This is a genomic window from Paenibacillus sanfengchensis (assembly GCF_036864765.1).
Taxonomy (GTDB): domain Bacteria; phylum Bacillota; class Bacilli; order Paenibacillales; family Paenibacillaceae; genus Fontibacillus; species Fontibacillus sanfengchensis.
Window position 1 is genome coordinate 1 of record NZ_JBAGJC010000013.1, and the last position, 57671, is coordinate 57671.

54 protein-coding genes (1 of these 54 running past the window's edge) are annotated in these 57671 nt (G+C 50.4%); 9 read left to right on the top strand and 45 right to left on the bottom strand.

The features are described 5' to 3' along the window. Nucleotides 1–76: 76 nt before the first annotated feature. From V4U84_RS21295 to V4U84_RS21310, 4 genes are all read right to left on the bottom strand, one after another. Nucleotides 77–979 carry an IS3 family transposase gene (locus V4U84_RS21295; protein WP_334074351.1) on the bottom strand — a complete coding sequence of 301 codons (903 nt, stop codon included), beginning with the start codon at nucleotides 977–979 and terminating at the stop codon, nucleotides 77–79. A gap of 38 nt (nucleotides 980–1017) precedes the next feature. After that, the gene (locus V4U84_RS21300) at nucleotides 1018–1338 is read right to left on the bottom strand and encodes a helix-turn-helix domain-containing protein (protein ID WP_334077603.1); all 321 of its coding nucleotides are present in this window, start codon (nucleotides 1336–1338) and stop codon (nucleotides 1018–1020) included. Between the two features lie 184 nt (nucleotides 1339–1522). Continuing rightward, nucleotides 1523–3052 (bottom strand): replication initiation and membrane attachment family protein, encoded by a 1530-nt coding sequence (locus tag V4U84_RS21305; RefSeq protein WP_334077922.1) that lies wholly within the window; start codon nucleotides 3050–3052, stop codon nucleotides 1523–1525. A gap of 498 nt (nucleotides 3053–3550) precedes the next feature. Then, nucleotides 3551–3844, bottom strand: a complete 294-nt coding sequence (locus tag V4U84_RS21310) for a YuiB family protein (protein WP_334077923.1) — start codon at nucleotides 3842–3844, stop codon at nucleotides 3551–3553. 214 nt (nucleotides 3845–4058) lie between these two features. Between V4U84_RS21310 and hemQ the strand changes: the two genes are divergently transcribed. Continuing rightward, nucleotides 4059–4805 carry a hydrogen peroxide-dependent heme synthase gene (hemQ, locus tag V4U84_RS21315; protein ID WP_334076133.1) on the top strand — a complete coding sequence of 249 codons (747 nt, stop codon included), beginning with the start codon at nucleotides 4059–4061 and terminating at the stop codon, nucleotides 4803–4805. Between the two features lie 65 nt (nucleotides 4806–4870). On the opposite strand, the gene V4U84_RS21320 is transcribed toward hemQ, so the two are convergent. After that, a complete protein-coding gene (locus V4U84_RS21320) occupies nucleotides 4871–5125 on the bottom strand; it encodes a hypothetical protein (protein ID WP_334077924.1) in 255 nt (84 codons plus the stop codon). 1 nt (nucleotide 5126) lies between these two features. Beyond that, nucleotides 5127–6320 carry an NAD(P)/FAD-dependent oxidoreductase gene (locus V4U84_RS21325; RefSeq protein WP_334077925.1) on the bottom strand — a complete coding sequence of 398 codons (1194 nt, stop codon included), beginning with the start codon at nucleotides 6318–6320 and terminating at the stop codon, nucleotides 5127–5129. 444 nt (nucleotides 6321–6764) lie between these two features. Here V4U84_RS21325 and V4U84_RS21330 point away from each other — a divergent pair, with 444 nt between their 5' ends. After that, nucleotides 6765–7766, top strand: coding sequence for an NAD(P)/FAD-dependent oxidoreductase (locus tag V4U84_RS21330; protein WP_334076136.1), 1002 nt, complete (start codon nucleotides 6765–6767; stop codon nucleotides 7764–7766). Between the two features lie 367 nt (nucleotides 7767–8133). On the opposite strand, the gene sda is transcribed toward V4U84_RS21330, so the two are convergent. Then, a complete protein-coding gene (gene sda / locus V4U84_RS21335) occupies nucleotides 8134–8274 on the bottom strand; it encodes a sporulation histidine kinase inhibitor Sda (RefSeq protein ID WP_334076137.1) in 141 nt (46 codons plus the stop codon). A gap of 275 nt (nucleotides 8275–8549) precedes the next feature. Next, complete coding sequence (locus V4U84_RS21340) at nucleotides 8550–9215, bottom strand: YheC/YheD family protein (protein ID WP_334076138.1); 666 nt, start codon at nucleotides 9213–9215, stop codon at nucleotides 8550–8552. A gap of 527 nt (nucleotides 9216–9742) precedes the next feature. Between V4U84_RS21340 and V4U84_RS21345 the strand changes: the two genes are divergently transcribed. Next, nucleotides 9743–9952, top strand: a complete 210-nt coding sequence (locus V4U84_RS21345; RefSeq protein ID WP_334076139.1) for a hypothetical protein — start codon at nucleotides 9743–9745, stop codon at nucleotides 9950–9952. A 147-nt stretch (nucleotides 9953–10099) separates the two neighbouring features. Then, nucleotides 10100–11293 (top strand): AI-2E family transporter, encoded by a 1194-nt coding sequence (locus V4U84_RS21350; RefSeq protein WP_334076140.1) that lies wholly within the window; start codon nucleotides 10100–10102, stop codon nucleotides 11291–11293. Between the two features lie 58 nt (nucleotides 11294–11351). Here V4U84_RS21350 and V4U84_RS21355 read toward each other — a convergent pair whose 3' ends face one another. Next, the gene (locus V4U84_RS21355) at nucleotides 11352–13502 is read right to left on the bottom strand and encodes an alpha-galactosidase (protein ID WP_334077970.1); all 2151 of its coding nucleotides are present in this window, start codon (nucleotides 13500–13502) and stop codon (nucleotides 11352–11354) included. A gap of 312 nt (nucleotides 13503–13814) precedes the next feature. Between V4U84_RS21355 and V4U84_RS21360 the strand changes: the two genes are divergently transcribed. Then, entirely contained in the window at nucleotides 13815–14660 is an 846-nt protein-coding gene (locus V4U84_RS21360; protein WP_334076141.1) for an AraC family transcriptional regulator, read from the top strand. 134 nt (nucleotides 14661–14794) lie between these two features. Then, a complete protein-coding gene (locus V4U84_RS21365) occupies nucleotides 14795–15646 on the top strand; it encodes a GRP family sugar transporter (RefSeq protein ID WP_334077926.1) in 852 nt (283 codons plus the stop codon). A 376-nt stretch (nucleotides 15647–16022) separates the two neighbouring features. Here the strand turns inward: V4U84_RS21365 and V4U84_RS21370 are convergent, their stop codons facing one another. The 6 genes from V4U84_RS21370 to V4U84_RS21395 form a co-directional block, all read right to left on the bottom strand. After that, nucleotides 16023–16850, bottom strand: coding sequence for a carbohydrate ABC transporter permease (locus tag V4U84_RS21370; RefSeq protein ID WP_334075125.1), 828 nt, complete (start codon nucleotides 16848–16850; stop codon nucleotides 16023–16025). A 39-nt stretch (nucleotides 16851–16889) separates the two neighbouring features. After that, nucleotides 16890–17765, bottom strand: coding sequence for a carbohydrate ABC transporter permease (locus tag V4U84_RS21375; protein WP_334075124.1), 876 nt, complete (start codon nucleotides 17763–17765; stop codon nucleotides 16890–16892). Between the two features lie 73 nt (nucleotides 17766–17838). Next, the gene (locus tag V4U84_RS21380; RefSeq protein WP_334077927.1) at nucleotides 17839–19170 is read right to left on the bottom strand and encodes an ABC transporter substrate-binding protein; all 1332 of its coding nucleotides are present in this window, start codon (nucleotides 19168–19170) and stop codon (nucleotides 17839–17841) included. Nucleotides 19171–19335: 165 nt separating this feature from the next. Further along, nucleotides 19336–20535, bottom strand: coding sequence for a response regulator transcription factor (locus tag V4U84_RS21385; protein WP_334077928.1), 1200 nt, complete (start codon nucleotides 20533–20535; stop codon nucleotides 19336–19338). Further along, a complete protein-coding gene (locus tag V4U84_RS21390; protein ID WP_334077929.1) occupies nucleotides 20510–22336 on the bottom strand; it encodes a sensor histidine kinase in 1827 nt (608 codons plus the stop codon). The genes V4U84_RS21385 and V4U84_RS21390 overlap by 26 nt, the downstream gene beginning before the upstream one ends. 257 nt (nucleotides 22337–22593) lie before the next feature. Continuing rightward, nucleotides 22594–24072 carry an alpha/beta hydrolase family protein gene (locus tag V4U84_RS21395; RefSeq protein WP_334077930.1) on the bottom strand — a complete coding sequence of 493 codons (1479 nt, stop codon included), beginning with the start codon at nucleotides 24070–24072 and terminating at the stop codon, nucleotides 22594–22596. Nucleotides 24073–24860: 788 nt separating this feature from the next. On the opposite strand from V4U84_RS21395, the gene V4U84_RS21400 reads away from it, so the two are divergent. Next, nucleotides 24861–25085, top strand: a complete 225-nt coding sequence (locus V4U84_RS21400) for a helix-turn-helix domain-containing protein (RefSeq protein ID WP_334077931.1) — start codon at nucleotides 24861–24863, stop codon at nucleotides 25083–25085. Between the two features lie 100 nt (nucleotides 25086–25185). Here V4U84_RS21400 and V4U84_RS21405 read toward each other — a convergent pair whose 3' ends face one another. The 3 genes from V4U84_RS21405 to V4U84_RS21415 form a co-directional block, all read right to left on the bottom strand. Then, nucleotides 25186–25443: a hypothetical protein gene (locus V4U84_RS21405; protein WP_334077932.1), complete on the bottom strand. Its 258-nt coding sequence runs from the start codon at nucleotides 25441–25443 to the stop codon at nucleotides 25186–25188. Nucleotides 25444–25495: 52 nt separating this feature from the next. Continuing rightward, nucleotides 25496–25663, bottom strand: coding sequence for a hypothetical protein (locus tag V4U84_RS21410; protein ID WP_334077933.1), 168 nt, complete (start codon nucleotides 25661–25663; stop codon nucleotides 25496–25498). Nucleotides 25664–25975: 312 nt separating this feature from the next. Continuing rightward, entirely contained in the window at nucleotides 25976–26269 is a 294-nt protein-coding gene (locus tag V4U84_RS21415) for a DUF6809 family protein (RefSeq protein WP_334077934.1), read from the bottom strand. Nucleotides 26270–26554: 285 nt separating this feature from the next. Here V4U84_RS21415 and V4U84_RS21420 point away from each other — a divergent pair, with 285 nt between their 5' ends. After that, entirely contained in the window at nucleotides 26555–26782 is a 228-nt protein-coding gene (locus V4U84_RS21420) for a helix-turn-helix domain-containing protein (RefSeq protein WP_334077935.1), read from the top strand. A gap of 356 nt (nucleotides 26783–27138) precedes the next feature. On the opposite strand, the gene V4U84_RS21425 is transcribed toward V4U84_RS21420, so the two are convergent. The 6 genes from V4U84_RS21425 to V4U84_RS21450 all read right to left on the bottom strand — a co-directional run bounded on the left by V4U84_RS21425 (nucleotide 27139) and on the right by V4U84_RS21450 (nucleotide 33614). Further along, the gene (locus V4U84_RS21425) at nucleotides 27139–27648 is read right to left on the bottom strand and encodes a hypothetical protein (protein ID WP_334077936.1); all 510 of its coding nucleotides are present in this window, start codon (nucleotides 27646–27648) and stop codon (nucleotides 27139–27141) included. 1 nt (nucleotide 27649) lies between these two features. Further along, on the bottom strand, nucleotides 27650–28270 hold the full coding sequence (locus V4U84_RS21430; RefSeq protein WP_334077937.1) for a CdiA C-terminal domain-containing protein: 621 nt from the start codon (nucleotides 28268–28270) through the stop codon (nucleotides 27650–27652). Between the two features lie 645 nt (nucleotides 28271–28915). Then, nucleotides 28916–29116 (bottom strand): hypothetical protein, encoded by a 201-nt coding sequence (locus tag V4U84_RS21435; protein WP_334077938.1) that lies wholly within the window; start codon nucleotides 29114–29116, stop codon nucleotides 28916–28918. After that, the gene (locus tag V4U84_RS21440) at nucleotides 29106–32072 is read right to left on the bottom strand and encodes a contractile injection system protein, VgrG/Pvc8 family (RefSeq protein WP_334077939.1); all 2967 of its coding nucleotides are present in this window, start codon (nucleotides 32070–32072) and stop codon (nucleotides 29106–29108) included. Before V4U84_RS21440 ends, V4U84_RS21435 begins: the two co-directional genes overlap by 11 nt. A 14-nt stretch (nucleotides 32073–32086) precedes the next feature. Continuing rightward, complete coding sequence (locus V4U84_RS21445) at nucleotides 32087–32839, bottom strand: DUF4280 domain-containing protein (RefSeq protein ID WP_334077940.1); 753 nt, start codon at nucleotides 32837–32839, stop codon at nucleotides 32087–32089. Between the two features lie 481 nt (nucleotides 32840–33320). After that, on the bottom strand, nucleotides 33321–33614 hold the full coding sequence (locus tag V4U84_RS21450) for a DUF6809 family protein (RefSeq protein WP_334075112.1): 294 nt from the start codon (nucleotides 33612–33614) through the stop codon (nucleotides 33321–33323). A gap of 600 nt (nucleotides 33615–34214) precedes the next feature. On the opposite strand from V4U84_RS21450, the gene V4U84_RS21455 reads away from it, so the two are divergent. Further along, on the top strand, nucleotides 34215–34421 hold the full coding sequence (locus V4U84_RS21455) for a helix-turn-helix domain-containing protein (protein WP_148456687.1): 207 nt from the start codon (nucleotides 34215–34217) through the stop codon (nucleotides 34419–34421). 302 nt (nucleotides 34422–34723) lie between these two features. Here V4U84_RS21455 and V4U84_RS21460 read toward each other — a convergent pair whose 3' ends face one another. From V4U84_RS21460 to V4U84_RS21560, 21 genes are all read right to left on the bottom strand, one after another. Further along, nucleotides 34724–35155, bottom strand: a complete 432-nt coding sequence (locus V4U84_RS21460; RefSeq protein WP_334077941.1) for a hypothetical protein — start codon at nucleotides 35153–35155, stop codon at nucleotides 34724–34726. Between the two features lie 14 nt (nucleotides 35156–35169). After that, nucleotides 35170–38301 (bottom strand): hypothetical protein, encoded by a 3132-nt coding sequence (locus tag V4U84_RS21465; protein ID WP_334075110.1) that lies wholly within the window; start codon nucleotides 38299–38301, stop codon nucleotides 35170–35172. A 31-nt stretch (nucleotides 38302–38332) separates the two neighbouring features. Continuing rightward, the gene (locus tag V4U84_RS21470) at nucleotides 38333–38974 is read right to left on the bottom strand and encodes a DUF4280 domain-containing protein (protein WP_334075109.1); all 642 of its coding nucleotides are present in this window, start codon (nucleotides 38972–38974) and stop codon (nucleotides 38333–38335) included. A 3-nt stretch (nucleotides 38975–38977) separates the two neighbouring features. After that, entirely contained in the window at nucleotides 38978–39499 is a 522-nt protein-coding gene (locus V4U84_RS21475) for a hypothetical protein (RefSeq protein ID WP_334075108.1), read from the bottom strand. Nucleotides 39500–39536: 37 nt separating this feature from the next. Continuing rightward, on the bottom strand, nucleotides 39537–40670 hold the full coding sequence (locus V4U84_RS21480) for a pentapeptide repeat-containing protein (protein WP_334075107.1): 1134 nt from the start codon (nucleotides 40668–40670) through the stop codon (nucleotides 39537–39539). 26 nt (nucleotides 40671–40696) lie between these two features. After that, the gene (locus V4U84_RS21485; RefSeq protein ID WP_334075106.1) at nucleotides 40697–42265 is read right to left on the bottom strand and encodes a contractile injection system protein, VgrG/Pvc8 family; all 1569 of its coding nucleotides are present in this window, start codon (nucleotides 42263–42265) and stop codon (nucleotides 40697–40699) included. A 51-nt stretch (nucleotides 42266–42316) separates the two neighbouring features. After that, entirely contained in the window at nucleotides 42317–43090 is a 774-nt protein-coding gene (locus tag V4U84_RS21490) for a DNA and RNA helicase (protein WP_334075105.1), read from the bottom strand. A gap of 279 nt (nucleotides 43091–43369) precedes the next feature. Next, entirely contained in the window at nucleotides 43370–43903 is a 534-nt protein-coding gene (locus tag V4U84_RS21495; protein ID WP_334075104.1) for an RDD family protein, read from the bottom strand. Between the two features lie 69 nt (nucleotides 43904–43972). After that, the gene (locus tag V4U84_RS21500) at nucleotides 43973–44476 is read right to left on the bottom strand and encodes an RDD family protein (protein ID WP_334075103.1); all 504 of its coding nucleotides are present in this window, start codon (nucleotides 44474–44476) and stop codon (nucleotides 43973–43975) included. 30 nt (nucleotides 44477–44506) lie between these two features. Further along, nucleotides 44507–45010 (bottom strand): hypothetical protein, encoded by a 504-nt coding sequence (locus V4U84_RS21505; RefSeq protein ID WP_334075102.1) that lies wholly within the window; start codon nucleotides 45008–45010, stop codon nucleotides 44507–44509. A 75-nt stretch (nucleotides 45011–45085) separates the two neighbouring features. After that, on the bottom strand, nucleotides 45086–45241 hold the full coding sequence (locus V4U84_RS21510; RefSeq protein WP_334075101.1) for a hypothetical protein: 156 nt from the start codon (nucleotides 45239–45241) through the stop codon (nucleotides 45086–45088). 598 nt (nucleotides 45242–45839) lie between these two features. Then, a complete protein-coding gene (locus V4U84_RS21515) occupies nucleotides 45840–48494 on the bottom strand; it encodes a molecular chaperone (protein WP_334077942.1) in 2655 nt (884 codons plus the stop codon). A 59-nt stretch (nucleotides 48495–48553) separates the two neighbouring features. Continuing rightward, a complete protein-coding gene (locus tag V4U84_RS21520) occupies nucleotides 48554–49255 on the bottom strand; it encodes an iron-dependent peroxidase (protein ID WP_334075099.1) in 702 nt (233 codons plus the stop codon). Then, the gene (locus tag V4U84_RS21525) at nucleotides 49246–50541 is read right to left on the bottom strand and encodes a normocyte-binding protein (RefSeq protein WP_334077943.1); all 1296 of its coding nucleotides are present in this window, start codon (nucleotides 50539–50541) and stop codon (nucleotides 49246–49248) included. Before V4U84_RS21525 ends, V4U84_RS21520 begins: the two co-directional genes overlap by 10 nt. Further along, nucleotides 50538–52538, bottom strand: a complete 2001-nt coding sequence (locus V4U84_RS21530; protein ID WP_334075097.1) for a serine/threonine protein phosphatase — start codon at nucleotides 52536–52538, stop codon at nucleotides 50538–50540. Before V4U84_RS21530 ends, V4U84_RS21525 begins: the two co-directional genes overlap by 4 nt. Before the next feature lie 823 nt (nucleotides 52539–53361). Next, nucleotides 53362–54264 (bottom strand): PP2C family protein-serine/threonine phosphatase, encoded by a 903-nt coding sequence (locus tag V4U84_RS21535; RefSeq protein WP_334077971.1) that lies wholly within the window; start codon nucleotides 54262–54264, stop codon nucleotides 53362–53364. A gap of 15 nt (nucleotides 54265–54279) precedes the next feature. Continuing rightward, nucleotides 54280–54798: an FHA domain-containing protein gene (locus V4U84_RS21540; protein ID WP_148456642.1), complete on the bottom strand. Its 519-nt coding sequence runs from the start codon at nucleotides 54796–54798 to the stop codon at nucleotides 54280–54282. Between the two features lie 49 nt (nucleotides 54799–54847). After that, a complete protein-coding gene (locus V4U84_RS21545; RefSeq protein ID WP_334077944.1) occupies nucleotides 54848–55387 on the bottom strand; it encodes an FHA domain-containing protein in 540 nt (179 codons plus the stop codon). A 60-nt stretch (nucleotides 55388–55447) separates the two neighbouring features. After that, nucleotides 55448–55999, bottom strand: coding sequence for a J domain-containing protein (locus V4U84_RS21550; RefSeq protein ID WP_334077945.1), 552 nt, complete (start codon nucleotides 55997–55999; stop codon nucleotides 55448–55450). Between the two features lie 55 nt (nucleotides 56000–56054). Further along, nucleotides 56055–56486 carry a membrane-associated protease 1 gene (locus V4U84_RS21555; protein WP_334075093.1) on the bottom strand — a complete coding sequence of 144 codons (432 nt, stop codon included), beginning with the start codon at nucleotides 56484–56486 and terminating at the stop codon, nucleotides 56055–56057. Nucleotides 56487–56613: 127 nt separating this feature from the next. Next, nucleotides 56614–57671, bottom strand: partial view of a transcriptional regulator gene (locus tag V4U84_RS21560; RefSeq protein ID WP_334075092.1) — the 3' portion only. It continues 1111 nt past the right edge of the window; 1058 of the gene's 2169 nt are visible here — the last part of the coding sequence; its start codon lies off the right edge, out of view — the gene reads right to left on this strand; its stop codon occupies nucleotides 56614–56616.

Here is a 57671-nt window from a genome sequence, read left to right on the forward strand (position 1 = left end):
CGGCTAGGCCCCCTTAATCCGGAGTCCTACCCTACAATGTTTATGAATTCACAGGATTGCTCCTTATTCTGCCGTATTACACCGCTCTATGAAAGGCAGAGGTGTCTTCCAGTGTCCTCACCCATATCGAGAACTTCGCTGGAGACATTTTTCTTAAGTTACCGTGAATTTTTCGGTTGTTGTAAAAGTCCATGTATTGGTCCAGCGCCTCATAAGCTTCATCGAGGGTCATAAAGTCCCTTTGGCTAAACAGATGGCGCTCCAGGACGCTGTGAAATGACTCAATGTAGGCGTTCATATTGGGGGACCGAGGTGGTATACGCTCATGAATAAGATCCAAGCTTTCACAGGTATCTCCAAATAGCTTGCTGACGAACTGCGGACCATTGTCTGTACGAACCACCGGCATGGGCTCGCCGGGCTCTATACGGTCTTGCAAGGCATACCATAAGGTTTGGACGACTTGTTTAGCTTCGCATACTGGGCCTCTATACTGCCCTACTACCATTCGGTCAAACACATCTATAATGCTGAGTACAAAAAAGAACCGTTCCTGCCCGATCGCGTATCCATATTTAATGTCCATTTGCCAAAGTTGGTTTGACCCCGTTATAACTCGATTTCTCGGTAATCGGCGAGGGTGGGAACGTACGCGCTTTCTAGGTTTCTGCAATATGTCTAACTCTTGGCAAAGTCGATAAGACTTCTTTTTGTTGAAGATGAGATCATACTTATCTCGAAGGGATTGGGCCAAAAACTTATAACCATAGACAAACTCTTCTCCTTCAAGGAGTTCGAGCAGCCATTCTTTGATTTGTGCGTCGCTAACTTTCTCACCTGTAGCCGTGTAAGAGTATCCAGGCACGGGACGACCTGCACGGCTTTCGGTTGGACGTTCTTCGCCTTTTTCTGCTGACTGGGCCAGTCGCTTTTTACGGTCGTAATACGTTGATTCTGACAACCCAAGAATGCGCAGCACAACAGCTGCCGGTTCCCCCCGCTTAATGAATGGGTCGGCTATTTCAAATTTTTCAGATAAGCGGGGTTTTGCTTTTTTAGCAACTCTCGCAAAATTTCGATTTCGAGTTCTTTTTCACCAAGGACCTTAACGGCCTTTTGGTAGCGTTGCTCTACCTCCTGCAGGCGTTGCAACTCTTGAACATGTTCGTCTGCCGCAGGAATTTCTTCAGGCGAAATAGAGTCCCGATGATCTCTAATCCAACAACGGACAGTCTCAGGGTGGACGTCGTACATTCGAGCCAATACCCCCACCTTAACACCTGCCATCGCTTCTTTCACAACTTTTAAACGTTTTTCTTCGTTCAACCTTTTTCCCATACCGATCATCTCCCTTTATTCTAAGTTTAAATTATTGGGTAGGGAGACTCCAGTTTAATTAGGGGGCCTTAGAGGAATTGCAGGAATTCTCAAATTTTTGTTCCGAACAAGAAAAAAACATGCATATATGCAGGAATTCTATGTTATCAAGGTTGTCTGATGGGGTACCAGCGACTTGGCGTGATTACCCTTTCTTCTTGCTCGCTTTCATTTGTTCGGCCATTTTCAGCAGTTCGGCAAATTCCTCTTCCGAAACGGCCTGCTCCGCCCCCGTACTCTGGACGATCGGAATTTCCGGCTTCGGCTTCGCTCCGCGGCTGCCATAAGTCCTTCCCTGGCCTCCGGCGGTAGCGTTGGATGAGGCGGCGACTTTATCCTTCACCTTTGCCTGGTCGCGAATATACTGCACCGCCTTCTCATAGGTGTTGATCTGTTTCAACAGCATGTTCGAAGCGATGGCATCGACAAAATTGCGGTTGATCCGCTGTTCGCCCCCCGAAGTCAGCAAGGCCATCAGATAATGAATCAGCACATTGATGACTTCGCCCGGCAGCTTGTAGTTCAAATCGATTTTCTCGAAAATATCGAGTAGGTTATCGGGCACCGCGCCCGGGAAAAAAGTTTTCAGCAAACGGGTGTAAGGCTCGTTCCTCAGCATCATATTATACTGATGCACATCGCATTTGCTCTGAAACTGCGGCGGAACTTCCACATAGAACTCCATCTGCACGGCGACTTCCTCCTGCGCGTGCGCCGCTTCGGCTCCCCTAGAATCTTCGCCGCGCAAGGTCACGACCTTGGCGAAGGCAACCTCCCGTTCCTCCCGGCGGCGTTTGCCCTGCCGGAAATGCAAGTTGGCCTTGTGCTGCAGCTCATCCAGCAGCAAATTGCCGGCCACAGGATCGAATACCCCGTCTTCATCCAGCAGGCGGGACAGGTCCTGCACGCTGAGGTCGTATTTGCGGGCCACGTAATTGACGATGCCCATGCCCTCGGGATCGAAGCGAAGCTTCTCCACGTAGGCGCGGTTTACGGATTCCCGCGGGAAGCGGAGGATGATGTCGGCGTAATTGATCGCCGCCTCTTCCTCGACGGCCTTGAGTCCGGGCTGTCTCGCGATGGACGTTTCCGCGATCGCCTGCTCCAGCTCATAATCTATCGAATGCGCGTTCAGTTCGAAAATTTCATAGAACGGAACGGAGATATTTTCTTTATTGTAATTCAGGCCGTACATGTCGCCGGGCTCCATGCGGAAGAAGCGCTCCCGCAGCGATAAGACCGCGAACTTGCCGATTTTGTCGCGCAGCAGCAGCGTCAGATGCTGGGTTCGAAAAAATTCGGCCGGGGACAGCGGCGCCTGAAGTTCGTATTCATACAAATAATCGTCGCTGTCCGGTATGTACAGACGGCTCGTTTGCAGCAATCCCACCGCTTCCAGCTTGGAAGCCTGCTCGATTAAACACGCGCGACCTTTATCGCCGGGTTCCAGGCCCATCGTCAAAAAAAGGCCCCTCTGCTGCTCCACGGCCGAGTACCCCACTTGATCGATCGGAACCTGTTCCGCCAGCAGCCGGTAAAACGCGATGGCCAGCGCACCGACCATCGGCTGATAAATCAATCCGAGCATTTTATCATCCACGGGACTGAGTGAGAAGTCACGGTAAACGCAGTATCGGTGATTTTCGGTAAAATGCAGCATGTTGTTCATGCGCACGGCTTCATCGCTCCTTCCCATTTCTCGTACTTTGAGACTTTTTCTATTCTATCACAAATCGGGGCGACCCGAATCGTTAAAACTTTACAAAAAACGCGGAAAAATCCCCTCCTGCACCCCGGCAGACGGGCATGCTTTCTTTTTGGCTAAATCTGGCGGGGAGGACATCATTTCATAGACTGGAAAGAGGCGCTATCGCCTGAGGGAGCGAGGCAGCCAGAATAACGGGAATTCCCCCCGTTATTTGGATGCTTATGCGGCTGCAGAGGCAAATTAGCCGGAAAAACTCCCGCTAATTCGCCTATAACCAGGGGATATCAGCGGTTGGGCCACGAAATAGATGGAGTTTTTCCATCTAAAATCAGGCCCATGGCCCAAAACTGAAAATTAACAGGAGGTTTTCCCGTTAATGTAAGCCGTAGGTGTGCCGTCGAGCCAAAAAAGCTCCGAGCCTCAGCCCGGAGCCCTACTTGCGGTCCCATTTCCGTCAGAGTAGACTTAGAACATTTTGTATCCGCCCAAACGCAGCTTGCGGATCGTCCATCCGCTTAGAATTGCGCCGGCCAAACCCGCCAGCGCGGTCAGATAATCGACGAGTCCAAAGGAAGCCAGATAGGCCCCGAAGGTTTGATCATGCTCCCAAAGGCTATACACTACAATCGGCAGAATGACAAGTATGAAAATATACGCAGGAAACCAGGTTGTTTTCATTAGCATATTCAGAATAAAGCCGATGCCGAACATCATGACAAAGAACAGAACCATCAGCACTAAAACAATGAGCCAACCCACCTATGTTCCCACCCTTTCAGAATCGCACTATAATTTAGATCACACCTATAAGAACTAGTAGATAGTTTACTAAAAAATATGTTGCGAATCAATGAACATTACCTGAAAGAGCGATGAATTCGTTTGCCCCACTCCTCCCCATTAGGATACAATAAGGAAAGTGCATCCGGTTTTTTAGATGATGAACAATTTGATGATACAGGAGTGATCCCCTATGAACGAAGCCGCCTTGACATTGGAGGGATGGTACGCCTTGCACGATTTCCGTTCCATCGATTGGTCGGCCTGGAAAGCGGCGGATGACGAGGAACGGGCGGGTGCGCTGGAGGATCTGCACCAATTCCTTCAGGAATGGAACGCCTTTGAGCAGGAAGGTAAAGGCAGCACCGCCGTGTACTCCATCGTGGGCCAAAAAGCGGATTTCGTATTTATGCATCTGCGCGAGACGTTGGAGGAATTGAACGCGCTGGAGAACGCTTTTAACAAGACGACGTTCGCCCAGTATACAACGAAAGCCTATTCTTACGTCAGCATCGTGGAATTGAGCAATTACATGGGCTCCGGAGACGGCGATCCGAAAGCGAATCCGGAAGTGATGGCCCGGCTCCAGCCGATTCTGCCGAAGTCGAAGCATATCTGCTTCTATCCGATGAACAAAAAGCGTGACCTCAGCGATAACTGGTACATGCTGTCCATGGAAGAGCGGCGGAGCATGATGCGCAGCCACGGGATGATCGGACGCGGGTACGCCGGCAAAGTCAAACAGATCATCACCGGGTCCGTCGGACTGGATGATTGGGAGTGGGGCGTTACCCTGTTCTCCGACGACGCCTTGCATTTCAAGAAACTGGTCTACGAGATGCGCTTTGATGAAGTCAGCGCCCGCTTCGGCGAATTCGGCTCTTTCTATGTCGGCAATTTGTTGAATGAGCAGCTGTTTGAAGAGATGCTGAAACTGTAAAAAAGAAACTCAAAAAAGCGCGAGCCGCGGGATCCCCCGTTTGCTCGCGCTTTTTGCCGTACCCTTTACTCGTCGTCCCCGTCTTGACGCTCCCGCAGGGACTCCATAAACTCCGCCGTGGCCCGGTCCCGGTCCCGGCTCTTCTCCTTCAACCGCTCAATCGCCGGAAGAATCAAAATATCCACTTCCCGCTGCACGGTATAGGCCAAATCGTATTTACCCTGGGATTCCAGGAAAGAACCTACCTCCATCAGGGCGTTGTACCGGTCAAGCTCCTCCCGCGTCAATAGCCCTCTGACTTGCACGCTGCAGTGGCGCATGTTACAGGAATCTGCCTTTCTTCAGGACGAGGGGGATGCCCCCGATCGTGAACAGATAGCGGATATCCACCAGCTTCTTGAGCTGCGCGGCAACCCAACCCTTGTACTTCTTGCCGAAGGCGGAGGCGATGGCTTCGCCTTTGCCCAAGGAGGCTACCGTCCCTTTGTTGCTGAAAACGAATTTCTTCATCTCTTTGCCGCGGATCGCCGACACGACGTTCTGGGCGCAAGTGACTCCCTGCTGCATGGCGATTTGGGCTGTCGGCGGATACGGCCGCCCCTCCGGGTTAAACATCAGCGAATTGTCGCCGATAATAAAGACATTATCGTAACCGGGCGCACGCAGATAATCGTCGACCTTGACCCGGCCTCTCGCCGTTTCGAATCCGGCGGCTTCGACAAGCCGGTTTCCGCGGATGCCTCCCGTCCAGATGACCGTAGCGGACTTGACTTCTTCGCCGGTGGCCAGCAGCACGCCGTCCGGGTTGCATTCCTTAATGGCAACGCCAATTTTGAACTGTACGCCCTTCTTGCGCAGAACATCCATGGCATAGTCGACGAGTTCCGGATCAAAGCCGGGAAGGACGGTAGGCGCGGCTTCCACGTTATAGACGTTCACCATGTTCGGATCGACGTCATATTCCTTGCACAGCTTGGGAATCCGGTCCGCCAATTCGGCAACGAACTCAATGCCGCTGAATCCGGCGCCTCCGACGACGAAGTTCAAGCGGTCCGTGCGGCTTTCATCAGCCTTGAACAGCGCAAACTGATATTCGATATGCTGTCGGATGAGACGTACGGAGTTGATGCTCCGGATCGTCATGGCGTATTCGGACAATCCGGGAATGCCGAAGGATTCCGGTTCGCCGCCAAGAGCGACCACCAAATAATCATAGGACAGGGTCCCGTCCTGGAGAACAACCTTTTTATCCGATAAACGAATTTCCTGAACATTTGATTTGACAAGGTCGATTTTGAATTCATCGATCAGCTTGGAGATCGAAACACGCGTATGCTCGATCGAGTCCGTTCCCGCGGCAGGCATATGTAGGTGGGTCGTGAAGTAATGGTAATCATGCCGGTTGACGAGAGTGACGTCGGCCTCATTATAATTCAATTCCTTCTGCAGCCTCTGCGCTGTCAAAATACCGCCATAACCCGCTCCAAGTATGACGATCTTAGGTATGGTACTCATCTGGCTTGTTCTCCTTCCAGGGTTAAAGCTCTATATTTGATATTAAAACCAAAAACTCCAATGTGAAAATAAACACATAAAAAAATAGTCTCTGGTAAAAATAACATATTTATGTGCGCTATTTGTGCGCTTTGCGATTGTGCGATATTTGTCACAGTTATTTTAAACCGAACCTGAATAATTATCAAAAATAATACACAGGATCTATCCAGGTTCTCCTTAAATGTACTCATTTCGTCACAAATTTGGGTACATACATTTGAATGATATCGGCTTTTGTATAAAAGATCAAGTCTTATTTTACGCCACTTTTCGCGGTTTTACAGGGGTTTTCAGGCTTCTCCATAACCCGCTTGGTCCAACTTTGCAAGACGGAAAGTGAGGGCTATAATAAAGTAGAAATGACAATATAAGCTTTGTTAAATTATTCGGAGGTGTTTGCCAGTGTCATCCCAAACTGCAAGCGGCGAATTTACCGACCTGCTCATCATCGGAGGCGGGCCGGCAGGCATGTTTGCCGCTTTTTACGGCGGAATGCGGAAAGCATCCGTTAAATTAATCGAAAGTATGCCGCAACTGGGAGGACAGGTTGCCGCCCTTTACCCAGAGAAATATATCTATGACATCGCCGGATTTCCCAAGATTACAGGCCAGGAATTGGTCCACAACTTGCATGAGCAATTGAAACGGTTCGATCCGGACATTCGTCTTGAAGAGAAGGTGCTGCGCATCGAGAAGAAAGATGAACGCCATTTTGTCGTAACGACCGACAAGGAAGTGCATTATGCCCGGGCTCTGATCATTACCGCGGGGGTCGGCGCCTTTGAACCGCGCCGGCTGGAGCTGGAGAACGCGGCGAAATTCGAGAAGAGCAACCTGCACTATTTCGTCAGCGATCTGAGCAAGTTCCAGGGCCGCCGCGTTCTGATCAGCGGCGGCGGCGATTCCGCGGTAGACTGGGCGCTTATGCTCGAGCCGATCGCCGCGCAGGTCACGCTGATTCACCGCCGCGACAAGTTCCGCGCCCACGAGCACAGTGTGGAGAACCTGATGGCCTCCAGTGTGCAGGTCATCACCCCGACGGAAATCGCCGCCCTGCACGGCGACGACCGGATCGAACGCGTCACCCTTTCGCATACGAAGACGAAGGAGACCCAAGATATCGATGTCGACGACGTCATCGTCAATTTCGGATTCGTCTCCTCGCTCGGACCGATCGCGGAATGGGGGCTCGATATCGATGCCAACTCGATCGTTGTCGACTCCCGTATGGAGAGCTCGATTCCCGGCATCTTCGCGGCCGGAGACATTACGACATATCCCGGCAAGCTCGACTTGATCGCCGTCGGATTCGGCGAAGCGCCGACCGCGGTCAATAACGCCAAGGTGTATATCGATCCGGAAGCCAAGCTGTCCCCGGGACACAGCAGTAATCTTAAACTCTAACTACATGAGATGATACAAAAAGGGGTATCTTAACTTTACGCAGGAAACCTTGCTGTAAAGGAGAGATACCCCTTGTCCTATATTTGCCCGTTATGCAACGGTGTTGCTCCGCTGACCGCCACGTGTCCCGATTGCGGGCATGTCCTGGAGAATGCCGGTAAAAAACAGGACTACGTGGGACCCTACAGCCCGTATGGGTCGGCTGATCAGTATACCTCTGCATCCACTACCCAAGCTCCTTCCGGCTGTGAACATGTGGTCATGTGTCCGCATTGTCACGAAGCTTATATTTATCATGTCAACGCTTGGAAAGCGCCTTGACTTCATCGACACCAGCTTGTCCATCATTTCCGCGACAACTTGCTCACTAATGTAAGATCGGCGAGTCGGTCATCAGATCTCGTCTATGGATCTCTGCCAACAGCAATCCGATGAAATCCCGGTCCAAATCCAGCAAAGTTGCCAAATGATAGGATTCAAGCAGCATCTCGTCTGTCAACATCGCCATTAATAGCACATCCTTTCTATATTTTTCCTCATCATAACAAGAAAGCCGAATCAGAACAAGCGTTCCTCTTATCCACAAAAGTCTGTGGAAATCCTGTGAATAACGTGTTAGCAAACGCTGGAACACATTGTAGAATATCTTTGGATAATGTGGATAAAAGTTATTCACAGGATGCCAATACCCATTTTTTGACGAAAATTTTTTTTACTTCCGGTTAAAACTTTGGGTATAATCCATTAACCTGTAAAACATTGGAATAAACCGCCGAAATCTTTTTATTGTGGCCGGGTATTAACTTCAAAAATCCAGAGTTTTCCGCCCTGATCAATCCCATAGTCAAACCCGAGCTGGTCGATGCCCGGAAAAGCCGACTCCAAAATCGCAATGCAAGTACTCGTAATATTTCGCATCTCCTTGCGCTTTTTGCTCCCGGCCCCTTTGCGGCGGAGCGAAAGCTCCAACCCTTTTCTGGCTGTCAGTTGGGTTCCCCCTTTGCAGAGATTGGTAACGAACAAACCGGGTCTGGCCAGACGTCCGACCATGGAACGGTACACCCAAACGCCGCCCTGCTTGACTACCTTGACTCTGTAATCGATCGGCCGCCCGCCGATTCGCGCCAAGTGGATGCCCTGCTGGATCATGTACCGCCGGCCGACTTTGACACGGTTTAAGGCCTTGAACATGGCGTCAAAGCTGGCGAACGATCTTTGGGCGGACATATAGGTAAAGGAGTAGATCCCTCTCGCACAAGTTACCTTGATCACCCCGTACCCGCCGCCGCCCCGCAGCGGCTTGATCACCACCATGCCAAACTGGCGCAGCATGCTCCTTAACGACTCCGCACTGTACATTCGGGTTTGCGGTATGTGGGCGGCCACGTTCGCGTTGCTGAGTAGCGCTTCCGTTTTCAGCCATTTATTGGCCAGTTGTCTTCCCGCCATGACACCATCCCCTTTCCGTTATACGATATTCATACTCAAACGGCAGAAAGGGTTCTTGTATGTTTGTCCGAGGCGTGTGCCTCTTTTCCTCTTCTCGCATTTTTGTTCAAATATGCTAAACTAACGTTAGAATAGGCTATATAGGCTGAACTATTGATTTGCATATTAGACAGCGGTGTAAAGGGTTCTTTGCACACTCTTGTCTGCAACTAAATGTTTGGTTTGAATTAAAGGGAATTCTTCCCGTTAATTTGGTACGTATGCGGCTGCAGAGGCGAATTAGCCGGAAAAACTCCCGTTAATTCGCCTGAAATTGTGTATTTCGGCAATAGGGCCGCGAAATAGATGGAGCTTTTCCAGCTAAATCTGGCCGAAAAGCCAAGAGCGGTACATTAACAGGATATTTTCCCGTTAATGATGTAGACTCCGACGGTGGGGCTTTATATCAGAACCCTGTCACATCCTTGCCTCACGCCAATTCTTTAGTTCAACCTATATAGCAAGATTTTTAGTGAAGGAGGATTCCTTTGGAAACCGAAGCCGCTTTATTCGAAAGCCTGTATTGGATTGCCATGATCGCCATGTCCCTGGTGCTTGCCGGAATCACCGTGCTTTTGTTTATTACCGGACTTAAATTCGCCAAAGGCTCGCGCAAAGGGCTGGGAGCGGGCTGCATCCTCTTCTCGCTGGTGGCGGCCGGTATGGTCGTGCTTATGGTGGACCGGCAGTTTTTTTGAACCGCGTTCGGACTGGATTCATACGCTTTGCACCTCGAAGCGGCATGAATCCTTTTATTTTTTGAGAATGTCTGAAACCAAAATGATTTTTTGCGTAATATAACTATAGTAAAAATTTGATACATCGACAGGAGGTTCTTTGCTTTCATGGGGGGCGCGCACATCTGGAGCGAACGTTTCAAAAAGTTTTTCCTTGGCAACCGGTTCGTCATCTTCCTGCTTATCTTACTGCTGATCGGACTTAATATTTTTGTATTTGACAAAGTTTCCTTTATCTTTACCCCGGTCACCGTTCTTCTAAAAACGGTACTGCTTCCGATCCTGCTGACAGGCGCGATTTATTATCTGCTCAACCCGTTGGTGGACTGGCTTGAGCGGAAAGGGATTCCGCGGGTCTACACGATCGTCGCGCTCTACCTGCTCATTGTCGGCCTGATTACGATCGTCATCCTGTCTATCGTGCCGGTGGTAAGAGAGCAGATTATGGATTTGATCGAGAACTTCCCGAAATACAGCTATGAGGTGCAATTGCAATTCGAAAGCCTGATCGGCAGCGAATTCTTCCATCAAATTCAGGAATCGACAGGCTTTAATCCGACTCAGCTCGCGGAAACCGTCTCGGAGAGAGCGACCTCGATTCTGGAAAACGCCTGGTCCGGCATCGGCGGATTTTTGGGCGCGTTGAAGGACTTTATTTTGGCGATTATTACGGTACCTTTCATTCTGTTCTATTTGCTGAAAGACGGGAAAAAGCTGCCGAACTTTATATTGCGTTACGTCCCTGTCCGGTTTCGCACTCAAACCAACCGGGTGATGTCGGAAATGAACGGACAGATCAGTTCCTACATCCGGGGGCAGATTATCGTCAGCTTTTGTATCGGGGGATTGCTGTACATCGGTTTTCTGATTATCGGGCTGGATTACTCCCTGATTCTGGCCATCATCGCCGCATGTACAAGCATCGTGCCTTATCTCGGCCCGGCCATCGCCATTACGCCCGCCTTGATTATCGCCATCGTCACCTCGCCGCTCATGCTGTTGAAACTCATTGTCGTCTGGACCGTCGTCCAACTGGTTGAGGGAAAATTTATCTCCCCGCAAATCATGGGCAAATCCCTGCGGATTCACCCGATCACGATCATCTTCGTGATTCTTACCGCCGGGAACCTGTTCGGCATCCTGGGCATTATTCTCGCCGTTCCCGGTTACGCCGTGCTTAAAGTTATTTTCACACACCTGTTCAAATGGTTCGAGAATCGCTCGAAGCTGTACGAACCGGCACTCGCGGAAACCGCGGTTCAGCAGCATGACACGGAACGTGTTGATGGAAACAGCAACTAAACAAACCTAAGGGGCCCCTCCTTTCCGGAGAGGCCCCTCTATTTTGTGAAGGGTCTGCCTACTCTTCTCTTCGGAGCGTAAACAGCCTGGAGGCAAAATCGCCCTTCTCCATCACATTGAAGCTCATGTCTTCCTTCCAGGGCGGGGTCAACAGCAGACCCAGATTCATCAGTTCGCCGCCCGAGTAGGATTGATCCAGTTCCTCGACACGGTAGACCGCCTCCGGCAGCAGCCCTTTCAGCTTGAGCCGTTTATAGGCTTCGTTCGGGACGGATACCACCTGATACCAACCCACGATGGCTTCGCCTCTATCGGCATCCACCGTCATCCAGGCGGTTTCATTCTCCTCGAACGGACTTTGCAAACGGAAAAAGTCTCCTCCGGTCAATAGCTTTCTGTATCGTTTGTAAAAGCGGATTTGCTCCCTGATCGCCTCCCGCTCGGCCACCGTCAATCCGACGGGGTCCAATTCATAGCCGAACACGCCGAAATAGGCGGCATTTGCCCGGGTGTGAAGCGGAGTCATCCGGCCGACCTGGTGGTTCGGAACACTGGATACATGTGCTCCCATACTGCTTAACGGGTAGGCCATCGACGTCCCGTACTGGATTTTTAGCCGCTCCACGGCGTCGCTGTCGTCACTGGTCCAGGTTTGCGGAGCATAATACAGCATTCCGGGATCGAAACGGCCTCCTCCCGAGGCGCAAGATTCGAACAGAATGTGCGGATATTTGCGGATCAGTTTGTCGTAGAGTCGATACACCCCCAGGATATAGCGGTGAAAAAACTCCCCCTGCCGATCGCTTCCCAAGGTCACCGAATAAGCTTCCGAGATATTGCGGTTCATGTCCCATTTCACATATTCGATATTGGCCGACGACAACACCCGGTCCATCTGTTCGAATAGGCCATCCACCACCTCGGGACGGGAAAAATCAAGCACATACTGATGGCGTCCCTGTTTACGCTTCCGGTTCGGCGTGCCGACAACCCAGTCGGGGTGAGCCTGCATTAAATGAGAATGCTCGTTCACCATCTCGGGTTCGAACCATAATCCGAACTTCATGCCGAGCTTATTAACCTCGCTGGCCAAATGCCCCAAACCGTTAGGAAGCTTCTGCTCATTCACGAACCAATCGCCCAGCGATGTGGTATCGTCGTTGCGCGTCCCGAACCAGCCATCGTCCAGCACCAGCAGCTCTATGCCGAGGTCGGCACCGGCCTTGGCGATGTCCAGAATTTTTCTTTCATTAAAGTCAAAATAGGTCCCTTCCCAATTGTTCAGCAGCACGGGCCGTTCTTTCCGGGCCGCCTCGCCGCGGATCAGATGGTTGTTATACAGCTTGTGGTAAGCCTGGCTCATGGCGTTCAGTCCGCCGGAAGAATAGACCATCACCGCTTCGGGGGAATGGAAGCTGTCCCCGGGAGCGAGAGTCCAGCAAAACTTCTCGGGATGGATTCCGATCATAAACCGGGAGGTCCGGTAATTATCCACTTCCACTTGGGCCAAAAAATTACCGCTGTATACGAGATTCAGGCTGTACACTTCGCCCGCGTGCTCCGTCGTGTCCGGCTTGGCCAGCATCACCAGCGGATTGTGGAAGTGGCCGCTGGCCCCCCTGGTGCTCCCGACCGCTTGAACGCCGGGCCGAAGCGGGGTCCGGTATACATGGCGTTCCCTTCCCCAAGCGCCCGACAGTTGAATAAACTCCAATTGCTCGTCCGGCAAATCGAAGCTGGCGCTCATCAGCCGGTTGATCTTCAGCACCCGGTCGCCGCCGTTCGTAACCGTCACCGAGCGGGTCATCACCGGCAGGTCTCTGTAAATCGTATACCGCAGCGCCGCTTTAGCCTGTGTCAACGGATCGACCAGCGTAATAGTCAAAGTCTCCGCTTCCGCGGGATCGGTAACGAACGTGGCGGGCAGCTGGGGTAGCGGCGGTTTCCCGGCATGAATCTCATACCCCGCATACTGAAATTCCATAATATGCGAACCGTCCTCCTGCAAGATCTCGACGGCCGCTTCCCGGAAATCGCCGCTTCCGGAGGAGGGGAATTCCTGTTTGATGCTTTCCAGCGAGGTGACGAGGTCACCGGTGAACTCGCCTACCGATACAGGCCGATAGCTGCGTTCAACGAAACGCTCCGGGCTTCCGAGATAGCGGAGGGCCGGTCCGTAATATAAATGCTCCAGTTGACCGTTCTCCATCACGCGAAACAAATAACTGATCGCGCCGTTGTGTAAATGAAAGGTTTGTTCCTGTTCGTTGACCTGAATTCCTGTCGCTGTTTGTCCGTATGGGTTCAAAGCGTTCGTCTCCTTTATGCTCGAGTCATTGGGGCTGATGCTTTTCGAGATCAGAATACCATGTCCGGAAGCCGACCTACATGCTATTTTCCCAGTGTTATATAGCAAAACTTAATATAATCGAAGTAAGGGTTTTATAGGGCCAGTCATATTAACTCCATTTGTTTAACCTCTTTGTTTTCGCTATATTAATGACAAGGAAGGAGCGATGGAATGAACAGTGCGATGATCCAGTATGTAGACACAACGACCAGCATTCAGCACAAAAACATCACCGATTTGATTCTATACAACTGCGGCACCGAAAAATGCGCACCCGGCCATGCTTTCGGTCCGATTGCGCGGGAATTTAATCTGATCCATTTCGTCATCGGCGGACGGGGCCGGCTGGAGATTCAACAAAAGGAATTTGCGATCGGTCCCGGCCAGGCCTTCCTGATTCCGGCGAACGAGGTCGCCTACTATCAGGCCGACCGCACCGATCCGTGGGAATACTGCTGGATCGGATTCATGGGGATCCGCTCCCAAATGTATCTGCGGAGCATGGTCTCATGCCGGGATCAGCCTTTTGTCCTGGATATCGAGGACATCTCCTATTTTCAATCAACCATTCTGGAAATGCTGCGGATCGGAGACCATCAACTGACGTCCTCCCTCGCCATCCAAGGATACTTGTACCAGATGCTTGCCAGACTGGTGCGTGACTCCGGGGCCGGGGAGGCCCGGCAGGGTGAAGTGCGGATTCCCTATTCGACCCAGGCGATGAACTATATCGAGAAAAATTACAACAGCGGCCTGCAGATTCATGACGTGGCGAGCTATCTTGGGCTGCACCCGAACTATCTGTCCTCCGTTTTTAAACAGGAAACCGGAAAAACGCCCAAACAATTCATGATGGAGCTAAGGATCCGGAAAGCTTGCGAACTGCTGCAGCAAACCGATTACCCGATCCTGGTGATCTCCAAATCGGTGGGCTATTCCGATCAATTGACGTTCTCGCGCGCCTTCAAAAGCATGACGGGAATGTCGCCGACGGAATTCAGGCAGAATTCCCTTTGATTTTGCCATAAACATCATAAACCCGGCGCTATTTTACCCCGTTCTTATTTGGTATCGTTTTGCTGTTAATTGCTCAAGTGCTATAGGATTTTGGCAGATTGAACAACAGCATACGAGAGAGGGGTTTATTCAACATGTTCATTGCTTTTGTTTCGGCTCTGGGGTGGGGATTCATGCCCATTTTGGCCCAGTTGACGAAAGCCGGACCGCGGGAACAGCTCTTGGGCACGTCCGCCGGCGCTGTATTGTTTGCAGCCGGTCTGTATGTGGCCTCGCCGACGGCCTTCTCGCCCGTCCCCTACACGATCAGCTTTATTTCCGGGATTCTGTGGGCGATCGGCCAATTGCTTCAGTTCGAAGCGTTCCAGCGCATTCGCGTGTCCACCGCTATTCCTTTTATTTGCGGGCTGCAGCTAACCGGCACCACCTTGTTTGCCGCCCTGGCCTTGGGGGAGTGGTCCACCCGGTTCCAGTTCCTCCTCGGGATCGCCGCACTGGCGCTCGTCTTGGCCGGTGTGCTCATCACCAGCCTGCAGGAAGAGAGCACAGGGCCAAAGCGCGGGCTGACGCTCGGACAGCTGTCCATTCTCTTGTGCTCGGCCTTGGCCTTGACCGGCTATGTGATTATCAATCAGTGGTTCGACATCACCGGTCTGTCGGTCATCCTCCCGCAATCCGCCGGCATGTTCCTTTCCGCCGTCGCTTTTAGTCTGTTCGCCGGGGTGCGGCCGAGACCCCGAATGGTTATTCGGAATCTCGGCACCGGGCTCTCCTGGAGCATCGCCAATCTGGCGCTGTTCATCGCGAACGGCAAGATTGGAGTGGCGGCCTCGTTTCCGATTTCCCAGGTCAGCATCGTGATCGCCACCGTTGGAAGCATCCTGATCTTCAAGGAGAAGAAAAGCCGCAAGGTATGGATGCGGGTGCTGCTGGGCAGCATGGCCCTCATGGCGGGCGTAATCCTGATCGGGTTAACCAAATCCTAGCTCGGACGCATGCGAAAAGCCGCTGAACATTTCAGCGGCTTTCTTTGCATGCAAGCCCATGCCGGGGCTGCTCCGCCGTCAAATTAACGGGATTTCCTCCCGTTAATTTGAAGATAATCACGCTGTTCGCCACATTAGCTGGAATTCCTCCAGCTAATTCCGCCTCTTCGGCTCGAAACCGTCCTCCGCCCGCAAAATAACTGGAGTTATTCCCGTTATTCGCGTGCTGCAGCCGTGTCCGTACCTGATTAACGGGCATTTTTCCAGTTAAAGTTAATGTGACGATCGATTCTTTGCCGGTGTACGAAGAACCCTCCACGACAGCTTTCGCGGAGGGTTCTTTTTAGGCGTGTAACTTTGCTCCAATTTCAGGGCTTTACCCTTTTACGGCCGAACCTACTGTCATCGCGTTCTCAACCTGTTCGCTGAAGAACAGATAGATAATCACGAGCGGCAAGCTGGCAATCGTCATGACCGCTCCCATCCCGCCCCAATCGGTGCTGTATTGTCCTTGGAAGAACAACAGACCGAGCGGCAGCGTTTTCATCGTTTCGTCCGAGATCAGAATGTAGGCGAGCATAAATTCGTTCCAGTTGTTCAAGAATTGAAAAATAGCGACCGTAGCGATGGCCGGAGTCACGATTGGCACAATTATCTGAAGAAACATCCGGTAGATGTTGGCCCCGTCCATACAAGCCGATTCTTCCAGTTCGCCGGGGATGCCCTTCATAAACCCGTAGAAAACCAGACAAGAGAAGGGAAGTCCGATCGCGACGTAAGGAACGATCAACGCCCCGTACGTATTGGTCAAATGAAAATCACGAACCAGGATCGCCAGCGGAATCATGATCACCTGAAGGGGCATAAACATCCCCACGGTCATATACAAACGGACGCTTTCCCGGAATTTCCAGCGCATGCGGGCGATCGCAAACGAGAACATCAGCGATAACCCCAGGATCAAGAGCGTTGAAATGGAGGAAACGACCAGACTGTTCAGAAAATATTTAGGGATATTGAATTGGGACCATGCCGCAATATAGTTTTCGATACGAAAATGCGTCGGCAAGCCGAACGGATTCGTCACGAAAATTTCCTCGTTGTTTTTAAGCGAATAAGAGATCATCCACACTAAGGGATAGACGGATATGACAAAATAGATCCATAATGGCAACTGCAGCAATACCGTTTTGATTTGCTTCATCCTTTAAGCACTCCTTCTTACCGAACGACCGGCTTTAGCTTACGCTTCATTCCGGTCAAACGTCTTATTAATTACGATCGTCGCAAGCAGCGATAAGCTCACCAGTACGACGGATACGGCGCAAGCATAACCATAGTTGCTTTCGAGGAAAGCGTATCTGTAAATCATGAAGGTCAGCGTATAGTTGCTTGTGCCGGGGCCGCCATTGGTCATTATCAGCATCTGGACGAAGGCCCCGATTCCCGATGTAATCGCCACGATGAAACAGAACTTGTAGGTTTCCTTCATTAAAGGGAGCGTCACCTTGAGATGGGCCATCCATTTGGAACAGCCGTCGATGGTGGCCGCCTCCATGTACTGCTCGGGAATCGATTTGACGCCGGCATACAGCAAGCTGAACTGGTACCCCATAAACTGCCAGGCATTGACGAAAGCGATGGCGACAATGGAGGCGGTTGGGGACGTCAGCCAATTTTGCTGGTAGGGAATGTGAAGCAGGTCGAACAACCGGTTGATTAACCCGTTCGTCGGGTCATACATGGCGATCCAAAGCTGACAGACCACCGTAACGGAAAGGACAACGGGGATGAAGTAAGCGGTTTTGAGCAATTTTCGGGCTTTGATTCGCGGATCCGCACAGGCGAGCGCCAAAATCGTTCCCAGCCCGATCTGAAATATGACGAGCACGACGGCGAAAATAAGACCGTTGCGCAAAGACGTGATCAAAAGCGGATCATGAAACAAATCCAGATAGTTGGAAATGCCGTTCCAAGTAGCCGCGCTAAGACCGTCCCAATTAAAAAAACTGCGGTAAAACGTTTGAAGCACCGGATAAATGATCACGACACTGTATATAATCAGCGCCGGGAGCAAGAACAAGATGATGGCTTTTTTATTGCTCAGGTATCTGTGCATAGGTTTAAATCCACTCCTTTGGGTGAAAGGATACCGACCTCCGGAAGGTCGGTATCTTTCGACTGTAACTCTTCTATTTGTTTTCTCTTGCCATGACGCGATTGATGTTATCGACGAACTGCTGAACCGTGTATCCTTTGACCAGCATGTTCTGCGTACTGTCGTCGATCGCGTTCTTGATTTGCACATTATTGACCGGCGTCATATATTGCGTAGCGTTCGGGAGAACTTCTTCCGCAATCCGCTTCATCATCGGAGGAACTTCCGCCGTCGTCGGCTTGTCTACTTTAATCGCGGTAATCGGGCTTCCCAGTTGGGTATACTTGTACTCGCCGTATTTCTGCGCGAGGAAGCTGGCGACTTTCACCGCGACCTCTTTATGTTTGCTGCTAGGCGAAACCGCAAATCCTCCCGGAGCGCCCGAGCCGTTGATGAAGCCTTTGCCGCTCTCATAAGCGGCCTCATCCTTAGCCGGCCAGTACATCCAGTCCACTTTGTCCCCGAGCTTTTCGGTGCTGCTGTAAATCTCCCACTGCCCGTTCACAAACATCGCCGCTTTGCCGGAGTAGAATTGGGCCGAAGCCTGATCATAGTTCGTATTGGTGGCGTTAGCATCGAACAGGTTGGCCTCCTTCAGCTTGTACAGCTCCTCGGCCGCCCGCACAAAGGGGTCGGGCATGGCGGTCGTTCCCTTGGCCTCCAAGTCCCCGTAACCCGCTGTCCCCTGTTCGCGAGTGACAAGCCCAGCGTAGAACGCCGTCGTAATCCATTTTTCCTTGGCAAAAATCGCCATTGGGGTATACCCCGCTGCCGAGAGCTTCTTGGAAGCCTCGATCATTTGATCGTACGTTTTGATCGGCGTCTGAATCCCTACTTTTTCGAAGATCTCTTTGTTGTAATAAATCAGCTGGAATTCGATGCCGGGGTATGGGAAGGCGTACACATGCCCGTCGGGTGCGATCAGTTTGGATTCGACGCCTTTATTCAGCTTCGCTTTGAATTCGGCCGTTTCCGGATAATCGTCAAGAACCTCCACATTTTGGGCCTTGGCAAAAGTTTGCAGCGTCGCCCAGTCGGTATCGTAAATGTCCGGCATATTCCCGGTGGCTGCATACGTTTTCAATTTTTGATAGCCGTCCTGCACCGCCTCGTCGAGAATGATCTCCACATTCGGCATCTCTTTCTTTAACTCTTCTACCGCGTAATCGAAGGGCTTGGCCGTGTCTTCATCAAAATGCTGGGCGTAAACCTTGAGCTGAATCTTCTCTTCTCCGCCAGCGGCCGAGGTATTCCCGTCTTTTTGCGCCGCGTTGTTTCCGCCTCCCCCGCCACCGCATCCCGCAAGAGAAAGCGCAAGGACCGTAGCCGTCAACATGCTCAGTGCTTTCCGATATTTTTTTGCCATGATAGATCCCCTTTCTTTGTATGAAACGAATCTTTGTATTCACTTCCGTCTTGTGTTGATAGCGTTTTCAGAAGTGGTGCTTTCATTATAAAAAATACCCGCCACAACCGGTTAGGGCTAAAGCGGGCATGATCGGTAATATTCGGGACAAGTGAGCGTCCAGGCTTACCGGCGGGCATTGCGGATCCGGATCTCCCGCTGTTCAAACTCGGAAGGCGGCATGCCGTAGTATTTTTTGAAGCTCTTGCCAAAGTAACTCGGATCGGTGTATCCCACCTTTTCCGCAATATCCGCCAGCTTTACGTTCCCTTCGGCCAATAACTCCTTGGCGCGTCTCATGCGGGTATACGTAATGTAGTCAAGCACGGAGATATCGCCTTCCTTGCGAAATACTTTTCGCAAGTAGCTGGCATCCACAAACATCCCCCCCGCCACCTGATCAACCGTCAATTCGGGATCGGAATAATGCTGATGGATGTACCGCTTCGCGGCGAGATATAAATTATAGGACTTGGAAGGACGACGATCTTCCTTGTATTCGATTACTTTTTGATACAGACCGATCAACCATTCCTCGACTTCCTCCCAGGAGGTCATTTGCCGTAAATAATCCTCCGCCGAAGCGGCCGGTTTCCATAAGGACTCGGGGTTCATCCCCGTCTTGCTCGCATAGGACAGGCATAAGGAAACATAGCCCATCAGCACGGTAAAAGCGAAACGGCCCCCTGTCCGATGCGGGCGGAATAGCGCCACGGTACGCCGGATTTCAACCCGCGCCGCTTCCGGATCGCGCATCTTTAATGCCGAGAGCAACATCTCGTGCGCCCCGGGATGAAGTTCATACGAAACCGCGTCCTTATGGCGGTCGTGAGGGTGAGACGGCTCTGCGAACAAACCGGCTCCGTCCGGTTTCCCCCCGGACGCATCCGCTTCGTCCCGGAGAAGGGGGCTTCCGGTAGCTTGGCGAATAAAGGCCCCCTCTTTTTTACCAAGCTCCAGTTTATTCTTCACTTTGGTCAGCACTGCGGCAAATTCCCGCTGATCAAAGGGCTTGAGCAGGTAATCAAATACGCCCAACCGAAGTGCCATTTGGGCGTATTCGAATTCATTATGCCCGGTGACAAAGACAACTATAATCCCGGGCAGGTTCGTATTCAGCTTCTCGGTCAGTTCAATCCCGTTGAGATAGGGCATGCTGATATCCACCAGCGCCAGATCAGGCCGCCAACGTTTCGCTTCCTCCAGCGCTTCCGCGCCGTTGGCCGCCTCGCCGCATATGGTGAAGCCGTGGCTGCTCCAGTCCAGCTTCGTGCGCATATAGTAACGGAAGAGCGGTTCATCATCGACGATAAGTACTTTGTACATCGTTGTCATCTCCCTCCTTGCCGGGTACTTTCATCTCAATGGCGGTGCCTTCTCCCGGGCGGCTTAGAACCGTAAGACCGTAAGCTTCTCCGAAATAAAGCTTGATTCGCTCATGAACGCTGTAGAGCCCGATTGATTTCCGCCTGCCCATCCCGGATATAGCCGCTTCAACACGCTCAAGCTGTTCTTCGGACATCCCTACACCGTTGTCTTCCACCGTAATCGTCACGCTTTTTCCGGTCTTTTCCGCCCGAATTGAAATAAGCCCCTGCTCCCCTTTGGTTTTCAACCCATGGTAGATCGCGTTCTCGACCAAAGGTTGCAGCGATAATTTCGGGACCGTCACCGCTTCCAGTTCTTCCGGAATCTCGATCATGTAACGCAGCACGTCCGGGTTGCGGACCTGCATAATATTCAAATAATCACGTACATTGCTGACTTCCGCACCCAAAGGGATGATCTCGCTTCCTTTACTGAGAACCGCGCGATAAAAATCCGCAAGCGCTTTGGTGGTGTCCCTCGCTTCCTCGTTCATCCCCAAGTCATTGAGTACATAGATCGTATCGAGCGTATTGTACAAAAAATGAGGTTTGATCTGCGCGTGCATCAACGCCAACTCATAGGCTCTCTTGCGGGCCTGGTCCTCGGTCACGGTGCGGAGCAGCTCCCTGATCTGCCCGACCATCGAGTTAAACACCGAGGAGATCAGCCCGACTTCATCCTCCGTCGCCACGGTGGACGTTGCATCCAGATCTCCGTCTTTAACCCTTCGCATCGCTTTCGTCACTTGCAGCAGCGGACCTACGATAATTTGCGCCAGCTTCCGGGTCAGCAGCAGGGCGAGCAGCAGCCCCAGGAACCCGACCGTAAAAGTAAGAAAAAAATTGCGATAGATGATGCCGTTAAGTTCTTCCAACGAAACAATACTTACCAGTTTCCAGTCCAGCTTGTCATAAGGCGTGAGGGTGGTGAGCTTCTCCTGTTTTCCCCGGCCGACGATTTCGGAAATATTTCCCTCCTGCTCCAGCAGCCTTGGAGAAGACAAGGCGGAAAACGGAGTTAACAGCCGATCCGAAACAGGGGTGGACACGATTTGCCCCCGGCTGTCCACGATGTAATACTCCTTGGAAGAGAAGTTCTCGGGCGTCACTTGCAAAAAGGAGGCAAAGGTCGTTTCTTTGACATTCACAAACAGCGTTCCCAGCGTCTTCCCCGTGTCCAGATCAAACACCATTTTTCCCAGGGTGAGTACAGGAATATCAGGATTCGTCACCATAAAGTTTCTCCGCTCCATCGGAAGCCAGCGATTGACTCCGTAGCTGCCCTGGGATTGCACCATTTCGGGCAAAGGGCTGTTCAGCACCTCCCGATCCCGTTCCCCCTTTTGGGGATAAGAGGAGAAAATTCTCCCCGAGGTATCCAGAAATACGGCGGAATCTACATCGGGAAACATCAATAAGTCGATGGAGAGCCGGCTCTCCATTAAATTTTGGAACCTCTTCTCGTCCACATCCGTATCTCTGGCCGAGTATTCATTAAATAGTTGATGGATGTCCGTCGTCATGATATTGGTTAAGCTCTCCGTATTTTGAATGATGCTGTCCAACTGCGAAAGGATGAGCCGCGATTCGTCCCGGATATTGTTCTTTTCTTTCTCCACCACGGTATCGCCGAACATTTTACTCGAAATCAAGCCGAGCGCGATAAGCGGTATAAGGCTAAGCGGCAGGAAAGTGAATATGATCTTACTGTGAATATGAAGTCGTCCGAACCATCGCTTGAAATTTCGGGTGATCCGCATCCCCGACCGCCTCCTTTCGCCGCAGCCATTTATCGCCGGGCTCTTACTCTTAAAATCAGATGGAGCGTTTTCATATAAAGTTTGTCAAATCCGCTCGCCCTCTATCCCGATTCCTTACCGTTGATCATAGATGTAAACGCTGCCTTCTGACAAGCCATAATTGCAAAATCCACGATTTTACAGCGGCCATCCGGGGGAGGACAAATGAAAAAAAACCACCCGTTCTAGGGTGGCTTAGTGCTTGGGAGCCGTTTCCCTTACGGCTCAAGCTTTAGATCGAACTTTACCTCGGGATAAGCGGAACTAGGCCCATTCAACAGCTTCGGCTGGCTGCCTTTCAAATAAGTATCGAAAAAATCCAGCACATAGGCATTTACGATCTCCGCACCGCGAGCTCCATCAAGTTCTCCGGTCAATCCGGTCAACTTCACTAAAGGAGAATAGAACTGCAAGTCCGTAAAATTGTAATGATCGGTCCGCTCCACATACAACGCCTTCCCGTGATGTTTCGCGGCGGCTTCCATTAAAGCGAGCTCGTTGGAGACGATGCGCCGCCCCAGCTCGCTTTGGATTTTCCCCTTTCTAAGCTCATCGGCCTTTGCTTTGAAATCCGCCGACTCCAGAAACAAAAACGGCTTCTTCATCACGGTCTTCCCGTCATACTTATCGAACTGGGTACCATCCATATTGATCCCGGCCTTGAGCCGATCCTCGGTCAAAACGGCATGGAACGCAGTAGCGCCGCCGAACGAATGTCCCATCATCCCGATATTTTGCAGATCCAGCCTTCCCCGGAAGGGATTCTTCTCTTGCCCGGCGTTCATCGCTTCCAGCCAATCGATGACTTCCGAAACATCGCCCGCCCAAACTTTCCCCATGCGCGGCGCCGCTGTGAAGAAGTCTTCGTCCTCATTCGGTTCGCTGATAAGTCCGGTTATTTTCCCGTCCGGAAAAATGGTCGCCGTCGTGTTATACGTATGATCGATCGTAACAACCACGTAACCATGGCTGGCCAAATGTTCGGCTTGCGAGACATGCAGCATCCGGCTTGTCCCCATGCCGTGGCTCAGGAGGACCACCGGATAAGGCGCGCTTGACGGCAGCACGTCCGCATTTTCAAAGCTGTTGCCGCGGAAGTTTTTCCAATAGTCCAGCGCAAACGGAGGAAGCCGAAAGGTTTGGGCGAAGGCCCGGGTAAAAGGCTCGGCCATTTCGGATTGGCCCGCAACCGGAACTACAGTTGCTTTGCTCAGTCCTTCGGTGTTGTCGGCCGGATACCACAATTGGACCATCAGTTCCCGGGTATCCTGCGGGTCCTCCGTGAACGGCTCTGCGCGGCCCGTCCCGGAAATCCGCACGGTTTGCGTTCCGACCGCAAATGGCCCGCCCGGCTCAGGCAACTGAACGACCGGCAGCAGAAGGGCCAGCGCCGCGGAAACGGCGAGTCCGGTTGCCATTAGCAGAAGGAGCAGCGCCTTCCCGGTTATTCGCCGCCAGCTTCGGGCTGGACTTACCTTTGGCCTTTTTAGGGCGCACCAAAGGACCAGCCCTCCGATCACGACGCAGGCCGGCAGCAGCTGCCAGCGGTAATCCCCGGCCAGCAGATAGCCGACCACGGCCCCCGAGCCAAGCAGCGCCGCGATAACTCCTCCGGTTCTGCCCAGCTTGCGGCCCGACACTACATAAATCCATAGGATTATTGCCGTCAAAAGCAAAATGAGTTCACTAGCTTTCATTTCATCCATGTTCTCCCTTCCAAATCAAACAAACCGGCTTATGCTAACAGCATAAACCGGCCAGTTTAAAACCCGGGGAGTACGTGGTTAAAAAGGGATTAAATTTGATTCTATTAACGGAAAAGAGGCGCGGTAGACGGGGTCCGGCAAAACTATTTTGTCAGAATGCAAAAAGAAAATCCCCGCACAAACGACGGGGGATAGGTTAGCCAAACAACGGCAAGTATTTTACGGTAATAATCTATATGATCGTCGGATAGCCGCCAATCATACTGATCTAGTTGCTAAGACTTGATTACGATGAACGACATCGTTGTGCTTCGATTTAGCAAGGCTAGAATTGCAGCTTTAGTTATATTGCAGGATCTTGTTGAGCAGTTCTATTATTGCGCCCAATATATATGAGGAAGAAACACACCAGCTACATTCTTAAGATAGAGAAAGAGAATATTGTAATCAATGATTACTGAATTGTCTCCGTATTCAACCTCTTTCCTCGGGACGGATCTCCCCAAAGTAAAATGCCTCCAGGATACTTTTCACTTTTCATCTTCCCTTCGGATCAGGATCTCAACTGCTTAGTTCAATAGGTCTCCTGTTTCCTGTACCCTAATCATCTCCTCGCTATCTGATGACCGGCTATTCGCTATTCTCAGAAGCACTAATCTATAATCCGATACTCTTAAAACTACCACTATCTATTTTAGTACTCTTAAGACTACCATTCAATGCATTTTAATTACAATCGTGATATATTATTGTCATGAAAACGCTTCGGAGGAGTACCTATGAAAATCAGATTGCGATTAAAGGAAATCCTTGCCGAGAAAGGCATCTCCCAGAGAGAACTTGCTCGGAGAATGGGAATTCGTCACCCTACCATTAACCATCTGTGTTCCGATTCCGTCGATCGAGTTTATATTCGTACTTTGGAACAAATCTGTGAGGCTCTCGATATTACAGTGGATCAGCTCATCGTATCAGTGGAAGAGACTGACTCATCCGAACCTTAAAATAGCTGGAGTTATGAAGTAACCCTATTGCGGCAAAAAGATACCACAATACGGGCAGGTTAGCTCGCATTGTGGTTTTTTAATAACCTTTCCTAGCTTATTAACTTTCAAAATTTATATGAGCAATAACCTTTCCATCAATAGTTTTTTGTGTAAGTCCAATTAACTCTTTATTCTTATCATATTCATAGTATTCGATCACTGTCGGTTCATAATTGTTTTTTGAGTCCAGTGTAACTTCTTTAATTTCGTCCCCCATCATATCATAATAAATTTCACGGACAAAACTTAATTCCCCGTCTTCATACAAATGACCTCTAACTTTATACCCTTCATTTGTAATTTCGTGTACTCCCATAAAATCCGCAGCTGTGTTCCCATACATTTTTAAGTGCTTTTCTAAAAGTTCCTCAAAATTCGTATCTTACAACTCTTACCTTTTCATTTCTTATTAGTTCTGTTTTAATAAGATCATTTTCATTCGAGTAGTATTCTTTAATATACCTCTGATTTTTATCAACACATTCTTCGCTTATAAATTCTCCAAGATTATTTTTATATTTTATTGTGTACTCCATTTTTCTTGCCCCTTTCTAATTCATGTATGGATATAAATCAAATTCCGAACCTTCTCCTATTATAGATAAATCAAATGGGCTCTTCGTCATATTCGTATTATTAATTGTTCATATAACTCTTGATTGAATGAATATCCTTTTCAATTCTATCAAAATAAAACGAATTTATTCTTCCTGATTCAGCCTAGGCGATTACTCTTTTTCCAAAACTAATCCCCCTGAAAAGTGACAAAAAAAGCCTGTTCCTCCTAAACAGAGTAGAAACAAGCTTTTAGTAAATTACGAAACTATCTAAGTTCATGTTACTGTAAATTACCCCATTCCATTAAGAAGCTCTTCCTTAGCCGCATATATCTCTATCATCATTAATGCTCCAAGCTGAAGTCCGTTCGTAAAGGAAGCTGTCGCGTACATCGACTCAGACTGACCACGCAAATCAAGCATCGCTTCAAGCTGGTTAAAATCATCGGCCGACAGTTTTTCTTTCCACATCTCCATCGCTTCGGATATCTTCTTGCTTATTCTGCGGTACTCGAGATCTGTCGGAACGATTTTTTCTTCAGGCCGAATTTCGCCATCGTACAATGCTTCTAGGACGCTTTTCATTTTCATCTTCCTTTCGTATGGATTGCAACGCCTTGAAAGAAAGAGGGCCACATGATAGATTAAAAGTGCAGTCTACCTTTCCAGCAGTTGCTCAGAAAGAGTCGGCGACCCGGCGATTTTTTAAAAAAATGCGTCGCTTCACCTTTTGCTCAGAAACATTCATTTTCAAAAAATTACAATGTTTAGTCCTTAATCAGCATTGTATCATCTTATACAGTGACCAAAAGTCACATTTCTTGTTTTAAGTATACAGTGACTCTATGTCACTAGTCAAGGAGCTATTTTATGTTTAATCGAGAAATATTTGCGGAGCGTTTTAAGAATTTACGCCGTGTAAAATCAATCTCACAGCAAGACATTGCCTCTTCTTTAGGAGTTGACAGAACTATTGTCAGTCATTGGGAAAGAGGGACGCGAGTCCCTAGCTTAGAAATCGCTTGCTCTCTGGCTGACTATTTCGACGTAAGTCTTGATTATCTTGTCGGCCGTTCGGATGACTCTACTTACCGTTAAAGGAAATCTTAATGTATAAGTGAACGGCTTAGACCCGACACCATCAGTCCTCCGATATATCAATAGGTTCCCTTCCGATCCAGTCGACGAGACAAGAGATTATGGATCCTTTTTTTGTAAACTGCTATACGATTCGCGCAGCAATACTTTCCACTTTTGCAACTTCCCTGTCTATTTTCCAAATTTTATAATCTGTTGACTGCACGATTAAAATAAATAACAGGTCAATTATGGGATATCTAACCACAATCGACCTGTTTAATGAAACGCTTAGCGATATTTAAGGTTTGAATTTCCAACATTGATGTACGTACAAATAAATTGATGGATTTTTTAGGATATTAAGTCAATTAAGCCTACTTAGAAAAATCTTCTTCTTTATAAGGATAATCAAGTAATGATAGATTTTCTTTACTCATAAGCCATGTTTGATATTCATCTAAATTACCCTTGATAAGTAAAGACCCCTTAATTCTTTTCAGTAATGAATCCGGGGCATCATCTTCCAAAACCAAATCTTGATCGTTCAATCGCAATAGTTTCCCAATCACTTCCAGTAGTTTTACCCATCCAATCTCAAACGTACTGGATATAAATTGAATACTAATAAGAACATTCGTATTTACACCATATGCTTCGCGGTTCATTTCTCGAAAATATTCAATATAGTCTTCCTCAGCATCTAAATCAATACTCATTGAAAAATAGGTGCAACCGACATTTATGCGTTCTGTATAAGAACTAGCCCATACTTCTGCCTCATAATCAATTAATTCTACAAAAAACACTTCGCACAACATATCGTAGAGCAATTTCCCCAATTCTTCTCTAGGCAAATTAGAACCAATTGATAAACGAAAATCCATATTATTCAAACCTCCAGTAAGCTCTAGTTACTTGACGACCTTCAATGACTAATAGTTCATTTAAATGTTTTAAATCCTTGTGAGTTTGACTTAATAAAAACTCAATAAGCTCAGTTCTATATTCAACAGGATAATCATTTAAATTTAACACTATTCTTCTAGCTTGATTCGTAGTTTTATCTCTGAGCGTGCTACGAATGTTCGTAAAATTAATTGACTTAGGAGAATAACAATCAAATACTTGCCCCTCTATTATGAAGTCCGGGCTATTTTTAGGATTAATACCATAGCCGTTTCCTTCAAATTTACCGTTAGGGACTTCATCAAGCATTATAGTACGATATCCTTGTTCTGCAAGTACATTAGCAGCTTCATTTTGCCTTATTAATCCTCGAGGATCGTTACCTCCCTCATTAGCATAGTTCCCTCCGGGCTTTCCACCTTTTGGTAATGAGGGCTTTGTAATTACAGCGTTTGGTTTAATTTTAGGTGTATAAGGAATATGCTTTTCACCATATAGTTTGTATTCAGAACTAGTCTTCCAGTCCACATTCTGATCGCCATAACCTTGAACGGAAATACTCATCCCATTCTGGTCCTGTTCTTGGTGTTTTAGCACCATTATCCGTCCCCTTAATAGTGACGTGTCTATCCTAAAAGATGCGATTTTATTGCTATTTATCCTGCCTATCGGGGCAGCGTACTCTACAGTTGCGAGTAAATTTGAAAAAACGCAAGAAAACGAAGATAAAAAACAGGTCAATCATGGTGGTGTCTGACCATAATCGACCTGTCTAATGTAGCAGTACAGCATTATTTAGGGTATAAAATTCAAGCATTTGTGTACGTACAAACGAAATGGCGAAATAATCTTTGTATGGGTTTTACAAAGGTTATGTTTCTATGTCATTACCAAGCGACTTCTCGAAGAAGACATCAGGATTACTAGGATTTGGCTTTCTTAGCTTAAAGGCTTGTACTTTTGTTAATGGAGGAGTAAAAGAAATTGTTCCATTCACATTACCTTTTGTATATAGTAGATAGACATTCTCGAGATTAGATGTTGTTTCATCTGTATGGAAAGAAGAATAGAATTGATGACTCTACTTCACCTTCTTTCGTTGGATCATTGGTAAGAAATCTTCTTTTAGGCCCTGTTTTCCCACCATGATAAAGATTTTGGAAACACAAAGAGGATGGTGGAGTAAAAGAGAGAACAAGCAGCCCCTCCTCGGATGAGAATAAAGCTGCTTGGAAATAATTTGACTTATAATCCCCTTTCAGTAAGGTCAATACACTTTTTATCCTCACAAAAAATCCTAAAGGAGGAGGAGTTACCCTGAAAACTTAATTTCTTTCCACAGCGAGGGCAAACGATATTAGTCTTCCCTTTTTCACAAAAGTCATCAACTGCACTATACAAGACATTATATTCTTCCGGTGTCGGTTCGTTTCTATCAATATCCATAGATTATCCTCCTCATAAAATCGTTGTATTTAATAGTTACCCCAGCTTCTTTTGCTCTTTCAATAGCATCCAACAGAAGGTAGATTCTATCTTCATCAGTTAAATTTGGAGCATTTTTAGCCGCCATATAACTCGCCCTAAATTCATCGTTCCAACTCCCCGGTGGCAACTTAGTGCCATTATATGCCCTATGCCCATAATATTCATGAGCTAAAACCGCTCGCGTACTCATTAAATCTCTAGGATGTGTAGAATTTAAGTCAGGTAATACGTCGCCCCTTACATTAATGTAGTCGTATTTATCATTATATGCTGTCTGACGCCCCTGATTAAATCTAAATACACTTTCGTCAGCGTTAAGAGCTTTAATTTCTTCTTTCAAAAGTTTAATTTGTTCTTCTGTTAATTCTTGATAAGGACTTGCTCTTAAACCATTAATTTTCCTATTATCTACAACCATTACATCAGCAAAATCCTTGCCTACATTATCCCATCCTTCTCTTTGCGCCACCTCATCCAGCCACTTTAGCCGAGTGGCATCCGTTGCGGAATCCAACGTCTTCATTGCACCGTGCTTAAGAAGAAGGGATAGATTCACTGCTGTCAGTAATAGACCGAAATTATCGAGATCGGATTGAGTAATTTTGCCTATCCCAGGATCGGTATAGCCATACCCTTTTCCTAGGTCATCCATTTTCTCTAAACTGATATATAGCTGCCCTGCGGATAACAAGAAGTCTCCAACCAAAAAAGACCAGGCCAGGATCGATGTGCCTGCTGAAAAGACAGAAGCCGCAACTGCTATAATTCCTATAACGCCACTAAATATCCCGAAGAATACGCCTCCATATTGGCCAGAAATGACGATTCGCTCAAAATTAAATCGGGAATAATATATCATTTCCGGGACGTTTTTGCTAAAGTACTCGCCAGGCCTCAGATCTTCTTCTTTCGCAGCATCTCCGCCGAAACCGGACTTTTGTATTTCCTCCAGTACTTTGGCATACTGGCTAGAAGCCTCTTTATATTCCTCATCCGTCTTGGCGTTCTGTATACGATGGGAAGCACTCATGAGTTTGTTGGTTTGTGAATATCTTGTGGTGTAATCACTTTTTATTTTGGCCAGTTCCTCATCGCTTTTCTCTTCAGGTTTCGCCGCATCCTCCGGCTGTCCGCGAGTTAAGTACTTCGTTTTCAGCTCCTTTTCGTCTATTTTTCCGAGATGGGTTTTAGCGTCCTTGATCGCATTCGGATTTCCATACACTCTCGCCTTTATAGCTTCCTTAATCTCTTCTTTACTTACTGTGATGTACTCTTCAGCCTTATTCGCTTTATGATGCTCTATTTGTTTCTCTTTCCATTTTTCATCATATATTTTTGCATGTACATACTTATCGTTATTTAACTCATCGACATACAATTCCTTCAATTCATCTTCCGTCAGCATTTCCACAAACGGGATTTCTACTTTGTTAAAATCTATCCTCTTGCTTCGTATAGCCACGAAGGCATCGGTGATGAGCATAAATTGCTCCTCAAGGATTTGCAGCATAAGCGCACGTTTTGCCGTGAACTTTATGGAGCTCGGTAGAGGGGTCGCCGTATTGCTTTTAGCACTCCCCTCCTGTTCTGTTTCATTCCCCTTCTGACTAATCAGCTCCAGTTTATTAGCTACGGTTATAAGAAGATCCTCACTAGCCTCAACCTGAATATTTCCGCCTTCCAGATCGAGTTTCACCGTATCCTTGTGGAATAATACGCCATCTTCTCCCAGTTCCATCTTAGTATTTCCCGGTATGTGAAACACTTTGGTCGTTGGTTTCTGAAAGACCGTCCTCGATATCATCTCTTCATTGGAGCCCCGTGATGAGTTGATCGCAATCGCCTGCTTCTCGATACCGCTTGGAAAGTAAACCTTGACCTTTGCCCCCTCTTCGGGCAAACTATGAAAGATGTTATTTCCTTCGGGAGAATAGGGAAACCACCAGTTTCCAGATTCATCGTACTCATCATCCATATCCAGATGGACCCTGACCATGTTATTCGCTCGACTAACGACGGTTCCTTCCAAAGCAAGGCCCTGAACCGCCTGATTCATTTTGGATTTTCGCCGTATCGCTTTTCTTTGTACCAATACATACTCGTATACAATACTTCCTTGGTCGTACGTTATCTTCGAGTTATAGATCACCCAAACTTGCCCTTTAAAGCCCACATTCTCCCCAACTTGATAGTGTTGCTTGGACTTTACAAGGTATTGAATGCAATCGACCTCCAGCAATTGAAGAGATTCATTTCCGGCAGCTTGTGCTTGATAACTCAAGTAACTCCCCATATCCTGCAACATGGTATAGCTATACGCCTTAATATCTTTTCCCCATGAAAAATCGGGAACACCAAAATAAATCCGTGGCGCATCCATAACCACATCCGGAAGGATGACCGTCCCGACTCGGGATGCCAACCGCTTCATGAACTGCCAATTGGTTTCCTGATACTGGACGAGGAATTCGCCAATTACGGCACCAGGTTCGGTAGCTTCATTTTTCGCGTCACCTTTTGGATGACCTTGTACTAACTGCTTAATTATATGGGTATACGTAGTCGCTTTATTTTGAAAGGAACGGCTTTGGGGATGAAGATCAAGCTCATACGAGCGAGATATACCTTCGATTAAAACATAGTAAATTCCGTCCTCGACAACCATCTCCACATGCTGGATTCCCCCGGCAAACCAATTCTCTGTACCGGATTCATTTTTCTTTTGGATGATAATAGAATCTTTAAAACTCCCCTGATGTAAGCACTCAAGGGCGTGTTCTTCCGTCATTTTAACGGTAAAATAACATCTGGCATGGTCATTAAATTTATGTATCACCTTTAATTTTCGGATGCTCTGAAACTCATAAGGCCAGAGCAGTTGGACGCCGTCGTCTCGATACCATTCTTCTCCCATGGACCCTCACCGCCCTATCCCTGTTTTAAATTGTGCTCAACAAATTCAAAGGGCGGCATGTCCATCCCATTTGTCAGAAAGCCAATTTTCCCTCCATACGCACAAGTCAAACAGGACTTACTCGTTAACGCCGGCACCCCGTTAATAAACAACGTATCACTCCCGTTTTCCCAGCGCGCTTCAATCGCATCTGCGATAGAGCTTATAGCGGCTGCTGCAGCTCCTCCACCCGCCGCCATCGCTAGTGCAGCACCACTTTTCATAGGATTGGCGGAACTGGAGACAAGTTTAGGGACACAAGGATAAATCTTGTTATTCTGATCGGGATTTGTCCCCGATATCGGTTGATCCGGTTCAAATTTGTATGAGAACTCCCGATACATTTCTTTTGGGGTAAACGTCGTTTCAAACACTTTTGATGGGTGAAATTCGCTTTTGCAAAAACCAAATGAGTGAATGTTCCCATCGATCACCGTCCCTGGTTCCTCATAATAATCGCCAAGATAACTGTCGGCGTCATGGGAAACGCTAGTGGACACTTTACAATCATTCACAGTCATGATCGGATTCTTATTCACGTACACCCCGTTAACTTCGAGTTGATTCAGTACCTCCTCATGAGTGCCCTTCGTACAATACATAAAAGCTCCACGAGTAATGTAAGTTTCTCTTTTACGCCAATCGCTGCTCAATAATTCGGCTATGGCAGCCTTTTTCAACATAGTTCCGTATATTCCGGTATTCGGCATACCCGTTGCTTCACTCATTATTTACATCCCCCTCCGTTGAAATGCGTTGAATTTCCAAACCATATAGACTAGTTCGCATTAATGCTTCGGCTACATCTAGACGAACAATCAGAGATGGCAACATAAGACCCTTCACTTTAAAAATGGAGTAATTCTCTATATGTTTCTCGCTAATAACCAGTTTCTTTACTACTCCTTTCTCAATCACAGAATGTGTTAAGGACATACAATCGATCTCGGGTATATCCAACATGCAAAAGGTATCCTGTGAGTAAGTGTTCGGATTGAGGATGTGAACGGTCTTGGATTTCATATCCGGTGCAAATCTTGCCAGCAATTGTTGGATTTCCTCTGAGACAAGAAATACGACGAGCCAGGCGATCACTCTTTTTTCAAAACTAATCCCCTGAAAAGTTACAAAAAAAGCCTGTTCCTACTAAACAGAGTAGAAACAAGCTTTTAGTAAATCGCACACTATCTAAGTTCATGTTACCGTAAATTACCCCAATCCATTAAGAAGTTCTGCCTTAGCCGCATATATCTCTATCATCATTAACGCCCCAAGCTGAAATCCATTTATGAAGGTAGATGTGGCATGCATCGATTCTGACTGGCTGCGTAACTCGAGCATCGCTTCAAGCTGGTTAAAATCATCATCAGATAGTTTCCCTTTCCACATTCCCATGGCCTCAGATACTCTTCTGCTTATTTTACGGTACTCGGGATTCGTAGGAACGATATTTTCTTCTGGACGAATTTCACCATAGTACAATGCCTCCAACATACTTTTCATTTTTTATCTTCCCTTCGTATGGATTGCGCCGCCCGAAAAAGAAAACTTACACATTGATAGTTTAAATGTGCGAACTGCCTCTCAGAAGTTGCCGGGAGAAAACGGAGATTCCATTGGTAGGGTCGCTGCTTCCTCTCTAGGGTTCGATTAAACCTCGTTTTTTCGTAAAAGTATTATTGGCATAACTCGGTGGTTTCACTGTGCCTGATCCCGCCCTCCGTAATACATTTCGTTTCGGATTATTTGGAAGGGACCCAAGCTTCTTTATTTTTCACCTCCCGAATTTATAATCGATCCAAGGAAAACTATATAAAATTGGGTACTCTTATAACTACAGCATTCAATTAACATTGAGGCTTGATATGATAACTTATCCTTGTAATGATAATTGGACTTAGCCGTTTATATATTTAATTTCACCGTTAGTTGAGTAGCCGACCTCTCACACCACCGTACGTACCGTTCGGTATACATCGTTACGATATAACGTTATTAAGTAATTTTGTTTATATTATAATTACGTTTTTTCGTAATGTCAATATCGCATTATTGCGTCATATATCGATTTATTCTATGATTAATTTTTAGAGGGGGAGTCCTATGCATCTGATTATTCGGTTGAGTGATATTTTAAAGGAACGTGGGATGACACAAAAGCAACTTTCAGAACTCACAGGTATCCGACCTGCAGCAATTAGCGAAATCTGTAACAACCAGAGAACCTCAATAAATCGTGAACATATCGAAAAAATTGCTGATTGCCTCGGCATACACGATGTTGGAGATATTATCCGTCTTGAAAAATAAACTACTGCTTAATTATCACACCGCCCGGATATAAGCATCTGTATGGGGCGTAGAGCCAAGGCAATTCTTATGCACATACTCCAGAAAGCCTGAAAACCTTGCGTTCTCAGAACCATACAGTGACCAGTACGGAGGGGGCGGCGTATAACTAAACGAAGACAACAAAAAAGGTCAATCATCTGGTATCTGACCATGATTGACCTTTGATAAAGGTTGTAAAATAACGCTATTAAGTTTAAATTTATTTAGTCATTATGCGGTAACGTTAAACTAGACAAAAAAATGTACAAAGATCTACATATTTATTCCCTTTCTAATTCAAGTGAGCCTCGTATCTCTATAATTTGACCAAATTCTACATTAATTTTTCTTTCAAATTCTACAACAATATTATTACCTAATTTATTTATGCTGCAAATTACTGTGTAACTATCTTCTATTTCTTTTACAACTCCAGTTGCAATAACGCTTGATGATCCATCAATAGACTGAACAAAGCCATAATCACAATTACTGATATTTTTTATGATTTTGTATTCTGTTACCAAATCAATTTTTATTTTGCCCTTAATAGTATCTCCTATATTTAATTTTTTCGTGATTTCCTTATTTTCTAAAAATTCATCATGTTCTATAAAGTGTAACCAGTAAATAATATTTGAACTTAAGCTCAGAACTTTTATCCATCTCTCATAACCTTCTGAACAGATTTCTTTTACCTCAAAACTATCCACCATATGTTCTCCTCTTATTCGAGTTTGCTAAATGACTTAGGATCACTCGGCATCATTGATTGGAATTTTCCATCTTTAATTATAACTACAATACCTTTTTTAGGTTTTGCAGCCCCTTCCAAGAAGTATATTTCCTTCCCATTAATCTCTCTTAGTGTACCTTCTCTTTTTACTCTTAATACTTGCTCAGTAAAATTTTCAAAGCCTTTTACTGTATTCTCAAAGGCTGATACATCTACACCTAATCTTTCTGCTATTGACGGAATACGTTCAGGATATTTTTCCCAATAGTCAGCAAAGTGTTTTACTCCTTGATTAGTTCCATCTTCTAGAGTCCCCCACAATTCAGCTGCAGGTGATTCTAACATTTGTTCTCTTATAGTTTTCCCAGTCCCCCCACTCCCACTACTAAACCAAACCTGCGGTCCATCGGCAAACTGGCTGGTAACACGCCCGCCTGTCCCGGCTAGTTCTAGCCCGCTTCGTCCAAAATTGGCTGGGTTGAGACCTAATTTCAGGTCTTTCGCAAAACTATCGACCCATTGCAGCTTTGTGCCCACCTTGTCCAAGCCTGCTCTGACTGCTGGGTTCTTGATATTTCGCAACATTTCGTTTCTTGTTGATTCCGCCGTTAGGTTCATTACGTGCCGTCCTGCTGACTTCGCCATAAATGCAAGGTCAATGACCGCTAAAGCGTCCCCTGTCGTATCCAAAAGTTTCTGGGCTCTATCCAGACCTGGTGTGTTATATTCCCCGTTTTCCAATTCCTGCAACTTTATGGAACTGACGGCCATTTGACCGATACCCCAGGCCCCGTTCAAAACTACAAACAGGTAAACAGATGTGCCTCCTGTGGGGATGGCTGTTAGAAGCACCGCGATGGCTCCAAAGACCATGTTCCATTTCGCTTCCGTCTTTTGCTGACTAATGAGGAACTGCTCGATATAATAGCGGGAATAATAAATCGGCTTGCTCTGGTCTTTACTTAAATAATCCGGCTTTTTCGGAACGGTATACTCCAGATTATACCAGTCCGTCATGGCTGTCATCAATTGTTCGCCAAGGCTTGCCGTACCGGATTTCATTTCTGCTTGTCTCTCTGCGATTCTCTCCGCTTGTCTTTCTCGCTCTCGTCCAATGGCTCGCAGCATCGACGTTTCTTCCTGTAACGCTTGAACTGGATTCTGATTGGTCAGGCGCTCCATCCATGCCGGATCATTGATTTGTTTCTGTTGCTCCACAATTTGTTTCTGTTGCTCCACAATTCGTGTCTGTTGCTCCACATAGGATTTGTAAAAGTCATCATAATCCTCCCGCTCTTTTTCCTTCTCCTTCTTTGACTTTTTCTTTGTCTCCACGGGCGGCTTCTCGCGAAGTTTACCATAATGGAAAGAGATGGCCTCTTTTCTTTGCTCTTCTACCCAGGCGCGGGAGGTCTCTTTAATTTTGGGATCCTGATGTAGTTGCTGTCTTGCCCGCTCCCTCACCTCATTAATTTCATCTTCACTTAGATCAGGCTCAGGAGGTTCTGGTTCAAATATTTGTTCTATTAATGAACGATTGTCCATTTCGATATGAAACAAATCCTTGCTTTCTTTTTCTTCCTTCTCTTTCTTATAGCGTCTCTCTTCATCCCACATCAGCGATAATTCAAAATACAAGTCTTCAATATCCTGATCATTCAGCATGTCGAGCAGGCTCATTGGAGTGATATTCATATTAATTTCCGAGGCCCGGATCTTGGTCTTATGCTCCATCACCTCAATCATTTGGTTGCCTGCATAAACTGAAATGATAGAGTCCGCGTACATTTTAATATAATCCAGCATCCTATCCTTACTTCCGAGCTCCAGGTCATTGGCCGCCACGATTAATATGTTCTCATCCGATTCCAGGGTAATATCATCGGCATTCAAATGAAGTCGTACTGTATTTTTCTCGAATAATACGCCATCTTCTCCGAGTTCCATCTTGGCATTGCCCGGTACATGGAACACTTTTGTGGTAGGCTTTTGAAATACAGTGCGTCCTTTCATTTCCTCGTGGCGCCCTCGGACTGCATTAATCGCAATCGCCTTCTTCTCTTCGCCGCCGGGGAAATAGACGTTAATTCGCGCGCCTTCCTCGGGCAAGGCGTGAAACATATTGTTCCCTTCCGATGAATACGGAAACCACCAGTTCCCTCCGTTATCATGCTCTTCGTCGATATCCAGATGAACCTTCACCATATTGTTGGCGCGGCTAATGACCTTTCCACCTAGAGATACCCCTTGTATACGGTGGTTATGTTTTACCCGGCTGCGTATTCCCGACCGTTGTACAAGTTTATACGCATACGTCACAATGCCTTGGTCATACCGCATATCCGCACTGTAAACTACCCACATTTGGCCTTTAAATGAAACGTTATCTCCGACCTGGACATACTGACTGCTCGTCACTTCGTAACTGATGTAATCGGCGGAGTTTGTTCGTGCATCACTGTATCCCACGTGAGTCTGTAAATAGAGCTCCCGATCCTGGGTCATGGTGTATCGGTATACATGGAGCTGCTTCTCCCATGAAAAGTCGGGGACGCCAAAATATACTCGCGGGGCGTCCAATACCACATCCGGAAGTATTACCGTACCTACCAAGGACGCTAAACGCTTCATAAACTGCCAGTCGGTTTCTTGGTACTGGACAAGGAGCTTTCCGATCGTTGCATCCGGATCGGTAGCCTCGTTCATCGCATCCCCGTCTTTATAAGGGGCAACGAGTTGTTTGATCAAGGAGGTATACGTTAAATTTTTGTTTTGATAAGATCGACTCATCCGTTGATGATCCATATCATATGTACGTGAAATTGCCTTAACGGAAACATGCCATATCCCATCTTCCACATCCATATCGACTGCCGCTATTCCACCCGAGAACCAGTACTCGGTCCCCTCCGGGTTTTTTCTGCGAATATGAACCGTATCCCGCATGCTCCCCTTTTCCAAACACAACATCGCATGTTCTTCAGTCATAATAATGGATAAATTGCATTGGGTGTGTTCGTTAAATTGGCGATCTACGTGAAGATAGCGAACTGCCACAATGGGATAGGGAAATTGGATATGAAATCCGGCCCCTTGATACACCTCTTGTTCAACTTGGGACATAGGTATTCACCCTCTTTCTTCTCCTTGATCCTTAACCCCGCTGGTCCATTAATTCGCTAGGTACAGGTTCCATCCCGTTGCTCAACAATTTGATTTCGCCCCCATAGAGGCATCTTAGGCAGGACTTGCTTGTCAATGCGGGTACGCCATTGATTTTTATTTTCTCATGTCCGTTCTCCCATTCTCCTCCCGCAATATCCAAGCCAAACGGGCTAAAAAATATCTTTGGCATAATGATAGGAACGCACGGATATAACCGATTTTCATCTCCTTCCTTAGTCACACCGGTGTCTGGGTCATAGTCCTGCATTTTCGGTTTATACGGTACCCCTACATTTCCGGCTTTTAAGGGATGAAATTCCGACCGGCAATACCCGAAGGAGTGCAAATTGCCCTCGACTTCCGGCTTCGGTTCGCAATAAGGGACTCCAGCAAGCTCCTCACTCTCTGATGGCGAAACCTTGCAATCTTTCACGGTCATGATGGGGTTTCCATTCAAAAACACCCCGTTTTTTTCAGTTTGATTCAGGATATCCTCGTGAGTTCCTTTCGAACAGTACATATATGCCCCTCGGCTTACAAGTGTGGTTTTTCGCCACGCCGCATTCATTAATTCATCCACCACGGACTGCTTCAGAAAATTGCGATTCGTTATTTCGGCTTTATCTGCCATGATTTAATCACACTCCTTGAGCTGAAGTCGTTTGACCGCTACCCCGTACAAGCCTGCTCTTAAAACATGCTCGGCCACATCCAACCGAACGACAAGATACTTTTTACGGTAATAGGTCATTCCAAAAAAAGGACACTCAGGAACATCGCCCCTCCGAATTCTAAAACCTAAAGCTGCTTTACTTCGTTTCAAAACATCTGGAGGAATTGCGTCCATAACATCCACTTCCCGCATATTGATCAAGAAGTAATTCAACTGCAAACCGTTAAAGTTTTTATCTATGATGGAGACCGTTTTGTAAGCCATTTGGGAGTCATATTTCGTCAACAACATGCGTAATTCACTGGTAACCAGCAAGGTAGGCTGCTCAAGCATACAACCATAATCCCTGGCTCCTTCGCCATGCACCTCAACCAGTTCATTATCCTCCGCAGCCTCGTAGCCCTGCTCCAGACGCGCGGAACAAACGAGTCCCCCGGCTAAATGATCCAAGCGTTTATCACGCTCTAACACAAAAAATTCCATAGTCTCTCCTTCCTGGCAGGTAAGAATCCCCTCCGTATCAAGACCATATAATGGACGAATGCTGTTCTTCTGAAAGATGAACCTTTGATTCATCCTCTTTTAACATTCGGCTGCCCGTAAGATCAGCGCCTTGAAAATCAATACCATCCAAAACGGCCCCGCGAAAATCGCCGGCAATGTAAGCACCGCGAAAACTCGCATTTGTCAGATCCGAACCTGTGAACTTAACAGGATAAAGCCCAAAATACACGGCATCTTCTTCATTCACGATATTTACGGGGGCTTTCACTTCATCAAACCGGGCACCTGACAACATAGAATTTGTGAAATCCGCGTCAAACATCGCACTTCCGGTGAAATCGGCATTCCGGGCCTCACAAGCATCAAATCTACTTCCCAGCAAGGAGGCACGGGCTAGGTAGGTGTCTCTCAGATGCACCTGCTGCAACCAGGTATAATTGAGATTAATCCCTTCATAATTCATTTGTGACAAGTCGACCTTCGTTATATGTTCATGTACATAATCATGGGGAAGCTCTCGCGCCAACCAGGCTTTGACCGATTTTTCCAAACGTTCTCTCGAACTGCAATAGTATACGGATTCCCCCAGGGTATGATCTCCGTACTCCCCGACCACAATATCAAAGCTCTCGGCTCGTTGAAGGGATTGAAAAGCGGATAGTCCTAAAATACGTGGAACCGCATAGCGAACGGCATGTATCATATAATAATGAAAAGAAAATAGCTGACTACTTTGCCAATTTTCATAGAACCATGGCTTCAGTACGCCCATATAAACCCGAAGTTGGTTTTCACAGTTCTTATTCCAAGCTTCATAGAATTTATAAATCCAAGTCGCTTGATATCTGAAGGGCGTAATGCTAAAGATAGGTATAGAATGTTCGTCCACAGCTTCACACATGTACTCAAACACCCCTTCAAGCAATGAGGTTCTGAGCAGGGAGATACGAACCATGGTACAGGCTTGCATTTTACCGGTTGCTTGTTGTTCCACAGCATCCTGACATACTTCATCGATCTGCACCGCTATTTCGGCGGCGATTTCCTCAATAGCTTGACCATAATAGGTGTGAAGTGCCGTCACTTGATCTAATCGTGATGGGATGACCGTAGTTTTTAGAAAGTGTTCCCATGCTTCTTTTTTTTCCATATCAACCCTCCGTTCAGCTAAAACACCTACTCTTCCATAACTACTTCCACACCTTTGATCTGGATTTGCCCCTGATCCAGCTTAATCCCCGAAGGCCCGTCTTTCGTAGACATCTCAATCTGATTGCCCAGCAGTACGATGGAATTCGCGGCCATTTCAATCTGCTTGCCCGTATGCAGCGAGATTTTGTTATTACTGTTTAAAACCAAGGTGCCTTCATTCATTAGTGAAATCCAAGCTCCTCCTCCTGCCCCAATAATTGTAATTTTGTCCTTCTCAAACTTAATCTGCTGTCCATAAGGCGTCATGATAAACTTCGTATCTGGATTTGCCATTAGATCTTCCTTCAAATCCTTGTCATAATGCACAATCGGCTGAAGCTGCTCGGTTTTCACCACGGTATTCGTCACCGTTTTTGTGTTAGTCACTACATTGGGTGCTCCAGGATTAGCTTTGCCACCAGTCCCCGAAGCAGCCCCCATTGCCTCGGCCGGCAACTTTTTGCGCACCGTACTAAGTGCAATGCCTTCGGCTTCCTTGGCCCCAGGGAAATAGATCCGCACATCATCGCCTTTCTCCGGCATGCAGTACCAGCCAGTCTGATCCTCAGATGCGTACATGGTGGAATACGGGAACAAGTAAGCGGTCTTCATATCCCAATCTTGATCGTATTCCAGCTGTACCTTGACTTCATCCCTTACAACATCCTTGACCTTCCCCTGAATGGAAGCGCCAATAATTCGGCGATTATAGGATTTGCGCTGATAGGCCGCTCTCTTGGACCGCAAGGTATAGGTGTGTGTTAATATGCTCCGATGCATTTCCGTCAGGACTTCACTTACGTGCAGTTTTTTTCCCTTGAAGGTCACCATGTCCCCAAGCTCCAGCACCTGATCTGTCACGATTTCATAGCAGATAAAATCCTGCTCTGTCAGGGAAGCCTGCTCGTTATCGACAATATTTTTGTAGGCGAGGATGTCCTTAAACACCCGGTAATGAGTTGCCTGAATTTCCCCCACATCCTGATGTTCCGGCACTCCCAAATAAACACAAATTCTGCTTTGGGCTACTGAGGGTACGAGAGGTGCGTGATAATGCGAGGCCAACCGTTTGAGAAATTCCCAATCCGTCTCTTGATATTGCAGGGTAAAGCCGCCCAGTGTTTTTTGCTCCGTAAAAGTATTGAGCAGACTCGCTCTTTCGTAGGTTTTAAAAATATGCTCCATGACTTCCGGAATCTTCATCGCGGCGTTTTGATACGAACGATACTGGGGTTTGATATCCATCCCATACGTATGCGATACCGCTTCCGCTTCCAGCCAATACGCATCACGGTCTACGCGGACATGCAGCTTCAAGATCAAGCCATGGAACAACGTATGTACTTTGCCCTTGTGATCGGTGTAGTACATTTCAACCGGAAGCTGCTCGCTTGCCATCTTGACATACTTCTCTTCCATTTCCTCCGCGATGATTCCCGTAAAACGAAGCCGCGCATGGTCCTGAAACTTTTTCTCCAGTTTCAACTCCAACAGCTTCATCTCAAACGGCGCAATCTTCAGCGTATTGTAGTCGACAACCAATGAAGACGACATTCCACTCATCCCCTTTATACGATCGGATTTTTGTTCACAACCCGCGTTACCCTAATCCACAATTATCCGCAAGCTCCCGCCTGCGCTCATCCCCAGCCGCTGGCCGCCGCCGCGGGTGTTGTCGAGGATGCGGGACAGGTACTTGTGGATTTCGATATTGCTGTAATCCTTGTACGCGGTGCCGAGGCGGTTTGCGATGTAATGCAAAATGACATTCCGCCGGATCGTCCCCTCGTTCAGGCACATTATGGCAAAAGAGAAATCCTGCGCTTCTCCGCCCCCACGCCGCATCATCTCCTCCCCAAACATCCGCAGGATCACCGGGGAAACCGTGCTCTCTCCATCCGCCGCGAAGCGCACGTGCAGCAGGTTGACGGTGTTATACTCCGTGGCGAGGTCGCGGAAGTTCTGGTAATCCTGGCGCAGCCGGGCGCCTTCCTTCAGCTTGAAGCGGCACAGTTCAAACTCGGGAGCCCCGGACTCCCCGGGGTCGGTCAGCACGATTTCGCTGGGGTGACTCACCCAGTCGCTGTCCTGCTTGCCTTCCCCAAACCGCACCTTGACCGCCATTTCCCGCCCGGTGGCCCGGTACGGGACCTCGACCGAATGGTTCAACAGGTACAGCCGGCCCTGATGCTTGAGTATGCCCGGGGCAATCGTCAGCGTGTCGCGCTCGACCCGGATCGTCGCCCCGGTAATAATGCCGTCCGCATAGTCCTGGTAGGCGATATCCAGAGCCTCGCGCGGGAAGTCCCGCAGGTTTTCCAGCATCGCGGTTTTCAGGATCCGCCCTTTTTCAAACTTCGGGAATAGATGGCTAAACAACGGCTTCGCCTCCTTTCGCGATTTTATATAAGTTGAACTATTGATTTGCATCTAAGGCAGCCGTGTGAAATGTTCTTCCGATCGCTGTTCACAAAGGCGAGCGTAGCCTATGCTTCCGAAGCAGCTTTCTTTCAGAAAGCTTGTAGCTTCTCCAGAATCATTTCACACTCTTGCCTATTGCTAATTCTTTAGTTCAACTTATCTAGCTACTGCGCGCCCGCACCAGATCTTCATAAGCCTGGAACCAGGCGCTATCCGGGTGGGGGCTGATCCCCCTCCTCACGCTATTTTCGTAACCCCGCCCATGTTCTTCTCCGTCTCGGCCAGATAAGCGGCGAGCCGCTCCTTGTCCACGACATACGCCTTGGCCATCTTATCGTGCAGCCCTTGCCGATGCTCCGTGAAGATTACCATCAGGTAGCCGATATAGAGGATGAGGGAGGAAACGATTTTACCGAAAAAGCGACCGCTCGCCTTCCCGAACGAAATCCGTTCGTACATCTCACCGACCACGACCCCGCCGATGGCCAGCTTGCCTACCGTCGCCTGCAGCTTGGATGATTCCATCGCGGCATTATAGAGCCAGGAAAGGAGTATCCCCAGCACCCCCGCAAATTTGAAGAAAAACCCGCTCTCAAAAATTCCGCCGATCTCCTCTAAATTCACATCCATCCAGTCTCTTTGGCTTAGAAGGAAGTCGTAGTACAACGAACGGAAATTCAGAAACCCGATCAGAAATACTTGCAAAATAAACTGGATCACCAGCACATCAATGAGCCAAGCGATTACTCTTTTTCCAAAACTGATATACATTGTTCTCTCTCCTTTAAATTGATGTCTCGTCTCGCAAGTTTCGTCTTGCCGGGAATGTACCCGACTTAATCAATCTCCCCAGTTAAAGCCGGTCATCCGCCCGCTCCGAAGGTCGCCCTTGGCTTCCACTTCTTCCCGGATCTTATGAAGTTGGAGCTTTTCTTTGTGGACGACATAGGAAACCGCTATTTTGTCATGCAGCGCTAGCCGTTTGTCCGAAAAGATGGCCATGATATAACCGAGGCTCAAGATGAATCCGGACAAAATCCTTCCCAGATATCTCACGAAAGCTTGGCCGAAGGATAACTGCTCGTGACTCCAGTCGACCACCACGATCCCCAGGAGCATTTTCCCTACCGTGGCCTGGTATTTGGATGATTCCATCAACGAATAATATACGCATTCGCAGACAAGCGTCAGCAGCATCGGGACTCCCGGTGCCAGTAGATTTGAAGTTTCGGAGAATAGCTGCCCGGGAGAGAACCAGATCAAGCTGAGCAGCACGCCACCCAGTCCGGTAATCAAGCGGTCAACCGCCATAGCCCAGTACCTTCTCCACAACACGTTATACACCGCTTCTCAACTCCTTTTTCTCCGGGCGCCTCACCGGCTCCACTCCTCCAGCTCGGCCCGCTTCTCGTTCAGCGCCTTTTGCGCCTCCGCGCAGGCGTCCCTTCCGATCTTGCCGCCGATCCGTTCGATCAGCTCCGCCGCTCCCCGGATTCCGGCCGGAATGCGAACGGTACCGCCAGCCCCCTGCAGCAAAAACTGCCCGCCGAAAAACCGGGTGTACCCCACACTTTGCAGCTCCCCGTAATTCAGCATCCGTCTCCCGCCCAGCGCGCGCACCGCAAGCCAGGATTCACCGGCCTTGGCCCGGAAAATCAGGTGCTGAAACACCTGAATGAACAGCAGGAGCGCCCCCGCCGCGATCAGGTAAACAAACACCATCAATTCCTCCTTCGCCTCATCCGCCAACAAGATCGGGACGGCTGCCGCACAAATCAGGAACCCAAGCAGGCAGAAGACCAGAACGAAGCGCGATTTTCGCAGCAGCAGCTCCCCCTCGGGACCTCTGGCCGCCGGGAGAAACGGCTTGTTCAGCATGTTTAGAACAAATGATTCTGGTAAAAAATCTTCTCATCGGTAAATCCTCCTGACCCCAACTCCTAGATGCATTCCTCAAAATTTTCCGTTAAAATATGTATTTTGCAGCTCGGCGACGGGGTCTCGCGATACCGTTCCCCGTTCCTGCAATTCCAGCCAATCCTTATGTACGACATAGGTTTTTGCCATTCGATCGTGGAGCGCTTGCTTCTCCTTCGTGAACGGATTCATGATGTACCCCAGGCCAGCCGCCGATTCCCTCTATTTCAGATCGATGAGAGGGAGATTCTCCAGCTAATTCGCCCCTGCCGCCGAACAGATGCCTAATCAACGGGCGGATTTTCCCGTTCATGAACCACTGGAGAATCGGCTCCGGGTAAGGTACGAGCTCGAAAAAACTTGAAGTGCCTTACTTGGCCTCTCCCCCGTGCAGACTCCTCTCTTGCCTGCCGTGTAACTCCAGCCCACCTCCATGCAATTAACAGGATTTTCTCCCGCTAATTTAGCTCGTTACGCCAAAGGTGACCATTTAACTGGAATTTGTCCCGCTAATTCCGCTCAAAAGAGGCAAAAGCGGGCCCATCACCGAAATTAGCGGGAGATTTTCCAGCTAATTCCGAGCTGCGAGCGGCATAGTTCGAATTAACGGGAGGTTTTCCCGTTAATTATCGGGAGATTAGTTACTCCGGCGGCAAATGGGCTAGAGCATCGCGCAGTCTTCGGCAGTGGCAGTGGCAACGGGCAGCAGACAGAGGACGGGCGGAGGGGCGGAGGGGGTTCATCTTCATCTTCACCTTCATCTTCATCTTTATTTACAGCCTCGCCCGCCCTACTTCATCCCGTCAAAAAAATCCTCCTCCGACCGCTCGCCCTCGAACGGGAACAGCTTTTTGCGGCCGAGGTGCAGGCCTTCGTCCAGGCGCGCGATCGGCAGCACGTGGAAGCCCCACTGGCTGTCGTCGGCGAAGACGAAAAACTTCGTCTCCCCGTTGACGATGGAGTCGGTGTCGTCCTGCGGAATCCGGTCCCCGTAGAGGGCCCGGATGTCCTCGTACTTGACCGCCTCGTAGCGGTCGGTCCGGTTTGTGTACACAAACCGGTGCCGCAAATCCCCGCGGCTGCCGCGGAGCAGGAACTCGACCTCCTGCGTATGATGCGGTCGCGAGATGAAGCCCAGCCCCTGGCTGCTCCGCTCCAGGCTGCTGATCAGCACGACCTCGCGGCGGTCGTGCGTGTACGCGCTAACCGAGTACGGGATGACCGCCGCGTGGCTCGTCAGGCTCGTCTCGATCCGGCCTTCCTTCTGGGCGTTCAGGTAGCGGATCGCCCCGCGCAGGCAGGCCAGCTTCAGCTCCGGTACCCGCCCTTCGGCCGGCTTCTGGCGGAACTCGATGCTCCGCCCCGGCACGAACTCCTTCAGCGCTTCCCGGAACACGTCGATCCGGCACGATTGCCCCGTCAGCTTGATGATCGAATAGTCCCCGAGCGCCCCGCTGCGGTAGAACCCGTCCAGAAACTTGCGCACGATCTCGTAAATGTCCCCCTGAATCAGCTGGGTGATTTCCTTGATGTTGAACACGACATTCGGAATCTCATATTCATCCTTGAGTTCTCCGCCCCGGTACACCGACAGAAACCAGCGTTCCATCGTCATGATCTGCAGGTCGTTGTCGTCCAGCCCGCTCTGCTCCGCATCAAACCGGTTCCGGAGAATCCCCGTTTTGCGGAAGAACTCCTCCTTCATCGCCCCGGCGATCTCCCACAGGAAAAAGAAATTGCCGCGCACCCGCACATATTCGTCCCGCGAACGGCTCTCGTAGCGGGCAAACGCGGTCGGAATCACCGCCTCGGCCTCCCGGTATCTGCGCTCCAGCTCGGCGTAAACCGCTTCGACGCCCCGCTCGTCGATTTCCCGGAACAGATCGTTGGCCGGAATCCCGATCAGGTCGTCGATATCCGTCACCCGCCGGCGGCCGTTTCCGTAATACTCGGCGAAGACGATTTTCATGAATTGCATAATTCGGTATGTAAGATTGTTGCCGCCAAAATGCGTATCCCCGTTTTCGTAGGTTGTATCCAGCATGATTTTATAAGACATATGGCCGTCCTCGATCCGAAACCGGCAGGAGGACAGATCGGTCGTTCCGCCGCCGCAGTCGATGACCAGGGCCTGGTAGTCGGTCCCTTCCGCAAAAACACGCCGCTCCAGCCCGTCCTCGATCGTGTTGTACAGCACCGCCATCCCCTCGTCGAGCGCATGCTTTTCCTCGATGTCGTATTCGTCCAGCACTTCCTTGAACATGTTCAAATAGGGGCCCTTCATCTTCACGGGCGAGGACAAATGCAGCCTTTTGAACTTGCACTTGAATTGATGCTCCGCCAAGGTGATCACATACTCCAGATAAGCGCGGATCAGCTCGCTCCGCGGCACGGTCGCCGTATTCCCTTCGCCGTCCATGATCTCCACGGTCCGCTCGTAGTCGTGGACCCACCGCTTCAGCCCCTGGAACACGGACGCCCGGCTGCTGTAGCTCCCGCGCCGGATACCGAGCAAGGCCTCGTACCCAAACTCGTATTTCACCGCCGCCGGGTCCGAGCAATCCGCCACACGGATCGCCGTCGGCAGCGCCTCGGTCCATTCCGGCGTCCGGTAGGACGGATCGGGGAAGCGCACGAAATTCACGTCATTCAGGCGCAGACGTCCGTCCGGCCGCTCCGAAGAAAGACCGGCATGCTTCACATAGCCCGGGTACAAAAAAGCCCCCGCCGTCGTGTTCGACGTGCCGAAATCGATCGCCAGCACGGCGTCCGTCCGTTCGAGCTCGCGGAGCTCCAGGTCGGCCAGCGGGATTTTGAAATAGGGCAGATGGGCGGGCGGCGGCGCTTGTTCCCGGTAGTACGTCGTGTACACGTAATCGGACTCGCGCTTCCGCAGGAACAGCAGGCTGTACTGGCGGTTGGCCGTACGCACCCATTCGGACTCGCCCTCCGCCGCCAGATAATAGCTGCCCGAGCCGCCTTCCTCGTCCTTGCGCATCTGAAAAATCCCGCACAGCTCCCGGTTGTCGTTGACGAGCAGCACGTTCGACTCCGCGAATCCGGCGGGCGCCTTCACCTTGTATCCGTCCGCCCGATCCACGGCGATACCGGGATAAATCACGATCCGGGCGGGCACCGAGATGCCCCCGTCCCCTTGCAGCGGCGACTGCAGCGACCTCTGCATCATGCGCTGAACCCGCTCGAATCCGCCTTCGCACACCCGGCCGATCCATTTGTACTCGTCCGCCCCCAAATATTTCAGAATGAGACGGATCAGCTCCTCGCGGTCCAGCCGCTGGCTCATCCCCTCGACGAGGCGCTCCCGGTAGCAAATGTTCCGCAGCTGGTAGGTCGTCATCTCGACCAGCGCTTCCCGCGTGTAACGGACCGCGCCACGCACCCGCTCTTGACTGGTGGAATCGGTATACAGTTTAAATCCTCTCATGTGCACAATCTCCTTTTCCCGCGGCGGGTGCCTTTTCCTCAACCTATAAATTCAAACGCTCAATACAACGCGATCCGGTCCAAAACCATCGTGTCCTCGGCGCCGATAATGCCGACATGGCAATCCCAATACACCTCGGTGCGGTACCTTACCGGCAAAAACAGCTCCATCAGCAGCTCCAGCTTGCGGAGCCCCGTCTCCGTACGGCGCTGGCCGATATAGAACAGCATTTCGTCCTTTTCCTCGCTGTTGACATAAATCGTCGATCGCCGAAAAATCCGGCTCACCGTACTCCGCAGCAGATGCAGCGTCTCCCCCGTGTCGTACATCCGCAGCAGCGCGGCGGCGATCACTTCCTTCTCCTCCCGGTCGAACAAGCCAATCCGCTCTCTAACCCGTTCCCCGAACGCCCCGGCTTCCAGGTCCCGCAGAACGAAGCGGATGTAAAACTCCCGTTTGTTCATCCCCTGCATCAGATCCAGCTCCGCCAAAAAATGCATCACAATATCGAACAAGGTCAGCCTGAGCTCCTCATCCTCGGTCAGGTTGATATCCAGCAAATCGCCGAACACCGCCGGAAACCGGTAGTGGGGATTCACCTCCACCTCCACGTCAAGCTGGCCGGCCGTGGCGTTGAGCGCCTCCAGGCTCAGCTCCATGTAAGGCGAGTACACTTTGGCCGGAAGGAAGCGAATCCCCTTCTTGTCCATCCCGACTTCCTGCGCGCGAACGAGCAAATCCCAAATGTAATTCAAGCCCATTCTCCTTCACAGCGGTATTCGGGAAAAGACATCTGCACCTGGGAGACGAGGAAGCTCATAACGTCTTCGGCCAGATAATCGTGCCCCCGGCCAATATTCCGTTTAGCGAACCCGAGGCACATCCGCCACTTGCCGTTATCCACCCGGACTTCGTCGGTCATAAACCGGTTCAGCTCATAAGTGGGCGGGTTCGCCGCGCCCGGCGGGCGGATTTCCACATGCGTCAGCTCCAACCAATCGGATACGTCAAAAGCGTGAATCATCCGCACGATTTCGCCCTTGGAGCGGACGATCTGCCCCTGCTTCCGCCCGTAGCTGCCGATGAAATCCGGGCGCTGCCGATTGGACATCAGCGGATAGGCGGGCTTGACGAGCCCCGTAATCCCCGAGCCGACCGGTTCCACCAACTTGAGCACCTGCCAGGCGTCCGACTTCTCCAGCGGGGACACCACGACCAGCTCCTCCGGGGCCCGCTTGACGTACCGGATGCTGTCGTCGTTCACATCGACGAGATAGCCGTGCTGGGTTCCGGTTTTGCGCAGCGGCAGCACATGCTCGTAATTGACCCGATCCGCCGCCGGCACGGGGAACCCGCCCGTTTTCAGCTCCAGCCGTTGGATATTCCATAACGGGACCAGGTCCGTTCTTTTGTAAGCCTCGTATTCCTCGAGGTGCACGGAAATCTCCAGCACTTCTTCGTCCTCGGCCAACTGCCCGTCCACCCGGGTCAACACCGCATCGACAAATTTGTAGGCGTAAGGGTGGTTTACCGTTTTCCAGGGCAGGCCATTGTTTAAAAAGATGTGGTACAGCTGCTCGATCTCGCGGATATAATCCGTGTTGCGCTCCAACCGGACCTGGATGGCGTAGGTTCCGCGATCCGTCCGCAGCTCCCCCGGGAAGCTTCTTCCGCTCTGCAGCAGCTTCTGGATCAGCGGGTAGCCGCATTCCAGAAACAGCGAAAAAAGCCGCGCCTCCGCGCCCCCGCTCAACGCCGCAACCACGTCTTTCAAATCGATGCGGCGCGGCTCGGTGTCCTGCGGCAGCACGGGAAACAGGTATTCGTGCAGCGGGTCCCACTCTTCCCTCCGGCACATGGACACATAGACGTCGTGCTTGCTCTCGTGGTCCTCCACCTCTTCAAACACCCGGCGTTCCAGTTGCCGGTTCAGCTCCTCCTGGTATTCCACGAGATTCAGGAACACGCTGTTCATCAGACTGCGCAGCACCCGGCGCTGCTGCAAATCCTCCATTTTGTTCAGCCGGTCCAAAACGATGTCCTTCATGAAGCGTTCCCTCCTTCTTTCGGCCCGGCGGACGACCCGGCGGACGCATCTTTGCCGTTGTCCGCCGCAGGCGGAGCAGCCTCTCCTGTGCCGCTGCCGGTGCCGGTGCCACTGCCGGCACCACTGCTATTGCCGGCGCCGGAGCCACTGCCACTGCCGGTACCACTGTTGCCGGACGGCGGCTTCGCGTCCTCCGCCGTGCCCGTTCCCGCGGCCGGGGTCTCGCCCGGCTTCGCGCTCTGATCCGCGCCCGCCTTCGCGCCCGAAGCCGCCGACTTCGCCGGCTCGGCGGTCGGCTTCGCCGCGGGTGCCGCGCTGCCGGAAGCCCCGGCGGCGTTACCGGCCGGGCTTCCCCCGGTAGCGGCCTCATCTCCGGCCCCGCTCCCGCCCGTAGCCGCGCCAGTCCCGCCGGTCGCGCCAGCGGCCGAATCCCCGCCCGCGCCACCGCCCGCCGGCACGACCGGATGCAGCTTCTCATCGGCCTTGGCGATTTTGCGTTCCATGGCCAGCACCCGTTCCAGCTTGTCGATTTCCTGGTAGATCTCCTGCGCCAGCGTGTATGCCTCGATCGCCCCGGCATAATCCATCGCGGCCAGGCTGCGGTCGCCTTTTTTCTCCAAATTGTCCGCCTTCAACGTCTTCGTCTCCGCATACAGCTGGTCGATCTTCTCCTGGGCTGCCTTGATCTTGTCCTCCGCCTGCTTTTGCCCCTCGGCGTAGCCCGCGTCGACCGCCGCCGCTTTGGCCTTGTTGTAGGTTTTGAGCGCGTTGTTGTAGTCCTGGCCCTGCAACTTCTTGTCGCCCTCCTGAAAAATCACCGCCAGCTCCGCGATCATCCCGCTGCGCGCAATGCGCTCGCGGATGTGCTCCTCCTTGAACACCTTGTACTTCCCGGCATCCTTCAGCGCTTTCTCATAGCTCTCGACCGCCATGTCGTAGCTGCCGTCTTTCACGTAGCCGTCGCCGTCCGTGACCGCCTGCGCCACCTTCTGCTTGTTCCGCAGCAGTTGAAAATGCAGCTTGTCCTTCAGCCGACTGGCCGCGTTTTTCGCTTCGCTGTATGCCTTCAACGCCTTCGGATAGTCGCCGGCGGCCGCGTATTCGTCGCCGTCCTGCTCGAACTCCGTCATCTGCACCACGGCTTCCGCCAGCTTCGCAGCCTGTCGGGCTTTGGCGTACCAGATCCCGCCGCCCGCGATCGCAAGGGACAAGAGAAGCATCGCGATCCGCAGCGCCCATTTCTTGTAGTTTTTCGGCTTCTCGACGAACGCCTTGTTCACATAAACGGCGGCGCCCGTGTAATTGTCCACCGTTTTCTCCTGCCTGCTCAACACAACCTCTTCCAGCGTATCGGTCAGGGTCTCGGGATCGCTCGACGCCGTCAAAGCGTCCAGCATTTCCGGAATCTCGACCTGCTTCCAAAGCCCCGGCGTGCAGAGCAGCAGCACATCCCCGTCGGACAGCGGCGTCTTCTTCGAAACGAACGGCTCGAAGCGGTCGGGCTTGCCCATATAATTCAGCAGATTGCCGCGTTCCTCATGCCGGACCGCCCCCGCCTGGGACAGCTTGCCGCTGTCGGTCAGCAGCTCCGTCAAGCTCTGGTCCTTGGAGCGCAAATTCAGCCGGCCCCCGCGAAAATGATACATCCGCGCGTTCCCGCAGGACGCCCACACCATCCGCGTGTAATCCGTGACGATGACCAGCACGCTGGCCTTCAGCCGGACGCGCCGGCTCTCGAATTTCAGCCACTCATGGGCCGCCTCCAGATCGTTCCGAATTTTTCGCCGGGACAGCGACGGCTTTTCCATAAAGCTCTCCAGAATGGCCCGGACAACCATCTCCGCGCTGCTGGCCTCCCGGTCCTGGTCCAGACCGTCCGCGATCACGTAGCAAGCCATGTCGTCGAGCTCCACGAAAGCAAAATAGTCCCTGTTGTCGATGTAAGAACCCGCCTCGGAGACAAAAGCGGTTTTAAAGTCGCTGTTCTCCTTTCTCATGCCTTCCTCCGTTTCCCGTCCTGGTTGCCGGCCCATTCCTCTTCAAAACCTAACAACCTCGATACTTATATTCGCCCTTAAAAGAGCTGCGTGATGTCCATCCGCCACCCCGGCTAGCGGTATTTGAGGGGCGCTCCCCTAATTGAGGGGCCCTGAAAATGTGGATAAGGGCCTTTTCGAATACTACTGAGCTTTAAATTCGGGCCATCTCCTAATCTCGAGCCCCGGTGAAAGGCTAAGTTCCTTTTATGCCGTTATGGCTCCCCGTGAGCCGTAGTACCTCCCAAGAGGCCGCTAAGTCCGCGAATAAGCTCAGCCACTCTCCACGTTAACGCTAACGGACGTATTAGCCGCTATTTCGCGCATTTCCGCCTTTTGGAAATTCTAACGGAAGCCACAGCGCCTATTTTGCTTATTTGCCGCACAAATGGCCTCGTTTTGCCAATTTAGCCGCTGCTACGTCCGTTAGAATTCCGTTTGGCTCTTTCATCACGAAATAGCGGCTATGGCTTCCGTTAGCGCGAACCGCGGTCGTTTGCCCAACGGACCGCAGTCGTTACTGCGGTCATCCCCGGATCGTCACGTTAACGCGGACTATAGTCGTTTACGCAGCGGATCGCGCCTTATCGTCCTTTGGAATCTCCATACGCATACGCCCCGGACTTCTGTCCGGCCAAATCCCGCGCCAGGGCCAGTGCGCCGACCCGGACTCTGTCCGGCCAAGTCCCGCCCCAGAGCGTGCGCCGACCCGGACTCTGTCCGGTGCAGTCCGGCCCAATCCGACGCCGTCCGGGCGCAGCCCGTCACGCCCGTCAAGCCCAAGTCACCGGGCTTGCTCCAGAATAATCACCGTCGCGTTGTCCTGGTGCTTGTAGCCTTTGCGTTCCACGCTGGCGATGATTTCTTCCGCTGTCTCCTCCGGCGGCATCCGCTGCAGCAAAATCTGCTCCAGCTCCACCTCCGTCAGCGCGTCGCATACCCCGTCACTGCACAGAATCACGATGTCGTCCGCTTCCAGCGGCACCGGCTCGCCGATCTCCATGCTTTTGAATCCCCCGTAGCCCAAATAATTGGTCAAGTGGCTGCGCATCGGGTTCGCCTTCGCTTCTTCCCGCGTGATCTCGCCGGCCAGCACCCGGGCTTCGAGCACTTTTTCCAGCGTATGCTTGGAATTGACGGGAATGAATTCCCCGTCCCGAAACAGCAGCAGCAAGCTGTCGCCGACGGCGCCCCAGTGCAAGTAGCCCTCGCAAATCACGGCGGCGACCAGGGTCGTTCCCCCGATCGCTCCGCCAAGCTGCTCCAGGATCGCCCGGTTGCTTAGCGAAGCCGCCTTGTGAAAAAAGCCGGGAATCTCGTCACGGGCCGTGACCTTCAAATATTCCCGGCTGAACATCGTCACGGCCAGGGTGCTGGACATGCGCCCGTGGGCCACGCCGCTGATCCCGTCGGCGATGACGGCCATCGTCCCGACCCGGGTGATCGAGCTGGCGAAATAATCGTCCTGCTCCTGGCGCCTGCCGATCGTCTGGGCGTTGCCGATGGCGATCTTGCCGCTCACCGGCTCCCATTCCGTCGCCTCGGCAGCCACCGCTTCACCTGGCCGGGCCCGCGGCGCAGCGGCAGCAACGCCGGCTACCTTTTGCCGAATCAAAACCAGCAACCCAACCAGCGCCAACGCGGCCGCCAGCACGCCGTAGGACTGCCAAATATTCAAATCTCCCATCCCCATCATTCCGATCTATCCGTTATCCCACTCAAAATGCGGTCCGCACAGCGGAACGAACACAAACTTGCTTCGTCCCAGCTGGATCAAATCGTAGGCGTTCAGCTCCACCGGCGTGTATACCGCCTCATTGTTGTGGTAAGCCAGGCCGGAAGCGTCCCCCGGCAGCAAATAAAAATTCCGCTTCTTCGGGTCGTACACGATCACCGCGTGGTTGCGCCGGGACACCGCGTTATCCCCGATGATCCGGATCTGCATTTCCTCCGCGCGGCCGATAAAGTTTTTTTCCGCCATAATGCGGTAATCCTGGCCCATCTGCGGACCTTCCACGCAGACCAGCCAGCCGGTCACCGGCTGAATGCCGGTCGTCTCCCCGAGATAGGGCATCGTCTTGTCATCCGTCTCCGCGGCCGCCGGCGGCCGGCGCGTCTCGCCGCGCGAAGGCTGCTCCAGCACCGTATTGCAGTAAGGACACGTGTTGCCGTGCTTTCTCGTACTGAACATGTGTCCGTTCAGGCATCTCGTCAAACTCATCTTTAGACTCATTCCTCCGTATGTATTCGTGCTTTGGCTTTGGGCCGGATTATTTGACTAGCAGCCGCGTGTTCGCGATAAACACCATATCTCCCGTGCCGATTTCCTGCGGTTCCTCGGCGACGAGCCGCCGGGTTTCACTGCTGCCCGCCTTGCGAAGCCCCGTCCCGCTGTGGGATTCCGTGTCTTCGATATACCACCGGTCCCCGACGCGGTTTAAAACGGCATGCTCCGGACTGACCAGCGAAGCGTATTCGCAGTCCGACAAATCTATATCAACCTCGCCGCGGTGACCATTTTTGCCGATCAGGACTGAGGTTTCCCCTTTGACGAACCATTCCTTGACGCGTTCTCCGTCATCGTCGAGCAGCACGATCTTGGCGACCGCCTCCGCCCCCTCCCGAATCTCGCGTTTCCGGGGACCTCCCGTCCAGACGAGCACACTGGCCATGATGGCCGACACCGCGACGGTGGCCATTTGCAGCTTGTAATGTAAAGGGCGGAGAAGGGCATAAGTGACCATACCGGCCAAAATCCCGTAAATTAAAACATTCAGGAAGACAATCCATCCGGATCTCTTCGATTCCACATCCGCTACCTCCGTAATCCGTAATTCCGTCATCCGTAAACATTCCGTCCGTTGTGCCGGTTATTTTTTTCGATATCCAAAAAATTGATTAAACATCGCGGTCGTATCCAGCGGGTTCTTCCCCGCCTCCTCCGCCTTGGCCTCTTGGCCGTTGTCGCCATGTTCATGGCTCTGCGAAACCTTTGCAAAAAATTGCTCAAACTGCTGTCTGATGCGCACCGGATCAAAGCCGTCGATCCCGGCCCCGCTTGCGCCCATACCGGCCGTTCGGCCTGATGCTGCCGGGCCCGTTCCCGGTCTCCCGGCCTTGCCTCGCTCCCCGCCGCGTCCTGTCTTCGCGGAGGCCAGCTTCCGGTCATAGTCCGCGCGCAGCGATTCGTCGTTCAGCGTTTCATAAGCTTCCACAATCTGTTTGAACCGCGCCTCCGCCTCCGGGTTGTCCCGGTTGACATCGGGATGGTACCGCTTGGCCAGCTTGCGGTAAGCCTGCCGGATCTCGGTGGTCCCGGCATCACGGGCAACGCCCAGCTGCGCATAGTAATCGGTCATACGCGTTTCCCCGCTTTCCCCTAAGGTGGTCCTTGCCGGGTGGCAAGGTACAGTAAATCTCAAGGGGAAGCCCCCTTGAGATTTACCGAATATCGCTAATGATCAGTTCATGCCAAAATTACTTGCCGGCGTCGTACCCGCCGTTGAGCTTGGCCAGCTCGGTTTTGTCTTTCTTTTGCTTCACGTAAAGCTCGAATTGCCCAACCCCTTCGGTGTCGCCAAACGTTTCTTTGTAGTCGACCACGAAGGCGTTCGGGAAGTGGATTTCGCGAACCACTTGGTCGGCGGCGATCACTTCCAGCGTCAGCTTGCGGTAGCAGTCCGCCTTTTCGGCCGGAACCAGGGACCATTGCGCCAGTTTCAGCGTATCGTCCGCTTTGTCGCCGTCGGTGGCGGTGATGATCTTGCCGATGATTTTCAGCGTGGAGCCCACGTCCGTGGATCTAGCGTTGGAATCGTCCGGCGTGTCGGTGTCGTAAACCACTCTTTGAATGTTGTCCAAGCCCAATTCGATCGTTTCTGCGCCTTCCACTTTCAGTTTAAATCCCATAAGTACTTTTCCTCCTTAAAAATAAATGGTGCTCGGCCGAAGCCTGGCGGCTTCAGGGCCGAAATTTATGTAACAAGACGAGCCGGATGGCCGCGTCTTCCACATACAACAATGAGTCGGTTTAAACTTAAACCTTGACGGCACTTGTGCCCTTGGTGATCATGACCTCGAGATTCTTCACGTTTCCGTTGTAGATCAGGTCGATGTGGCACAGATTGTTCTTCTCGTCGATAACGTAGTTGATATCGTCACCGTCCTGGATGATCGAGTTGATAAAGCCCCGTTTCGACAGCCACATGCTCTTCTGGCTGCTCGGGTTGTTGCTGAAAAATTTGACGATATTCTCATGCTTGAAGTCGGCGGTCTGGAACCGCAGGATGCGCTCGATATATGTACTGACCAGCGTCTTGTAAATGGAATCGAAGCCGTCCTCGGACTGGGCCAGGCTGCGCGCCTTGTAGACGGTGATGCGCCGGATGTCCTTGCCCTGCAATTGGGCGTTTTCCGAGGAGAAAATAAAGCCGAAGTTCTTCCGGTTGATCGAATCCTTGATCGTATTCGTAAACCCGGTGATTTCCTTCGCCATGGTGGTCACGGCACGCAGGCTGTTCTCGCCGGCTTCGATGTCGAAGCGTACGCCCGGGAAATCCTTGCTCGTATTTTTGAACGATTCCTTGAGATATTCCGGACACTGGTAGGCCGAGACGATGCCGGCGGCGACGTAGGAAGCGCCCACGTACACACCTTCGATCCACAGCTTGAGGATGTCTTCCTTCTCGCGGGAAAGCTGGGCCCCGTTTTCCGTTTGAACCATGCGGCTGTCGATGACCACACCGGATTTCTCTTTCGGAATGACCGTAAAGTTCGGAACGCACGGAATCGCGTATTCGCTGTATTCCTTCCGGATGAGCGGCGCGCATTTGTCGATGTACTTGTCGATGCCGGCCGTCGCCATGTTGTTGAACGTCGTCTCTTCCCCGGTTTCGAAGCTGAAGAAGATCTGCACTTTGAACTCCTTGACGACCTGCATCAGCATGGACAGCGATTCCATCGTGTTGCCGTCCTGCTTGGCAATCTTCTCGTTCCCCTTGAACCGCTCCCGGGTCACCTTCACCTTGCCGGCGGTTTCCAGTTCCACCGACGGAACGATGCCGAACCAGATCGTATCCGAGAAATCGTTCTTGG

Excerpts from the sequence above, each read along its gene's own strand:
- V4U84_RS21495 (WP_334075104.1), bottom strand. The coding sequence starts at position 43,903 with ATGTATATCAGTTTTGGAAAAAGAGTAATCGCTTGGCTCATTGATGTG.
- V4U84_RS21535 (WP_334077971.1), bottom strand. The coding sequence starts at position 54,264 with ATGGGAGATTTGAATATTTGGCAGTCCTACGGCGTGCTGGCGGCCGCG.
- V4U84_RS21340 (WP_334076138.1), bottom strand. The coding sequence starts at position 9,215 with ATGGCGGGAAGACAACTGGCCAATAAATGGCTGAAAACGGAAGCGCTA.
- V4U84_RS21440 (WP_334077939.1), bottom strand. The coding sequence starts at position 32,072 with ATGGGAGAAGAATGGTATCGAGACGACGGCGTCCAACTGCTCTGGCCT.
- V4U84_RS21480 (WP_334075107.1), bottom strand. The coding sequence starts at position 40,670 with ATGGAAAAAAAAGAAGCATGGGAACACTTTCTAAAAACTACGGTCATC.
- V4U84_RS21450 (WP_334075112.1), bottom strand. The coding sequence starts at position 33,614 with ATGAAAAGTATGTTGGAGGCATTGTACTATGGTGAAATTCGTCCAGAA.
- V4U84_RS21395 (WP_334077930.1), bottom strand. The coding sequence starts at position 24,072 with ATGAAAGCTAGTGAACTCATTTTGCTTTTGACGGCAATAATCCTATGG.
- V4U84_RS21455 (WP_148456687.1), top strand. The coding sequence starts at position 34,215 with ATGCATCTGATTATTCGGTTGAGTGATATTTTAAAGGAACGTGGGATG.
- V4U84_RS21465 (WP_334075110.1), bottom strand. The coding sequence starts at position 38,301 with ATGTCCCAAGTTGAACAAGAGGTGTATCAAGGGGCCGGATTTCATATC.
- sda (WP_334076137.1), bottom strand. The coding sequence starts at position 8,274 with ATGGCGATGTTGACAGACGAGATGCTGCTTGAATCCTATCATTTGGCA.
- V4U84_RS21505 (WP_334075102.1), bottom strand. The coding sequence starts at position 45,010 with ATGCTGAACAAGCCGTTTCTCCCGGCGGCCAGAGGTCCCGAGGGGGAG.
- V4U84_RS21415 (WP_334077934.1), bottom strand. The coding sequence starts at position 26,269 with ATGAAAAGCGTCCTAGAAGCATTGTACGATGGCGAAATTCGGCCTGAA.
- hemQ (WP_334076133.1), top strand. The coding sequence starts at position 4,059 with ATGAACGAAGCCGCCTTGACATTGGAGGGATGGTACGCCTTGCACGAT.
- V4U84_RS21445 (WP_334077940.1), bottom strand. The coding sequence starts at position 32,839 with ATGAGTGAAGCAACGGGTATGCCGAATACCGGAATATACGGAACTATG.
- V4U84_RS21365 (WP_334077926.1), top strand. The coding sequence starts at position 14,795 with ATGTTCATTGCTTTTGTTTCGGCTCTGGGGTGGGGATTCATGCCCATT.
- V4U84_RS21515 (WP_334077942.1), bottom strand. The coding sequence starts at position 48,494 with ATGAGAGGATTTAAACTGTATACCGATTCCACCAGTCAAGAGCGGGTG.
- V4U84_RS21370 (WP_334075125.1), bottom strand. The coding sequence starts at position 16,850 with ATGAAGCAAATCAAAACGGTATTGCTGCAGTTGCCATTATGGATCTAT.
- V4U84_RS21525 (WP_334077943.1), bottom strand. The coding sequence starts at position 50,541 with ATGAAGGACATCGTTTTGGACCGGCTGAACAAAATGGAGGATTTGCAG.
- V4U84_RS21420 (WP_334077935.1), top strand. The coding sequence starts at position 26,555 with ATGTTTAATCGAGAAATATTTGCGGAGCGTTTTAAGAATTTACGCCGT.
- V4U84_RS21350 (WP_334076140.1), top strand. The coding sequence starts at position 10,100 with ATGGGGGGCGCGCACATCTGGAGCGAACGTTTCAAAAAGTTTTTCCTT.
- V4U84_RS21510 (WP_334075101.1), bottom strand. The coding sequence starts at position 45,241 with ATGAATCCGTTCACGAAGGAGAAGCAAGCGCTCCACGATCGAATGGCA.
- V4U84_RS21405 (WP_334077932.1), bottom strand. The coding sequence starts at position 25,443 with ATGGGAGTACACGAAATTACAAATGAAGGGTATAAAGTTAGAGGTCAT.
- V4U84_RS21425 (WP_334077936.1), bottom strand. The coding sequence starts at position 27,648 with ATGGATTTTCGTTTATCAATTGGTTCTAATTTGCCTAGAGAAGAATTG.
- V4U84_RS21470 (WP_334075109.1), bottom strand. The coding sequence starts at position 38,974 with ATGGCAGATAAAGCCGAAATAACGAATCGCAATTTTCTGAAGCAGTCC.
- V4U84_RS21390 (WP_334077929.1), bottom strand. The coding sequence starts at position 22,336 with ATGCGGATCACCCGAAATTTCAAGCGATGGTTCGGACGACTTCATATT.
- V4U84_RS21555 (WP_334075093.1), bottom strand. The coding sequence starts at position 56,486 with ATGGGATTTAAACTGAAAGTGGAAGGCGCAGAAACGATCGAATTGGGC.
- V4U84_RS21475 (WP_334075108.1), bottom strand. The coding sequence starts at position 39,499 with ATGGAATTTTTTGTGTTAGAGCGTGATAAACGCTTGGATCATTTAGCC.
- V4U84_RS21520 (WP_334075099.1), bottom strand. The coding sequence starts at position 49,255 with ATGGGCTTGAATTACATTTGGGATTTGCTCGTTCGCGCGCAGGAAGTC.
- V4U84_RS21375 (WP_334075124.1), bottom strand. The coding sequence starts at position 17,765 with ATGCACAGATACCTGAGCAATAAAAAAGCCATCATCTTGTTCTTGCTC.
- V4U84_RS21410 (WP_334077933.1), bottom strand. The coding sequence starts at position 25,663 with ATGGAGTACACAATAAAATATAAAAATAATCTTGGAGAATTTATAAGC.
- V4U84_RS21540 (WP_148456642.1), bottom strand. The coding sequence starts at position 54,798 with ATGAGTTTGACGAGATGCCTGAACGGACACATGTTCAGTACGAGAAAG.
- V4U84_RS21300 (WP_334077603.1), bottom strand. The coding sequence starts at position 1,338 with ATGGGAAAAAGGTTGAACGAAGAAAAACGTTTAAAAGTTGTGAAAGAA.
- V4U84_RS21430 (WP_334077937.1), bottom strand. The coding sequence starts at position 28,270 with ATGGTGCTAAAACACCAAGAACAGGACCAGAATGGGATGAGTATTTCC.
- V4U84_RS21485 (WP_334075106.1), bottom strand. The coding sequence starts at position 42,265 with ATGTCGTCTTCATTGGTTGTCGACTACAATACGCTGAAGATTGCGCCG.
- V4U84_RS21400 (WP_334077931.1), top strand. The coding sequence starts at position 24,861 with ATGAAAATCAGATTGCGATTAAAGGAAATCCTTGCCGAGAAAGGCATC.
- V4U84_RS21320 (WP_334077924.1), bottom strand. The coding sequence starts at position 5,125 with ATGCGCCACTGCAGCGTGCAAGTCAGAGGGCTATTGACGCGGGAGGAG.
- V4U84_RS21355 (WP_334077970.1), bottom strand. The coding sequence starts at position 13,502 with ATGGAGAACGGTCAACTGGAGCATTTATATTACGGACCGGCCCTCCGC.
- V4U84_RS21530 (WP_334075097.1), bottom strand. The coding sequence starts at position 52,538 with ATGAGAAAGGAGAACAGCGACTTTAAAACCGCTTTTGTCTCCGAGGCG.
- V4U84_RS21360 (WP_334076141.1), top strand. The coding sequence starts at position 13,815 with ATGAACAGTGCGATGATCCAGTATGTAGACACAACGACCAGCATTCAG.
- V4U84_RS21385 (WP_334077928.1), bottom strand. The coding sequence starts at position 20,535 with ATGTACAAAGTACTTATCGTCGATGATGAACCGCTCTTCCGTTACTAT.
- V4U84_RS21435 (WP_334077938.1), bottom strand. The coding sequence starts at position 29,116 with ATGGATATTGATAGAAACGAACCGACACCGGAAGAATATAATGTCTTG.
- V4U84_RS21325 (WP_334077925.1), bottom strand. The coding sequence starts at position 6,320 with ATGAGTACCATACCTAAGATCGTCATACTTGGAGCGGGTTATGGCGGT.
- V4U84_RS21380 (WP_334077927.1), bottom strand. The coding sequence starts at position 19,170 with ATGGCAAAAAAATATCGGAAAGCACTGAGCATGTTGACGGCTACGGTC.